The following is a 57,426-nucleotide window of genomic DNA, read 5'->3' on the forward strand; positions in this document are numbered from 1 at the left end:
ATCGCGATGTAGATTGTGGGATCGAAACGGGCATCGACTCGTGCTACACGCAGGTTTTTTTCCCCGGTATCGCGGGCGATGTCGGAAAATTGCTGCGACTGATGCTGTTCCAGACCAAAAGCTTTGATCATCCGGATGCTGGTCAGGCTCTCCTGCGTCTGATCGTTGAGGCTGGAGAAGGCCGCCTGTGCCAGCTTAAAGCGGTGGTGCAACTGATTACCGTAACGATGGATCACGATAGCCATAATCGGCATCGGTACCAGCGCCAGCAGCGTCAGTTGCCAGCTGATCTGAGTACTCATCACCAGCAACACCACACATCCCATCACCAGCGAATCGACCAGCGTCAGTACCCCTTCTCCGGCCGCAAACACCACGCGGTCCACGTCGTTGGTGGCGCGCGCGATCAGGTCGCCGGTGCGGTGACGCAGGTAAAATGCCGGTTGCTGACGACTTAACTGGCGATAAAAATCTTCGCGCAGTTCAACCGCCAGCTGGTAGGAGGCACCAAACAACAGGACGCGCCAGACATAGCGCAGCAGATAGACCACTATTGCCGTTGCCAGCATGATCCCAATCCACATCATGATGCGGCTTGAACTCATGTTGTCACGTGTTACACCATCGACAATCACGCCGACAACATGCGGCGGCAGCAACTGCAGAATAGCAATAACAATAAGCAGGATGACCGCGCCCAGATAGCGCCGCCACTCCCGCAGGAAATACCAACTTAACTGACTGAATAATCGCACAACGCTGCTCTCAATCTCAGGCCCTCAGAGGGCGACAGGTAAAGCCGTGGTGTATTTAATCTCTTCCATGGCGAAGCTGGACGTCACATCAATCAGGCCGGGCACCCCATTGACGACTCGCTTGTAAAAAGCATCATAGCTTTTCATATCGGCCACCTGAATGCGCAGCAGGTAATCATACTCGCCTGCCATGCGATAAAAGGCCATGACCTCCGGCATGCTACTCACTACGGAGACAAAAGTCTGATACCAGTCGCGGCTGTGCTGCTGGGTTTTCACAAACATAAATGCCGTCAGTGACAGTCCGATTTTATCACCATCCAGCAACGCTACCCGAGCGCGAATAATGCCATCATCTTCCAGTTTTTTAAGGCGCTTCCAGCAGGGTGTGGTGGTAAGGTTGACGGCATCCGCCAATGCCTGCAGTGACAGGGTACAGTCCTGCTGCAGTAGCGCGAGCAATTTGAGGTCAGTTTTATCTAACATTCGGGGCTCCGAGAGAATCATTTTCTCCATTACCGCGATTTTAGCGGTAATATTGCAATCTCTTTTTCCTGCACGTGCCATAAAATAGTCTCATTATTTTTTATCGGACGCCTGAGATGCACACTTGCTGGATTCGTCACGCTATCAACGAAATTAATGCTGACTTTCAACGATCGGCAGAGACCCACTTGATCCGGTTCGATCTGGCGGATTTTCCCGGCATCTGGTTCTATCTGAAAGATGAGAGCACCCATCCCAGTGGCAGTCTTAAACATCGGCTGGCACGATCTCTGTTTCTTTACGGCCTTTCTAATGGCTGGATTAAACAGGATACGCCGATTATAGAAGCCTCGTCAGGCAGCACTGCCGTTTCTGAGGCGTACTTCGCAAGGCTGCTGGGCCTGCCGTTTATTGCAGTGATGCCCGCCAGTACAGCGAAGCGTAAAATTGAGCAGATCGCGTTTTATGGCGGACAGTGCCATTTTGTCGAAGATCCCTGCCAGCTTTACGCAGAGTCTGAACGGCTGGCGCGGCAGCTGAATGGCCATTTTATGGATCAGTTTACTTACGCTGAACGCGCGACAGACTGGCGTGGCAATAACAACATTGCAGAGAGCATCTTTCGTCAGATGCAGCATGAACCCTATCCCATTCCCCATACTGTCATCATGAGTGCAGGCACCGGCGGCACTTCAGCGACCCTGGGCCGCTATATTCGTTACCAGGGACTGGAAACGAAAATGCTGGTGGTGGATCCGCAGCATTCTGTCTTTTTCGACTACTGGAGGCAGCGTGATGCCACTCTGACCAGCACACGCGGCAGCATGATCGAGGGGATTGGCCGTCCACGGGTAGAACCCTCGTTTATGCCTGACGTGATCGATGAAATGATAAAAGTGCCGGATGGTGCGACGCTGGCCGCCATGCTGAAACTGGAAAAAATTCTGGGACGCAAACCTGGCGCCTCTACCGGCACTAATTTCTGGGGCATGATGCAGGTGGCGAAACGCTTACGGGCGGCAAATCAGCAAGGGGCGCTGGTGACACTGCTGTGCGACAGTGGCGAACGTTATCCCGATAGCTACTATCAGCCAGAGTGGGTAGCAAAACATATTGGCGATATCACGCCGTGGCAGCGCGAGCTGGAATAAAAAACCGGACATCCTGTCCGGTGCACGGCAATCCTCAGCATTCGGGGGAATACGCGAGGTCAGGTGTAGCCAGCCAGTGATTTAAATAGTGAGACACTGCCTGTGTCTCGCAATGCCCTAATACGGTTAAATGCGGAAGTGCGGCTTTCAGCTGCGCCATCGCATTGCCCATGATGAAGCCCTGCCCGACCTGCGCCAGCATCTCGCGATCGTTCATCGCATCACCAAACGCCATACATTCCGCCATTGTCAGCGACAGGTGATCACATAACAGCGCCAGCGCGCTGCCTTTGTTGCAGTGAGCGGGCAAGACCTCCAGCGTGTCCACCCCAGAGAAGCAGACCGTAGCCTGCTCGCCCAATGCGGCATCCAGCGAGATCTTTAGCCGACACAGATTCTGATGCTGATCAATAAAGCAGATTTTTGTCACCTGATGCGCAGGCAGCTTTTTAAGATCGCACAGTTGATAACCGAATCCGCTCATCTGATGGGCCACCAGCAGCTCCGGAGCAGGTCGATCGGTAAACCACCCCTGATTGTTGAAAATATGGATTGTCGCGGTGGTATCCCAGTGGCGGTGGATGACCTCTTCAGCGACGGCAGGAGGCAGATCACGTGCGAAGATAAGATTGCCAGACCGATCGTGTACGCGGGTGCCATTACCGGTGATCAGCCATGCGGGAAGTGTCATTTTTTCCCGCAGGATCTGCATTTCCAGTAGATGGCGGCCCGTTGCAAGCGCGAGATTAACACCACGCAGATGCAATGCCTGCAAACTCTCCAGAGTCTGCTGACCCAACTGATGATTCGGCAGCAACAATGTGCCATCCATATCGAACGCGGCTAAACGCACCATGATTCCCCTCCTGCTGAAAGATAGCTTTACTATTGCCTGTTAATTGCGGAACTAATAGTGAATACTTTAAAAAAACTGTTCCGGGTTTAGCATGCGCCAACTTAATCGTCTTAATCAGTTTCAACGTCTGTGGCAGCAGAGTCTGGGCGCCTCTCAGCAGACCTGCGTGGCAGAGATGGCGCGCCACTGTATCTGCAGCGAACGCCATCTGCGAACGTTGCTGTCACAGTGGCAGCACGCAGGCTGGCTTCGCTGGCATGGCGAGCCAGGCCGTGGCAAGCAGGGGCAATTAACGTTTCTGCAAACGCCCGAACAATTACGACAGCAGTTGCTGCAACGGCAGCTTGATGCCGGAGAGGCGGCGGATGCTTTGCAGTTGCTGGATCTGGCACCGGAAAGGCTGATCAATATGCTGCGGCCACTCATGGGTGGTCAGTGGCAGAACGATACGCCGGTTCTGCGCATTCCCTACTATCGCCCGATGGAAAGCACTGAGCCGCGCCAGATTGCCGGACGGGCTGAACAGCATCTGGTGCGCCAGATCTGCTCAGGACTGACCCGGTTTGAGCAGGATGAGCCGGTGGGCGATTTGGCACACCACTGGCAACATGATGAGGCATCTTGTAGCTGGTTATTCTGGTTACGGCCTCAGCTAATGTGGCACAACGACGAGCCAGTGCAGGCCGCACAACTGGTGACGCAATTCCGTCAGCTGTTGCACGATACGCGCGTGCGTGTATTGCTGGCTGATGTCATTAGCGTGGATGCCCCCCATCCGCTTGCGCTGCGGTTTATCCTGCGACGCCCTGACTTCTGGCTGCCTCATCGCCTTGCCCATCTGTTATGCCTGTTGCCTCATCCTGATGATGCTGTCATTGGCAGCGGCCCATGGAAACTGGCGCACTTTAGTCCTGAGCTGGTCAGGATTGAAAGTCATTCCCGCTGGCATCTGCAGCGGCCGCTGTTGCAAGCCGTTGAGTACTGGATTACGCCTCAGTTGTTTGATCCTGCTCTCGGCAGTAGCTGTCGTCATCCGGTGCAAATTGCCATAGGGGATGCCAATGAGCTCAGGACGTTACAACCGGTGAGCAGCAGCATCAGTCTGGGCTTCTGTTATCTGGTCTGCCGACCACGAGCCGGATTTACGCGCGATCAGGCACGTACGCTTTTTCAGCTAATCCAGCAAAGCGGCATCGTCAGCCGGTTGCCACTGGATGAAGGATTAATCACGCCCAGCAGCGAACTGTTACCTGGCTGGGATGTGCCGCGGATTAATAGTGTCCCGGTCCCCTTGCCGGCGACACTGACGCTGCATTATCAGTTACCGGTTGAATTACACCAGATGTCACAGGCGCTGGTTGCCCTGTTAAAACGGCACGGTTGCAGCCTGAACGTGGTGTTTCACCCGGTAAAAAACTGGCACCGCATCGAGCAACTTGATGAAGCAGATATCGTGATGGGTGACAGACTGATTGGCGATGCGCCGGTCTTTACATTGGCCAACTGGTTGCAGAGCGATCCGCTATGGCGGCCGCTGTGGGTCACATCACAGGGCGAAGACGTCCAGGCGCAACTGCTGGCTATTCAGCAGATCGCGGACAGCAACAGTCGTACTCACACGCTTCACCAGCTTTATCATCAGCTGATGGTGGAGGGCGTTCTGCTGCCGCTGTTTAATTATCGCTACCAAATCCACGCACCGCCTGGCGTTGAAGGCATTGAGCTCAACACCCTGGGCTGGTTCGATTTCAGTCGCGCATGGATTCCACCGCCCATTGATCCGCCTTGCAGCTGTTCAGCAGCGGACTGAGGCATTACCATAAGCGCAAAATTAATGACCAGGAAAACACCATGAAACGCGCTGTTGTAGTTTTCAGCGGTGGACAAGACTCCACTACCTGTCTGATTCAGGCCTTAGAGCAATATGATGAGGTTCACTGCGTCACGTTCGATTATGGACAACGCCACCGGGAAGAGATTGAGGTTGCCCGGGATCTGGCCATTAAACTGGGCGCGCGCGCACATAAAGTGCTGGATGTGACCATGCTGAACGAACTCGCCGTCAGCAGCCTGACACGGGATAACATTCCGGTGCCGGCTTACAATCCTGAGGCCAGTGGTTTACCCAGTACGTTCGTACCGGGCCGCAATATTCTCTTTCTGACGCTGGCCTCGGTTTACGCCTATCAGGTTGAAGCGGAAGCGGTGATCACTGGCGTCTGTGAGACCGATTTCTCTGGCTATCCCGATTGCCGTGATGAGTTTGTTAAAGCGCTGAACCATGCGGTGTCGCTTGGCATGGCGCGCGAGGTTCGTTTTGAGACGCCGCTGATGTGGCTCAACAAAGCGGAAACCTGGGCGCTGGCGGACTACTGGCAGCAGCTTTCGCTGGTACGCGAGCAGACGCTGACCTGCTATAACGGCGTGAAAGGTGACGGATGTGGTGAGTGTGCTGCCTGCCATTTACGGGCTAATGGCTTGCAGGGGTATCTCAACGATCGTGATAGCGTAATGGCCGCGATGAAAGCCAAGAGCGGCCTTAGTTAAGGCACTCTGGCGTGGCGGCAGAGAATTTCGTTTGCCGCCTTTACCCAGTTTATGCCATCAGACGCATCAGTCGCTCGCGTAATTCTCCTTCCAGCGCAACCGCCTTCTGGGTCCGCAAATCAATACAGACAAACGTGAGTGCGGCATCCGCCACGACGGTTTCCTGACCTGCCAGCAAAACCCGCTGCGCAATAATGCCGCTTTTACCATTCAACTGCGTGATTGCACTGTCGATAGTGAGTACGTCGCCCAGCACGGCCGGGCGACGATAATTGATGTTGATGTTGACCACCACAAAAGCCAGTTTCTGTTCCTGCAACCAGTGGAATGCTTCAACCTCTTCCAGCCATTCCCAGCGAGCTTCCTCAAGAAACTCAAGATAGCGTGCATTGTTGACGTGCTGATAGACATCCAGATGATAGCCGCGCACTTTTATGGTGGTCTGCATGGTCATGCTCTCCTGCTACTGTAAGTTAACTGGTTGGACCTGTTCACTTTAGCAGAGTCGCCTGCTCAGCGCGGCTTAAGCATCACAGATGTGTACTGCCTCACAATTTCAGCCTGCCCGCATTCCGCTCTATCAACGCGTTGCCAATGCCTGGCACTTCGCTAAGTTGCTGAATTGCGCTAAAGGGCCCGTACTGTTCGCGATAGCTCACAATCGCCTGGGCTTTTTTCAACCCTACCCCATTCATGACGGCAGTGAGCTGTTCCGCTGTCGCATCATTGATACTGACCTGCTCCTGCTGTGGCTGTAATGGTGATGCCGGCTTTGACGTGGATAGTGCGCTCTGCGTGACAGCGTCGCTGGCAGATTCAGAGGCCGCAGAGACGCTGGTGTGACAGAGTGCACCACTCAGCGCGAGGGAAAGATAAAGGGCAACGAGTTTAGGTTTAGCCATGCTGTGTTTCTCCTTGTGTGTAAACAGCAGCGACAGCGTGTCACCGCTGCGCACAAGGCACAAAAGTGGAATTGCAGAAATGGAAAAGGCCGCGAATGCGGCCTTTGATTGTTACTGTTGTTGCACTGTTTCTGCGAGGCTTACTGCATTTGTGCAGCAGCGCCGTACTTAATTTTGGCTTCTTTACGCAGGTTTTGCAGCAACGCTTCAAACGTCAGCTGTGCATTATTCTGCGTGACGCCTTTGACCATTTCGTCAATCTGCGCCTGCGGCATGCTGCCAGTTTTAACTTTATCAACCGCCACCAGTACCACGTTGCCCTGCATATCTTCGCTCACACCCCATGAACGTTTATTTTCGGCGGGCTGAGGGAGATTAAAGGCCGCCTGTGCAACAGGATCCTGCGCATTACGGTCAACAGTTTTGCTGGCGCTGAGGGTAAGACCCGCGGCAGTCAGCGCATCCTGCTTACCGGCTTTGAGATCGGTCAGAAGTTTATCCGCCTGGGCTTTCGCCTGCTGCGTCGCTTTATCATGCTTAAGCGTGTCCGTGATCTGCGCATTAACCTGATCCAGCGGTTTTACCGCTTCTGGCTTGTGCTCACTGATACGCAGCACAAAGGCACGATCGCCATCAACAGTGATGATATCTGAGTTGTTGCCCGGCGCGCCGTTTTGCCCCACAAGGCCACCATTAAAGATCGCCTGCTTCACCGCATCGAAGTTCAGTGCGTCTGGCAGCGTATCCTGGCTGAACCAGCCGGTCTCTTTCGCTTTCAGACCCGAAGCCTGCTCCGCACCCGCCAGTGACTCATTGTCATTGCTGGCTGCTTCGCTGACTTTCTGTTGCAGTTTGTAGAAGGCATCAACGCCCTTTTCCTGCTTCACTTTCGCGGCAATGGCGCTGCGAACGTCATCCAGCGGCTTAACCTGTTCTGGCTGAATATCGTCGAGACGAACGACCAGGAAACCCACAGAGGATTTGATCACGCCTGACATCTGGCCTTTCTGGGTCAGACCCGCATTTTTCAGCTCATCCGGCGTCGTTGACGGTTCCAGCCAGCCCATATCACCGCCCTTACGCGCAGAAATCGGGTCGATTGATTTGGCTTTCGCCACATCCGCGAAGCTGGCGCCACCTTTCAGCTGGGCCAGTACCGCATTGGCATCCGCTTCAGTTTTAGTCTGAATCACGCTGTAACGCGTACGCAGCGGCTGTGTATAGTCTGCTTTATGCTGGTCGTACCAGGCCTGAATATCCGCCTCGCTGGCATCCTGCTGCATGCTGGCCGCATCCATCAGGATATAGCTGACACGGAACTGTTCCGGCGCCATAAAACTGGTTTTATGCTGCTGATAATACTGAGTGATTTCATCGTCGGTGACGGTTTGCTTTGCCGCCAGCGCATTGACGTCCAGCGTCGCCTGACGAATGTCACGCTGTTGTGAAACCAGGTCCACCAGTTTGCTGGCTTCGCCTTTGAGCGTGAAATCGGTGTTAGCAACGGCATTAATCAGCTGCTGATTAGAAAGTTGCTTACGCAATGCTTCAGCGTACTGGTCAGCACTGAAACCCATGTTGCCGATCAGAGCCAGATATTTCGCATTGTCGAATTTGCCGTTAGTCTGGAAAGCCTGCTGATTGAAGATAGCCTGCTTAACCTGCTCGTCACTAATGCTGAGGTGGAGATCTTTGATATAGCTGTCAAGCAGCGCCTGATCGATTAACTGCGACAGCGCCTGCTGGCGGATCTGCTGCATGTAGCCATCGTTGCTGGCCAACTGCGAGAACTGGTCGCCCAGCATCTGCTGCTGACGGCTGCGTTCGCTGTTGAACGCCTGCTCCAGCTGTCCACGGCTGATCTCCTGACCATTGACTTTGGCCGCATAATCGTTATTGCCGCCAATCAGATAGTTGCCAACGCCCGTCAGCACAAAGGAGACCATAATCAGTCCCAGAATAATCTTGAGCACGACATTGTTCGACGCCGCGCGTAAATTGTCCATCATGGTATGGCAACACTCCGCTGTAGTGTGAATGTAAAGCTCGGTCGCAATTCGCCACTCACTGGCGACTCACGCAACTGCAGGCTTAGCTGGCAGTCTCAATCCGGTCCAGGTCCATCTTACGGCCCGATTCTCACCGGTTAAAACAAAAAAGGCACATCAGATTGATGTGCCCGTATGTTACATGAGAACGGGTTAATCGTCCTCTAATCCACTGAAGAAAATGCGTCAATGAATCTATTCGTTGTTATTAATTGACAGCGTCTTTCAATGCTTTACCAGCACGGAAACCGGGAACTTTACCGGCCGGAATGGTGATCTCTTTACCGGTTTGCGGATTACGACCGGTACGTGCAGCGCGGTCACGCACAGAGAATGTGCCGAAACCCACCAGAGCCACTTCATCACCCTCTTTCAGCGCATCTGAAACTGAGCCCATAAATGCATCTAAAACACGTCCTGCAGCAGCTTTAGAAATATCAGCATCGGCAGCAATTTTGTCGATCAATTGTGACTTATTCACTCTATTCATCCCCTCTTTTATTATTTCACATCGCACCCTGCATCCAGCCAGGTCCGAGCGCGCAGCAAGTTATATCAAGCCAGTGACGCCGAAACAACGTAATTTCTCTGAGAACGTCGCGTCGGCAGCCACCTAAATTAGCGGCACAAAAAAAAGCTGGCAAGCGCCAATTGCCTTGCCAGCTCCGCTTTTTAACGGTTTATGCCGTTAATCACTATTTTGCTGTCGCGACCTGCATGCCGTATGGCGCATTTTCAAGTGCCAGATTCAGCACCTCTTCAATGCGTTTCACCGGATGAATCTCCAGATCGGCAATCACGTTCTGTGGAATTTCTTCCAAATCACGCTTGTTGTCGTCCGGGATCAGCACAGTTTTAATACCGCCACGGTGTGCTGCCAGCAGTTTTTCTTTCAGCCCACCAATCGGCAGTACCTGACCACGAAGGGTAATCTCACCGGTCATGGCGACATCTGCACGAACCGGGTTACCGGTCAGACAGGAAACCAGCGCAGTACACATGGCGATACCGGCACTTGGACCATCTTTCGGTGTGGCGCCTTCTGGCACGTGAACGTGAATATCACGTTTTTCGTAGAAGTCACCATTGATGCCAAGCTTCTCGGCACGGGCACGCACTACGGTCAGTGCAGCCTGAATCGACTCCTGCATCACTTCACCCAGAGAACCGGTGTAAGTCAGTTTGCCTTTACCCGGCACGCAGGCGGTTTCAATGGTCAGCAGATCGCCACCCACTTCCGTCCAGGCCAGGCCAGTAACCTGACCGACACGGTTTTCACTGTCAGCACGGCCATAGTCAAAGCGCTGTACGCCCAGGAAGTCCTTGAGGTTTTCGCCATTGATGGTGATGTGCTTCTTAGTCTTGTCCATCAGCAGTGATTTCACCGCTTTACGACACAACTTCGACAGCTCACGCTCAAGGCTACGCACACCGGCTTCACGGGTGTAGTAACGGATAATGCCGACAATCGCGCTGTCTTCAACCGTAATTTCGCTGGCTTTCAGGGCATTACGTTCAATCTGCTTAGTCAGCAGATGCTGCTTAGCGATATTCAGCTTTTCATCTTCGGTGTAACCCGACAGACGAATCACTTCCATACGATCCAGCAGCGGTGCCGGAATGTTCATTGAGTTCGACGTTGCCACAAACATCACATCAGAGAGGTCATAGTCGACTTCCAGATAGTGGTCGTTGAACGCAATGTTCTGCTCAGGATCAAGCACTTCCAGCAGGGCAGACGCAGGATCGCCACGCATGTCAGAAGACATTTTGTCGATCTCATCCAGCAGGAACAGCGGGTTTTTAACCCCCACTTTCGCCATTTTCTGGATTAATTTACCCGGCATAGAGCCGATGTAAGTACGGCGGTGACCACGGATTTCTGCTTCATCACGCACGCCACCCAGCGCCATACGCACATATTTACGTCCGGTCGCTTTCGCGATCGACTGACCCAGAGAAGTTTTACCTACCCCTGGCGGTCCGACGAGGCAGAGAATCGGCCCTTTGATTTTGCTGACGCGACTTTGAACCGCAAGATACTCAAGAATACGATCCTTCACGCGCTCCAGGCCGTAATGGTCGGTATCCAGCGTCTCCTGCGCTTTACGCAGATCTTTCTTCACTTTGCTGCGCGCGTTCCACGGAACCTGAACCATCCAGTCGATGTACCCGCGAACCACGGTGGCTTCAGCGGACATCGGGGACATCATTTTCAGTTTCTGCAGTTCAGCTTCTGCTTTCTCACGCGCTTCTTCCGGCATTTTTGCCGCGTCGATTTTGCGTTTTAACGCTTCGTACTCATCAGGCGCGTCGTCCATCTCGCCCAGCTCTTTCTGAATCGCCTTCATCTGCTCATTCAGATAGTACTCGCGCTGGCTTTTCTCCATCTGCTTCTTAACACGGTTGCGAATACGCTTCTCAACCTGCAGCAGATCGATTTCAGATTCCATCATCGCCATCAGATATTCCAGACGCTCGTTGACGTCGGACATCTCCAGCACAGACTGTTTGTCTGCCAGTTTCAGTGGCATATGTGCTGCGACGGTGTCGGCAAGGCGGGCCGCATCGTCAATGTTGTTCAGCGAGGTTAAAACCTCTGGTGGGATCTTTTTATTGAGTTTGATGTAGCCTTCAAACTGATTGATCGCCGTGCGCACCAGCACTTCCTGCTCGCGCTCTTCGATCTCTGGCGAAACCAGATATTCAGCTTGTGCCACAAAATGGTCACCGTTATCGGCCAGCGTCGTAATGTGGGCGCGCTGTAAACCTTCGACCAGAACTTTGACGGTGCCGTCCGGCAGTTTCAGCATTTGCAATACTGAGGCAACGGTCCCTACTGAAAAGAGATCGTTAATGCCAGGTTCATCCGTTGAAGCCTCTTTCTGTGCGACCAGCATGATTTTTTTATCATGATCCATTGCGGCTTCAAGGCACCGAATTGATTTTTCCCGGCCAACAAACAACGGAATTACCATGTGCGGATAAACCACCACGTCGCGCAGCGGCAACACGGGGATTTCAATGCGTTCAGAACGCTCAGGATTCATAGAGCTCTCTCTTTGTTTAATGTCCGCCAGGTGATGGGAACCGCATCAGGCAGGTATGCAGTTAAACCCACAGGTATCTGAGTATATGGGGATGCTTATCCGACATTCAACGTCACAGAGGCGAGAAAAGCAAAAGGGGAAACATTTTCCCCTTTTTTATTATGACAACATGGACGATCTGTTTAATTATTCGCCAGACGCCTGCGCTTCATGCTTACCATAGATCAACATGGGCTCAGACTGACCTTCAATAACTGATTCATCGATCACTACTTTTTCCACGTCGTCCATGGAAGGCAGATCATACATCGTTTCCAGCAATGCGCCTTCCACGATGGAACGCAGACCACGTGCACCGGTTTTACGTGACATCGCTTTCTTCGCAATGGCAGTTAACGCCTCGTCACGGAACTCCAGCTCAACGCCTTCCAGGTTAAACAGCGCCTGGTACTGTTTCGTCAGGGCGTTTTTAGGTTCACGCAGAATCTGAATCAGTGCTTCTTCGCTCAGTTCGCTCAGGGTGGCAACCACTGGCAGACGACCGATGAACTCAGGAATCAGACCAAATTTGATCAAATCCTCAGGTTCACACTGTGAAAGCAATTCGCCTTCGCTGGCTTTCTGCGACTTCCCTTTCACGGTGGCGCCGAAACCGATACCGGATCCGGTTTCAACACGCTGGGAAATCACTTTGTCCAGGCCGGCAAATGCGCCGCCGCAGATAAACAGAATTTTCGAGGTATCAACCTGCAAAAACTCCTGCTGCGGATGCTTACGTCCACCCTGAGGTGGAACGGCAGCGACGGTGCCTTCAATCAGCTTAAGCAGAGCCTGCTGTACGCCTTCACCTGACACATCACGGGTAATCGACGGGTTATCTGACTTGCGTGAGATTTTGTCGATTTCATCGATATAAACGATGCCGCGCTGTGCTTTCTGAACGTCGTAATCACACTTCTGCAGCAGTTTCTGGATGATGTTTTCAACGTCTTCACCCACATAACCGGCTTCAGTCAGCGTAGTGGCGTCAGCCATGGTGAACGGCACATCCAGCAGGCGTGCAAGGGTCTCTGCCAGCAGCGTTTTACCACTACCGGTCGGGCCAATCAGCAGAATGTTACTTTTGCCCAGTTCGATGCCATTGCTGGTATCGCCGTTGCGCAAACGCTTATAGTGGTTGTAAACCGCAACCGCCAGCACCTTCTTCGCTCTTTCCTGGCCGATGACATAATCATCAAGGTGATGGCGAATTTCATGTGGGGTTGGCAACGCACTGCGTTCACGATGCGGCGCAACTTCTTTAATCTCTTCGCGAATGATGTCGTTGCACAGGTCAACACATTCATCGCAGATATACACTGACGGCCCGGCAATCAGCTTTCGCACTTCATGCTGGCTTTTGCCGCAAAAAGAGCAGTACAGCAACTTTCCTGAACCGTCTTTGCGCTTATCTGTCATCAGTTAACCTCTTCTAGTTCTCAGGCCATACACGCGTACGGCTCAGGCCGTGCATAGACGGCCGAAATTCATTCAACCCATAATAGTACCGTTGTCTTGTTAACTATAGACCAGGGACAACGGTAAGTCGGGTCTTATTGGCGATGCGTCAGAATTGAATCGACTAATCCATACTCTACCGCTTCACTTGCAGAGAGGAAACGATCACGCTCGGTATCGCGCTCAATTTCTTCCAGCGTTTTACCAGTATGCTCAGCCATCAGCTCATTCATACGCTGCTTAACTTTCAGGATCTCGCGCGCATGGATCTCAATATCTGACGCCTGACCCTGATAGCCGCCCAGCGGCTGGTGGATCATTACACGTGAGTTTGGCAGACAGAAACGTTTGCCTTTGGTACCCGCCGTCAGCAGGAACGCACCCATTGAACAGGCCTGTCCCATACAGATGGTGCTGACATCCGGTTTAATAAATTTCATGGTGTCGTAGATCGACATACCGGCCGTGATCACACCGCCAGGTGAGTTGATGTACAGATAGATATCTTTTTCCGGATTTTCAGCTTCCAGAAACAGCATCTGCGCCACAATCAGATTTGCCATGTGGTCTTCAACCTGGCCGGTCAGAAAAATGACACGCTCTTTCAGCAGACGGGAGTAGATGTCGTATGAACGCTCACCACGCGAAGTTTGTTCAACCACCATTGGCACCAACGCATTGTGCGGTGCAGTATATTCACGATCGCCACTGTATGACATTACCGTCTCCTGGATAAATTTCATTGGCAACATTCTGTACCGATTCTACGTAAGACGCGCGGGAAACTCCACGTCGCACCTTTTCCGACACCTTCAGGACGGTTAATCAGCCAGCCTCACTCTCATTTCTGCATACTCCCATTATCTGGGGATGCTGCACGCATGTTTCAAGCATAACAATCTTTTCCCTGTTCGCTAACCCGGAAAAAGCGATGCGTGAATAATTTGCCGATTAATTAAACAAATAGCAGCGAAGAGTGCCGTTCTGTACGCAAAACACAAAAAAGCCCGTGACTTTTCAGTCACGGGCTTAGCACAGACGGTTAAATGTGAGATCAGGCCTGAGCGGTCTGATTCATCAGATCCTGGAAGTTGGTCTCTTTCTCAGTCACTTTAGCTTTCGCCAGGACTGCTTCAACCGCTTGCTCTTCCAGCGCGACGTTGCGCATATTGTTCATCAGCTCGTTATTCTTGCTGTAGAACTCGATCACTTCCTGCGGATCTTCATACGCAGAAGCCATCTCTTCGATCATGGTGCTTACGCGTGCTTCGTCAGCTTTCAGCTCATGGGTACGAATCACTTCGCCCAGCAGCAGACCGACAACAACACGGCGTTTAGCCTGCTCTTCGAACAGTTCGCGTGGCAGTTCCAGCGCCTGCTGTTCGTTGCCACCGAAACGCTGTGCAGCCTGACGACGCAGAACGTCGATTTCGCTGTCAACCAGCGCAGCTGGCACGTCGATTTCGTTAGCTTCAACCAGACCGTCGATCGCCTGCGTTTTGATGCGGTTACGGATAGCGCCTTTCAGCTCGCGATCCATGTTCTTACGCACTTCGGTACGCAGACCGGCAACTGAACCATCTTCAACGCCGAAACGTTTGATGAACTCTTCAGTCAGCTCTGGCAGTTCGCGCGTTTCAACTTTCTTCAGCACGATCTCGAACTTCGCATCTTTCCCTTTCAGGGTTTCTGCGTGGTAGTCGTCCGGGAATTTCACGTCGATAGTGAAAGTCTCGCCCGCTTTGTGACCCACAACGCCTTCTTCAAAGCCTGGGATCATGCGGCCCTGGCCCATGGCCAGAACGAAATCAGTGGCTTTGCCGCCTTCGAACTCTTCACCGTCAACAGAACCGTTGAAATCGATAGTGGCACGATCTTCCGGGCCTGCAGCAGCGTCGCTTTCGATCCAGTTGGCCTGCTGCTTACGCAGCGTGTCCAGCATGGTATCAACGTCAGCGTCAGTGACTTCAACGACCGGTTTTTCGACTTCGATGTTTTCCAGGCCTTTCAGCTCAACTTCCGGATAAACTTCGAATTCAACCGAGTAAGTGAAATCCTGACCTTCTTTGTACTCACCTGGCACGTAGTTTGGTGCGCCAGCCGGGTTAATTTTTTCTTTGATGATGGCGTCAACGAAGTTGCGCGTCATCAGCTCGCCCAGCACGTCCTGACGGACAGAAGCGCCATAACGCTGCGCAACGATGTTCATCGGCACTTTGCCTTTACGGAAACCATCGATACGGACTTTCCTGGCAACGTCAACCAGTTCTTTTTTTACTGCACTTTCGATGCTGTCAGCTGCAACAGTAATCGTAATGCGACGGCCCAGGCCCTGAGTGGTTTCTACAGAAACTTGCATCTTGTTACCTCAAAAAATCACGTGCTCGGTCAACTTCAGACACCACACATAGTGAAATGCGCCGTATCCAACAACCGGGACGGCTTCCGTGAAGAGAACCTGATCCCTGTTACCAGAAGCGTCCCGAAGACATTCCGGAAAAATAGACGCAGCATTATAGCGGCATCGCTGGAATGAGTCGAGGACGCTAACTCACCACTTTTCAGCAGGTTTGCTGCTTTTTTGAGCCAGGGATCGCGTTTTTCGCTAAATAAAAGAAAAAACGGCCCGCAGGCCGTTTTGGAGAAGGGAGGTCAGGCGAGTGTGCCAGCACCGCGGCAGTTAGGCGAAGCCAGTACGGTATCCTGCAATCCTTCCCACTCTTTCAGTGTATAAGTATGCAGGGCTAAAGCATGAACGCTGCCCGCTAATTCAGCCGCCAGCTCGCCATAAATCAAGCGATGACGCGCCAGAAAGCGCTGGCCTGCAAAACAGTCGCTGACAATGACCACTTTGAAGTGACTTTCAGAGCCGGCAGGAACGTTGTGCCGGTAGCTTTCGTCATGCACTTCCAGATGAGCTGGCTGAAATGCCACACGCAGCTTTTCTTCTATTTGTTCGCGGATCATGGCTATAACTCCTCAATGGCGAGCGCGGTGCCCCATCTCATTCAATCTTAGTCGCTTTTAGTGCGCTTACCCGTCAGCAGAGGCTAAATATTGCATTTTATGTCAGCCCGCTTCCGACGCGCATAATAACGTAGCTGAAACGAACAGCAAACTAACCTGTCAGAGAAGGGGCTTAAAACGGTTTCAGACACAATTTCACCGGCAACAGGGCTTTTTTCACTGCCGGGCAATGCTATGATGCCTCCAGTTTTTGCAAACCCCCCCCCTGACACCAACGAGAAAAAGTATGTTGAAAAAACTGTTATTCCCACTGTTGGCTGCGTTCATTTTAGCCGGCTGTGCAACCAGCAATAATACTCTGACAATCCAGCCTAAAATTCAGTTGCCACAGCAGGATCCGGGCCTGATGGGCGTGACTGTCAGCATCAACGGTGCCGACCAGCGTAAAGATCAGGCGCTGGCAAAAGTAAACCGTGATGGTCAGCTAGTGACCTTGACACCTTCGCGCGATCTGCGTTTCCTGCTGCAGGAAGTGCTGGAGAAACAGATGACCGCTCGCGGTTATATGGTTGGTCCTAATGGCGCGGTAGACCTTCAGATTGTGGTTAACAACCTCTATGCTGACGTGACGCAGGGCAATGTGCGCTATAGCATCACCACCAAAGCGGACATCTCGATCATTGCGACCGCAAAAAACGGCAACAAACAGGTTAAAAACTACCGCCAGACTTACAGCGTAGAAGGCGCGTTCAACGCCAATAACCAGAAGATCACCAACGCGGTTAACTCCACCATGAGCGATGTGATCGCGGATATGGCGCAGGACACCAGCGTCAACGACTTCATCAAGCAAAACGCCCGTTAACACCCTCTCTCTTCTGCCCTGCCTTGTGCAGGGCATTTTGTTATCTGCAGGATCCGCATGAACCACTACCTTCGCCTCTTCAGCCAGAAAAACGCCGCCGTATTGTTGCTCCTTGGGTTCGCTTCGGGATTGCCGCTGGCACTGACATCGGGCACGTTGCAGGCGTGGATGACGGTGGAAAATGTCGATTTGAAAACCATTGGCTTCTTTTCGCTGGTCGGCCAGGCCTACGTCTTTAAATTTCTCTGGTCACCCATGATGGACCGCTATACGCCGCCGTTTCTGGGCCGGCGCCGCGGCTGGTTGCTGCTCAGTCAGCTGGCGCTGGTGGGGGGAATTTTCGCGATGGGATTTCTGCAACCAGGACGCGATCTGACCCTGATGGCCGCGCTGGCGGTGCTAATCGCTTTCTGCTCCGCCTCTCAGGATATTGTCTTTGATGCCTGGAAAACGGATATCCTGCCACCTGAAGAACGTGGCAGTGGTGCCGCGATTACCGTGCTGGGTTATCGTCTGGCGATGCTGATTTCAGGCGGACTGGCGTTGTGGCTGGCTGACCGCTATCTGGGCTGGCAGGCAACCTACTGGCTGATGGCGCTGATGATGGTGCCGGGTATTATCGCGACGCTTGCGGCCAGCGAGCCCGACACGCGCATCTCTACCCCACATTCGCTGCGTCAGGCGGTAGTTGATCCCCTTAAGGATTTTTTCCAGCGCAACAACGCCTGGCTGCTGATTACCCTGATTATTCTTTACAAGCTGGGCGATGCATTCGCCGCCTCGCTGACCACCACCTTTTTGATTCGTGGCGTTGGCTTCAATGCCGGTGACGTCGGCCTGGTCAACAAGACGCTGGGCCTGCTGGCGACGATTATCGGAGCGCTCTATGGCGGTGTTCTGATGCAGCGCCTAAGTCTGTTCCGGGCACTGATGATTTTTGGCGTGCTGCAGGCAGTCTCAAACTTTGGTTACTGGCTGCTGGCGGTGACCGACAAACAATTGTGGAGTATGGCCAGCGCGGTTTTTGTTGAAAACCTGTGCGGCGGCATGGGCACGGCGGCCTTCGTGGCCCTGTTGATGACCCTTTGCAACAAATCCTTCTCTGCAACACAGTTTGCCCTGCTGTCGGCGCTCTCAGCTGTTGGTCGGGTCTATGTTGGCCCGGCTGCGGGCTGGCTGGTTGAACTCTGGGGCTGGCCAACATTTTATGCTTTTACGGTATTTGCAGGACTGCCTGGCCTGCTACTGCTGACTTTTTGCCGACACACACTGAATCAGGTCGAGCAAAGTGGCAATTTCCTCACACGAAGCTACTATCCTCATGGTTATCGCTGGACTAATCGTCTGTTTGCAGCCGGATGTGGCGTACTGGCTCTCTGGCTGGTAGCGCTGGCACTGAATGCACTGGGACTGACGGCGCTGGCACCGCTGCTGACCCGCCTGTTCGAGCTGGGCATGACCCTCTCCTTACTGGCGGTGCTGGCCGGGGTGTTGCTGGATTACCGGGCGCTGAAGAAAACGCCGGTGTTACCTGCATCAGATGCTTAAGTAAAATCGATAGGTTAACGGGCGGCGACTTATTTTATGCCATGCCGATAAGTCGCCATCATTTATCATCGCGTGTTATTTTTAAAAAATAAGAATATGACCTGAGGAGGCGTAGCGGAAATACTAAAAACCGGTGAGCAATTACTTTAGTTAAATTTCATCGCGCAAATGATGCAGACTTGTTAAATATTTGGGAGTTAAAAGTAAGGGTTATTCCTTTCCCTGATTTTTTTACGGTTACTTCCATTGGTTTTTGTTATATTGATGCCAACTGCTTGTCTGCGTTAATTATTTGTCACCTGGCGCAACATCTGTGACACCCTTAGCAAAAGGTGTCAACACGTATCTGACACATCCTTAAGCTGGTTTACACTGCATAAACCTTCCCGTAAAATGCGCGCACACTTAAACGACAATAGAGCCCTTTGTCATTGAGGTCGTTAAATGAGACTCAGTAAATACAATAAAAGTTTGGGGATTTTGTCATTAATTGCAGGCACTTTATTAATGAGTGGCTGCGATAGTGCATTGTTAAATCCCAAAGGACAGATTGCACTGGAGCAACGTTCGCTGATACTGACTGCCTTTGGCCTGATGTTGATCGTCGTGATTCCCGCAGTCCTGATGGCCGTGGTGTTTGCCTGGAAATATCGGGCATCCAACACGAATGCGAAGTACAGCCCTAACTGGTCACACTCTAACAAAGTGGAAGCCGTGGTCTGGACCATTCCGATCCTGATCATTATCTTCCTCAGTGTGCTGACCTGGAAATCGACCCACGCACTGGAGCCCAGCAAACCGCTGCAATCTGATGTGAAACCGGTTGAGATCGATGTGGTTGCACTGGACTGGAAATGGTTGTTCATTTACCCGGAGCAGGGTATTGCGACCGTGAACCAGATTGCCTTCCCGGCAAACACTCCGGTGAACTTCAAAATTACGTCTAACTCCGTCATGAACTCTTTCTTCATCCCAACGCTCGGCAGCCAGATTTATGCGATGGCTGGTATGCAGACCAAACTGCATCTGATTGCGAATGAGCCGGGAATTTTCGACGGTATCTCTGCGAACTTCAGTGGTCGTGGTTTCTCTGGTATGAAGTTTAAAGCCATTGCAACCAAAGACGATGCGGAATTCCAGCAGTGGGTGGCTAAAGTTAAAGCAGCCCCTAACACGCTGACTACTATGGATGATTTCGAGAAAGTGGCTGTGCCAAGCGAAAATCACCCGGTGGAATATTTCTCTTCAGCTGATCCTAAACTGTTCATGCAAGTCATCGACAAGTTCAAGATGAGCCACGGGAAAATGGACATGCCACAGCATGAAGGTATGGACATGAGTCACGCCGCTTCCGCGGGAGCCGAGGAATAATACGATGTTCGGAAAATTAACACTTGATGCAGTGCCGTACCATGAGCCGATTATCATGGTTACGGTTGCCGCTATCCTGATAGGTGGTGCGGCGCTGGTCGCTGCGATTACCTATTTTGGTAAGTGGAAATATCTGTGGTCTGAATGGCTGACGTCAATCGACCACAAACGCCTGGGTATCATGTACATCATCATGGCATTCGTCATGCTGATTCGTGGTTTCGCTGATGCCATTATGATGCGTACCCAGCAGGTTATGGCTTCGGCCGGTGAAGCGGGCATACTGCCACCGCACCACTACGACCAGATCTTTACCGCGCACGGCGTGATTATGATCTTCTTCGTGGCGATGCCTTTCGTGGTTGGCCTGATGAACATCGCCGTTCCGTTGCAGATTGGTGCACGTGACGTCGCGTTCCCGTTCCTGAACAACCTGAGCTTCTGGTTTACTGCGGTCGGTGTGATCCTGGTTAACCTGTCGCTGGGCGTGGGCGAGTTCGCACAGACCGGCTGGCTGGCTTATCCGCCGCTTTCCGGCGCGGAGTACAGTCCCGGCGTCGGGGTCGATTACTGGATCTGGAGCCTTCAGCTTTCAGGTATTGGTACGACCTTAACCGGTATTAACTTCTTCGTGACTATCCTGAAGATGCGCGCACCGGGCATGAGCCTGTTCAAAATGCCGGTCTTTACCTGGACCGCGCTGTGCACCAACGTCCTGATCATCGCTGCGTTCCCGGTTCTGACCGTGACCCTGGCGCTGTTGACCCTTGATCGTTATCTCGGCTTCCATTTCTTCACCAATGAAATGGGCGGGAACATGATGATGTACGTCAACCTGATCTGGGTCTGGGGCCATCCGGAAGTGTATATCCTGGTATTGCCGGTGTTTGGTGTGTTCGCAGAAATTACTGCAACCTTCTCCAAAAAACGTCTGTTTGGTTATACCTCTCTGGTATGGGCGACCATCGCCATTACCGTGCTGTCGTTTATCGTCTGGTTGCACCACTTCTTCACCATGGGTGCAGGTGCCAACGTTAACGCCTTCTTCGGTATCATGACGATGATCATCGCGATTCCGACCGGGGTTAAAATCTTTAACTGGCTGTTCACCATGTATCAGGGCCGCATTCAGATGCACTCTGCCATGTTGTGGACCGTTGGCTTCCTGGTAACCTTCTCTGTAGGGGGTATGACCGGCGTACTGCTGGCCGTTCCGGGCGCTGACTTTATTCTGCACAACAGCCTGTTCCTGATTGCTCACTTCCACAACGTTATCATCGGTGGTGTGGTCTTCGGTTGTATGGCAGGCGTGACCTACTGGTTCCCGAAAGCATTCGGCTTCACCCTGAACGAAACCTGGGGTAAGCGCGCATTCTGGTTCTGGATCATTGGCTTCTTCGTTGCCTTTATGCCGCTGTACGCACTGGGCTTCATGGGCATGACCCGTCGTCTGAGCCAGGATATCGATCCACAGTTCCACCCTCTTCTGGTGGTTGCGGCGGTCGGTGCTGGTCTGATTGCAATGGGTATCCTGTGTCAGCTGACCATGTTCTACGTTTCAGTACGTGACCGTGATCAGAACCGTGATGTGACAGGTGACCCGTGGGGCGGTCGTACGCTGGAGTGGGCAACCTCTTCACCACCACCGTTCTATAACTTTGCTGTCATCCCACATGTGCATGAGCGTGATGCTTTCTGGGAAATGAAAGAGAAAGGCGAAGCGTACAAACAGCCGGCATCTTATGAAGAGATTCATATGCCGAAAAACAGTGGTGCTGCAATCGTCATCTGCGCATTCGCTACTGTAATGGGCTTCGCGCTGATCTGGCATATCTGGTGGATGGCTGGTCTTTCCTTCCTCGGCATGATCGTTACCTGGATCGTGAAGAGCTTCGACGAAGACGTGGATTACTACGTTCCGGTTGCTGAAGTTCAGAAGATTGAAAACCAGCACTTTGACGAAATCAGCAAAGCAGGTCTGAAATAATGTCAACTGAAACTCTTAAACATCACCACGACGCCCATGCGGAGCATGGGCATCACGATGCAGGAGCCAATAAAGTCTTTGGCTTCTGGATCTACCTGATGAGTGACTGCATTATCTTCGCAACCCTGTTTGCGACCTATGCTGTCATGGTCAACAACACTGCCGGTGGCCCGGCAGGTAAAGATATCTTTGAGCTGCCATTTGTTCTGGTAGAAACCGCCCTGCTGCTGTTGAGTTCGATCACTTACGGCATGGCTGTTATCTCCATGAACAAGGAGCAAAAAGGTGCCGTTATCGGCTGGCTGGCGCTGACCTTCCTGTTCGGTCTGGGCTTCATCGGGATGGAAATCTATGAATTCCATCACCTGATTGCTGAAGGCTTTGGTCCGGATCGCAGTGGCTTCCTGTCTGGCTTCTTTACGCTGGTCGGTACCCACGGTCTGCACGTGACCTCAGGTCTGATCTGGATGCTGGTTCTGATGTTCCAGGTTTCTAAACGTGGCCTGAACGCGACTAACCGCACCCGTATCATGTGTCTGAGCCTGTTCTGGCACTTCCTGGACGTGGTCTGGATTTGCGTCTTCACCGTTGTTTACCTGATGGGAGCCATGTAATGAGTCATTCTGTTAACGAACATGGCGCTTCACACGGTAGCGTGAAGTCCTACATGATCGGCTTCATCCTCTCTATCATCCTGACGGCAATCCCGTTCTGGATGGTAATGGATGGCAGTGCATCTCACGGTACTATCCTCGGTGTTGTTCTGGTTTGTGCGGTAATCCAGGTGCTGGTTCACCTGGTGTACTTCCTGCACTTAGACAGCAAATCTGAGGGTGGCTGGAACATGGTAGCCATTGTTTTCTCGGCCATCATCATCCTGATTGTCGTAGTGGGCTCACTGTGGATCATGTGGAACCTCAACTACAACATGATGCCTCACTAAAGAGTCACGCGTAATGTTTAAGCAATACCTGCAAGTTACAAAACCAGGAATTATTTTCGGGAATTTAATTTCTGTGATCGGCGGATTTCTGTTGGCTTCCAAAGGCAACACAGATTACGCCCTGTTTCTCATCACCCTGGTGGGCGTGTCACTGGTGGTTGCGTCGGGTTGTGTTTTCAACAACGTGATTGACCGCGACATTGACATCAAGATGGAGAGAACCAGGAATCGGGTGCTGGTAAAAGGCCTCATCTCCGCGAAAGTAAGCCTGGTTTATGCCACTGTGCTGGGTATTGCCGGCTTTGCGTTGCTCTACTTCGGTGCTAATCCGCTGGCCATGTGGCTGGCGGTGATGGGCTTCGTGGTGTACGTGGGTATCTACAGTCTCTACATGAAGCGTAATTCCGTTTACGGAACGCTGATTGGCAGTCTGTCAGGTGCTGCGCCGCCGGTTATCGGCTACTGTGCAGTCTCTAACCAGTTTGATGCTGGTGCGTTAATCCTGCTGGCGATCTTTAGCCTGTGGCAGATGCCGCATTCGTACGCGATTGCTATCTTCCGCTTTAAAGATTATCAGGCAGCGAACATCCCGGTTCTGCCGGTGGTGAAAGGCATTTCCGTGGCTAAGAATCATATTACGCTCTATATTCTGGCGTTTATGATTGCCACGCTGATGCTGACGCTGGGTGGCTACGCGGGTTACAAATATCTGGTTGTGGCTGCTGCGGTCAGCGTCTGGTGGCTGGGCATGGCGTTATCGGGTTACAAAACCGCAGATGACCGTGTCTGGGCACGCAAGCTGTTTGTCTTTTCTATCGTGACCATCACCGCGCTGAGCGTGATGATGTCGGTAGATTCGCTGGCTCCGGCTTCGAAGGACCTGCTGACTTACGTCTGGTAACTGGCACCGATACAGCATGAAAAGGGCGCGATTTTCGCGCCCTTTCTTTTTGTTACCACTGCTTAAAAACTATTGTTTTACCCGCCCTGCCCCGCCACCTAGAATAAAAGCAGCACATTAACAGAGGTTGGAATGAACGATAATAAAATGACTCCGGTGGAGCTGCGCGCCACATGGGGCCTCGGTACGGTCTTTTCCCTACGCATGCTGGGAATGTTTATGGTCCTGCCGGTACTGACCACTTATGGCATGGCATTACAGGGCGCAAGTGAAACCTTAATCGGTCTGGCAATTGGCATCTATGGCCTTGCCCAGGCAATCTTTCAGATTCCTTTTGGTCTGCTCTCCGATCGCATCGGCCGTAAGCCGTTAATTGTCGGCGGACTGTTGTTGTTTGTTCTGGGCAGCGTTATCGCCGCCTGCACCGACTCCATCTGGGGCATTATTCTGGGTCGTGCGCTGCAGGGTTCAGGCGCGATTGCGGCTGCCGTAATGGCCCTGTTATCCGATTTAACCCGTGAGCAGAACCGCACCAAAGCAATGGCGTTTATCGGCATCAGTTTTGGCGTGACCTTCGCGATTGCCATGGTCGTCGGTCCGATTGTTACGCACGCGCTGGGTCTGCATGCGCTGTTCTGGATGATTGCGATTCTGGCGTCGCTGGGTATCGTGATTACCCTGCTTGTGGTGCCGTCCGCTTCCCATCATGTCCTGAACCGTGAATCGGGTATGGTGAAAGGCAGCTTCCGCAAAGTATTGGCTAACCCGCGTCTGGTAAAGCTCAATATCGGTATTTTCTGCCTGCATGTTCTGCTGATGTCGAGCTTTGTGGCGTTACCCGGACAGTTTGAGCAGGCTGGTTTCCCGGCCCCCGAGCACTGGAAAGTTTATCTTTCCACTATGCTTATCGCCTTTGCCGGCGTGGTGCCGTTTATTATTTATGCCGAAGTGAAGCGTCGCATGAAGCGCGTGTTTGTCGGCTGCGTCGGGATGATTGTCATTGCTGAGATCGTACTGTGGGGCGCGGAAGGTCATTTCTGGACGCTGGTCGTGGGTGTTCAGCTCTTCTTCTTCGCCTTCAATCTGATGGAAGCCATCCTGCCTTCACTGATCAGTAAAGAGTCACCTGCAGGTTATAAAGGTACGGCGATGGGGATCTACTCCACCAGCCAGTTCCTGGGTGTGGCCGTTGGCGGCAGTATGGGTGGCTGGGTATTTGGTCATTTCGATGCACAGACCGTGTTCCTGGTTGGCGCGATGGTGGCTGCGGCCTGGCTGTTTGTCAGCATGACGATGCAGGAGCCGCCTTATGTCAGTAGCCTGCGCATCGTGCTGAGTGATGCGGCTCTGGCTGTGCCAAATCTGGAGCAGCGCCTGAAAGCACAGCCTGGCGTTAACTCCGTGTTTATCGTGCCGGAAGAGAAAAGCGCGTATATCAAAATTGATAGTAAGGTCACCAGCCGCCCTGAACTGGAAGCGCTGCTGGGGAGTTGCTAGTTCAAGAAGATTTTAGCGGCAACTTCTGCTCGTTTCGCTTCAGGATCGAGCTGGCTCAGGGAATACGGTCAGATCGGAAAGGCACAGGCTCCCTGAGCAAGCGCACGAGGCCACTGACGTCACAAACCACGCCTTCATTCAGACGGCTCACAAATTTGGTTCGATGCAGCGCTGCTCCTGCCAGATAACAAAAAACCCGGCATTAGCCGGGTTTATATCACTGCATTCATGCTGAAAACTCAGCCAACCCCGCTTAATCGCGGAAGTTTTTAAACTGGAACGGCTGGCCCAGATTGCTGCCGCGCACGATCGCCATCGCGCCCTGCAAATCATCACGTGCTTTGCCGGTCACACGCAATGCTTCACCCTGAATCTGGGTCTGCACTTTCAGCTTGCTGTCTTTAATCAGCTTCACCAGCTTCTTCGCGACGTCGCTTTCAATGCCTTTCTTCAGTTTGGCATCGACCGCCCAGCTTTTGCCGCTATGCTCAATCTCTTCGGGCACCTCTAAGGCGCCGCCTTCAATCCCGCGCTTCAGTAACTTCTCACGCAAAATATCGACCAGCTGCTTAACCTGAAAATCAGACTCGCTGGTGATCTTGATGGTTTCATTCTTTTCGTTGAGCTCAAACTCGGCGCTAACGTTGCGGAAATCGAAGCGGGTAGACACTTCACGGTTGGCATTCTCCACCGCATTGCGAATTTCCTGCAGATCGACCTCTGAAACGATATCGAAAGATGGCATCTCTTCTTCTCCTGACGCTAAAGTGACATGCATAATACGCGTCTTAAGGTGCTAAATAAAATCAGGCTGCACACAACGCTATAATGAAAGTGTGACAATGAATAATAGATGGATCGCCCACCAGCGGGAGGCAGCATGAAAATTACCGTGTTAGGTTGCGGTGCGCTGGGACAGGTCTGGCTGACAGCACTGGCCCGCCAGGGACATGAGGTACAGGGATGGTTGCGGGTGCCACAGCCCTACTGTTCAGCCAATGTGGTTGACCCACAAGGCAACATATCGAACCGCACGTTTATTGCCAATGATCCGCTCTTTCTGGCGGAAAGCCAGCTGCTGCTCGTCACGCTCAAAGCCCCGCAGGTCTCGCCTGCGGTGAAAAACCTGGAGAGCGTGCTGCAGAAGAACTGCCCGGTGCTGCTGCTGCACAACGGCATGGGGACGCTTGAAGAGCTGAAAGGGCTGACTCAGCCACTGCTGCGCGGCGTCACTACCCATGCGGCGATGCGCGATGGCACCGTCATCAAACACATTGCCAGTGGTATCACCCATATCGGCCCCGGCAACCGCAAAAGCGCCGCTTATAGCGATCTCGCCGATATCCTGCACCCTGCCCTGCCCGACGTTGCCTGGCATGACAATATCCGGGCCGCCTGCTGGCGCAAACTGGCCGTTAATTGCGTCATCAACCCGCTCAGCGTGGAGTATGCGTGTCAGAACGGTGCACTGCGTGCTTATCCGGAACAGATCGCGCAACTGTGTGAAGAGATCAGCTGGGTCATGGAGCGCGAAGGCCAGAGCATAGCCAGTGAAAGCCTTCAGGACATCATCTTCGACGTGATTGAAAGCACTGCGGCCAACACCTCTTCAATGCTGCAGGATGTTCGCGCGCAACGGCTCACCGAAATCGACTATATCAGCGGCTTTCTGCTGCGCCGCGCCCGGACGCACGGACTGGTGCTGACGGAGAACACCCGTCTGTATGACATTGTAAAACGCAAGGAGTCCCATTATGACCGTGAACGCATCGGTGCTGGTTTGCCTGGCACATGGCAGTGAAGAAACCGAAGCTGTCACCACTATCGACCTGCTGGTTCGGGCCGGGCTAAACGTTGTTACCGCCAGCGTCGAAAGCGATGGCAGCCGGGAGATCGTCTGCTCTCGCGGTGTGCGTCTGCTGGCTGACGTCACACTGGTTGAAGTCGCCGACAATGACTTCGCCGCGATCGTCCTGCCAGGTGGCCTTAAAGGGGCTGAGACTTTCCGTGACAGTCCGCTGTTAGTCGAAACGGTGCGTCAGTTTCATCTTAATGAGAAAATTGTTGCCGCGATATGTGCAGCGGCAGGCACCGTGTTGATCCCTCACGATCTCTTCCCGGTCGGTAACATGACCGGATTTCCCGGCTTAAAAGAGACCATTCCGGCAGATAAATGGATGGAGCGCCGTGTCGTCTGGGATCCGCGCGTTAATCTGCTGACCAGTCAGGGACCCGGCACGGCAATGGATTTTGCGCTGAAGCTGATTGACCTGCTGGTGGGAAAAGAGATGGCGCGCGAGGTTGCCGCACAACTGGTGCTGGCTCCCGGCATTTATGACTATCAGGCTTAAACAGCCTGTTTATTTTAAATCAATCTGTTTAAAGATAAGCCAGCCAGACCTGAACAGGATCTGACCGGCTATCAGGCGTCACTACGGGCGGTAAACTTTAACGTTTTTAAAGCCCTGTTCGTGCAGATAGAGCGCCTGCAGACGGCTCATCACACCGCGATCGCAGTAGAGCAGCCAGGTGCGATTCTGATCGAGATCGCCAAACTGCGTACTGAGTTTATAGAACGGCAGCGATTTCACTTCCGTCGCGTTTAGCCTCAGAGGCTTCTCTTCCTGCTCATCGATAGATCGGATATCCAGCACCACATCGTTCTCACTCAGCAAGGCGACGGTCTCAACTTCCACCACCTCTTCTTCTGTCTGCTCAGCGATGGTGCGGATATCGACGTTGGTCGCTTCTTCGATAACCCGATCGAGAATCGTGAAGTCGAAATTCTGCTCTTCCGCCTCAATCTTCGCTTTCACCGCCTTCACGGTCGGGCTTTTTGAGATCACGCCGCAATATTCCGGCATGGTGCTGGCGAAATCTTCGGTGCCGATTTCACGGGCAATTCGGATAATGTGCTCTTTGTCATGAGAGATCAGCGGACGCAAAATCAGCGTATCCGACGCGTTATCGATCAGACGCAGGTTGGTCAGCGTCTGGCTCGACACCTGGCCTACCGCTTCACCGGTGACCAGTGCCTGTACGCCGTAGCGCTCAGCAATCGTCGAGGCAGCCCGCACCATCATGCGTTTCAGCACTACGCCCATCTGGCCGTCATCCACTTTCTCGAGGATCTCACCGACGACCGGCTCAAAATTGATCGCTACAAAGCGTACGCGGTGTGAGCGACCAAAACGATTCCACAGATAGTGCGCAACCTGACGGACGCCAATCTCATGAGCGGCTCCACCAAGGTTAAAGAAGCAGTAATGCACACGGCTGCCGCGACGCAGCAGCATATAGCTGGAGACGCCGGAGTCGAAACCGCCGGAAATCAGCGACAGCACATCTTCCTGTGTGCCAATCGGGAAGCCACCCAGGCCTTCATAGCGCGCAGTCACCAGCGTCAGACGATTCTCTTCAACTTCCAGATTCACCGTCACGTCCGGATTTTTAAGCTGCACGCGGGCGCTTTCGATATGCTGGTTCAGACCGCCGCCTACATAGCGCTCCACATCCTGCGAACTGAAGCTATGCTTGCCACGACGCTTAACACGCACGCAGAAACTCTTTCCTTCCAGACTGTCGCGATACTGCGCTAACGTCTGTTCAAAGATGTGATGAATATCCGTGTACTCGCGATCTTCGACCGCTAAAACGTGATGAATACCGGGAATGCGGGCGAGCTCATCGGGAATAATGTCCGCCAGCGCTGCATTTTTTGACCGCACTTCAATGTGATCCCAGTAGCGCACAACGGCGATGTCGTCGCTGACGGTTTTCAGGACGTTGCGAATATTGCTGGCAAGAATCTTGATAAAGCGCAAACGTACCGACGGACTCTTGATGGTGATTTCAGGAAATAACTTGATGATAAACTTCATGGCGACACAGCTTCGTTGGGCAAATAAGTGCTAAAACAGGCGGCACTTAGCTGGTAAAATCACAAAATTGCGGGCTGCAAGGCGCAACCGCATCCGAGGCGCGGGAGTATATCACCTTTGTCAGGTGACTGCTTCTTCATCAGCCGCCGCATTGATTATTTTGCTAATCATTGGGTCTCAGCTACCATGACCGATTGCGAGATAATGTCCCAACCGTGAGTCGACACGAAATATGCCGAAAAAAGCCGAACAGCCAGCCAGCTTTGAAACGTCATTGCAGCAGCTGGAGCAGATTGTCAGCCGTCTGGAAAGTGGTGAACTGCCGCTTGAAGAAGCCCTGAACGAATTTGAGCGCGGCGTGCAGCTGGCGCGAAATGGCCAGCAGACGCTGCAGCAGGCTGAACAGCGGGTTCGTATTCTGCTGAACGATGATAAAGAGGCCGACCTCACCGCTTTCACGCCGGAAAACGACTAATGGATTTCGCCCGATTACTCGACGTTTATCAGCAGCAGGTGAACGCTGCCCTGACGCGTTTTATAGAGCCACTTCCTTTTCAGAGTTCTCCTCTGGTGAATGCCATGCATTATGGGGCATTATTAGGCGGTAAACGTCTGCGTCCTTTTCTGGTCTACGCTACCGGTGAAATGCTCCACGCCGACCCGGCGAGTCTGGATGCGCCCGCCGCCGCGGTTGAATGCATCCATGCGTACTCTCTGATACATGACGATCTCCCTGCGATGGACGATGACGCACTGCGTCGCGGGCAGCCAACCTGTCACATTAAATATGGCGAAGATACGGCGATTCTGGCGGGCGACGCCCTGCAGACGCTGGCCTTCTCTATCCTGGCAGATGAAGCGATGCCGGGTGTCAGTGCCGAATACCGTCTGATGATGCTCTCCGAACTGGCTAAGGCCAGCGGCGTAGCCGGGATGTGTGGCGGACAGGCGCTGGATTTAGCGGCGGAAGGCAAATCTGTCGATCTGGACCAGCTTGAACAGATCCACCGCCACAAAACTGGCGCGCTGATCCGCTCAGCAGTCCGGTTAGGCGCGTTAACGGCAGGCGATGCGGGCCGTGAAGCGCTGCCGCTGCTTGACCGCTATGCTGAGGCTATTGGTCTCGCGTTTCAGGTGCAGGACGACATTCTCGATGTGGTCGGTGATACGGCAGTGATCGGAAAACGCCAGGGTGCCGATCAGGATCTGGGAAAAAGCACCTATCCTTCATTGTTAGGCCTTGAAAATGCCCGTGCAAAAGCGCGGGATTTGTATCAGGAAGCTCTTGATGCTTTAGAATTGCTCGCTGCGCACTCTTATAACACTACAGCACTGCAGGCGCTGGCGAGCTTCATAATTGAACGCGACAAATAACTTCCATAATGAGTCTCTGATGAGTTTTGATATTGCTAAATACCCGACACTGGCGCTGGCAAACACGGTTCAGGAGCTGCGCGCCCTGCCCAAAGAGAAGTTGCCTGCGCTGTGTGATGAACTGCGTCAGTATCTGTTAGACAGTGTAAGCCGCTCCAGCGGCCATTTTGCGTCGGGTCTGGGCGTAGTCGAACTGACGGTCGCGCTGCATTATGTCTATAACACCCCCTTTGACCATCTGGTATGGGACGTGGGTCATCAGGCTTATCCGCATAAAATTCTGACCGGTCGCCGCGATCGCATCGGCACCATTCGTCAGAAAAATGGCGTGCACCCGTTTCCGTGGCGCGGTGAAAGTGAATATGACGTCTTAAGCGTCGGACACTCATCGACCTCGATCAGTGCCGGTCTCGGCATGGCCGCGGCGGCTGAACGTGAAGGCCAGGGCCGTCGCACCGCCTGTATTATTGGCGATGGCGCGATCACCGCTGGCATGGCGTTTGAAGCGATGAACCATGCCGGTGATATCAAGCCAGACATGCTGGTCATCCTTAACGACAACGAGATGTCGATCTCTGAAAACGTCGGTGCGCTGAATAACCGCCTGGCGCAGATCCTGTCAGGTAAAACCTACGCGCGACTGCGCGAAGGCAGCAAGCGTGTGCTGACCAGCCTGCCGCCGATTAAAGAGCTGGTAAGACGCACCGAAGAACACCTCAAAGGCATGGTCGTGCCGGGTACGCTGTTTGAAGAGCTGGGCTTTAACTACATCGGCCCGGTTGACGGCCACGATGTGCTGACGCTGGTAAATACGCTGAGCAACATGCGCAGCCTGAAAGGGCCGCAGTTCCTGCATATCATGACGAAGAAAGGCAAAGGCTACGCGCCGGCAGAGGAAGATCCGATTGCCTGGCACGCCGTGCCTAAATTTGACCCGGCAATTGGCGAACTGCCAAAAAGTGCGGAAGGTCTGCCGAGCTACTCCAAAATCTTTGGTAACTGGCTGTGCGAAATGGCTGCCGACGATCCGAAGCTGATGGCGATTACCCCGGCGATGCGTGAAGGCTCCGGCATGGTGGCTTTCTCACGTGAGTTCCCTAAACAGTATTTTGATGTGGCAATCGCCGAGCAGCATGCGGTGACCTTCGCAGCGGGTATGGCGATTGGCGGCTACAAACCGATTGTTGCCATCTACTCGACGTTCCTGCAGCGTGCCTATGATCAGCTGATTCACGACGTCGCCATCCAGAAACTGCCGGTCCTGTTTGCCATTGATCGCGGTGGTATTGTGGGTGCGGACGGTCAGACTCACCAGGGCGCGTTTGATCTCGCCTATCTGCGCTGTGTGCCGGATATGGTGATCATGACCCCAAGCGATGAGAATGAGTGTCGGCAGATGCTCTACACCGGCTATCACTATCAGGCTGGCCCAAGTGCAGTGCGCTATCCGCGCGGCACCGGTGTCGGTACACCCCTGGCACCATTGCAGAGCCTGCCGCTGGGTAAAGCGGTCGTGAAACGCCAGGGTGAAAAGCTGGCAATTCTGAACTTTGGTACTCTGTTGCCAGAAGCCGCCGCCACAGCGGAAGCATTGAATGCGACCCTGGTCGATATGCGCTTTGTAAAGCCGCTGGATGAAGCGCTGATTGCTGAGCTCGCTGCCACGCACGACTCACTGATTACGCTGGAAGAAGGCGCAATCAAAGGCGGTGCAGGCAGTGGCGTGAATGAATTTATCATGGCGAAACGTCTGGCTGTTCCGGTGCTGAACATCGGTCTGCCGGATGAATTTATCCCGCAGGGTACGCAGGATGAAGTGCGTCATGACTATCTGCTTGACGCGGAAGGCATTCAGCAACAGATCGCCCGCTGGCTGGCGCAGTAACCTCCCTTCTCTGCGCTCCCCCTCAGGGAGCGCAACATCCTGCTATGCTGTAACCTTTGCACTTTCGCAGGAGCCTTCACCATGAATACGATTCAACTCGGTAGCACCGATCTGCAGGTGTCTCGTCTCTGTCTCGGTTGTATGACCTATGGCGAGCCAACGCGCGGCAACCACGCCTGGACGCTGCCAGAAGCGAGCAGCCGTCCGCTAATCCAGCAGGCACTGGATGCAGGCATCAACTTCTTCGATACGGCTAACAGCTACTCTGATGGCAGCAGTGAAGAGATTCTGGGCCGGGCGCTGAAGGATTTTGCCCGCCGCGAAGAGGTTGTTGTCGCCACCAAAGTCTATTTCCCCCTGACCAATCTGTCACAGGGCCTGTCGCGCAAGAATATCCTGCAATCCATTGATGACAGCCTGCAGCGTCTCGGCATGGAGTATGTCGATCTGCTGCAGATTCACCGCTGGGACTACAACACCCCGCTGGAGGAGACGCTGGAAGCGCTGCATGACGTCGTGCAGTCTGGCAAAGCTCGCTACATCGGTGCCTCGTCAATGCACGCCAGCCAGTTTGCTCAGGCGTTGCAGATGCAGTCTGAACAGGGCTGGCACCGCTTTGTCAGCATGCAGGATCAGTACAACCTGATTCAGCGCGAAGAGGAATGGGAAATGCATCCTCTCTGCCTGAAGGAGCAAATCGCCGTGCTGCCCTGGAGTCCGCTGGCACGCGGCAAGCTGACCCGCCCGTGGGGTGAAAACACCGCGCGCTCTGCCTCTGACCAGGTAATGGCAAAGCTTTATGACAACACCGAAGAGAACGATGCTGCGATTGCAGAACGACTGGCGCTGGTGGCGGAAGGCAAAGGCGTAACGCGGGCGCAGGTGGCCCTGGCCTGGCTGCTGAGCAAACCTGCCGTCACGGCACCGATTATTGGCGCATCGCGTGCTGAGCAGTTTGACGATCTGGTGAAGGCGGTGGATGTCACGCTGAGTGACGAGGAAATTACCCTGCTGGAAGAGGTCTATCAGCCACATCAGGCGGTAGGTTTCGAGTAAATCTGACGTGACGCCCTTTCCGGGCGTCACCTCTTATCAGGCCTTTAGCATGGCGGTTAAGCCGCCAGCCAGACCCCGATTCCATAGAGCATGGCAGCGGAAATCACGCCAGCAATAATGTCATCAACCATAATGCCCATGCCGCCATGCACATTGCGGTCAAACCAGCGAATCGGCCATGGCTTCCACATATCAAGAATACGGAACAGCACAAAGCCTCCCAGCACCCATTGCCAGCTGTTGACCGGAATCGCCATCAGCGTAATCCACATGCCGATAAACTCATCCCAGACAATACTGCCGTGATCGTGTACGCCCATATCTTTGGCAGTGCGATGGCAGAGATAAACGCCGACGCAGATACCCACCAGCACCACCAGCGAATAGAGATCCTGCGGCAGGAAAGTCATCAGCCACCAGAATGGGATGGCCGCCAGCGATCCCATGGTGCCTGGCACAACCGGGCTTAATCCGCTGCCGAAACCGGTCGCCAGCAAATGCCAGGGATTGCTCATCCGCAGGCGACTTTTGGCTACGTCGTTATTTAGCATCAAAGTGATCAAACCCTTTGTGACGGAAGGTGGCGGGCTTGCCATTATCCAGCAGCGTCAAGCCTTCCGACTCCGGTGCTATTTGTCCGATGCAGGTATAAGGCACGCCCAGATGCCCCAGCGCCACATCCAGCGCGCCGCGATTAACCTCTGGCACGGTGAAGCAGAGTTCGTAGTCTTCGCCGCCACTCAGCGCCCAGCGCAGTACCTGCTCAGGCTCGAAGTGGTCGCGCAGGGCCGCCGACAGCGGCAACGCATCCAGGTTAAGCCGCGCGCCGCAGCCGCTGGCTTTCAGCACATGGCCGAGATCGGAAATCAGACCGTCGGAAATATCCACCGCAGAGGAAGCCAGCGAACGCAGTGCCTGACCCTGCAGAATGCGCGGCATCGGACGCAGATGACGTTTAATCAGCGCTTCATGCACTGCCGGATCGCTGATGCGGCAGTGATGCTGTAGCAACGCCAGACCCGCCGCGCTGTCACCCAGCGTACCGGTCACGAAGATCCAGTCGCCCGGCTTCGCGCCGGATCGTTTCAGGGCGCGGCCCTGCGGCAACAGACCGTGAATCGCCAGCGTCAGACTCAGCGGGCCACGCGTAGTGTCGCCACCCACCAGCTGCATATCGTAATATTCCAGCAGTTCAAACAGGCTTTCACTAAAGGCCGAGAGCCAGCTTTCATCGACCTGCGGCAACGTTAAGGCCAGCGTCAGCCAGGCGGGATCGGCGCCCATAGCAGCAAGGTCGCTGAGATTCACAGCCAGGGCTTTGTAACCCAGATCGGCAGGATGAATATCCCGTAAGAAGTGCACACCCGCGACCAGGGTATCGGTGCTGATCGCCAGCGTCTGTTTTTCCGGCACGCTAAGTAACGCACAATCGTCACCGATGCCGAGTTCGACATCACGGCGGCTGCGTGTTCTGCGGTTGAAGTAGCGTGCGATGAGTTCAAATTCACCACAAGACATAATTGCGTTCCGCTTAACCCTTAATGAAAAAAGGCCGGCAAGCCGGCCTTTTTGTTTATTTGCGAGTGGGTCGAATTTGTGGACCGGCTTTATCCAGCACGCCGTTAACAAATTTATGACTGTCTTCGGCACCGAAGACTTTCGCCAGCTCAATCCCTTCGTTGATGGCCACTTTATAAGGCACATCGTTACGTTTGCTCAGCTCATACAGCGAGATGCGCAGGATAGCTTTTTCTACCTGGCCCAGCTCTTCGAGCTGACGCGACAGATAGGGCTTCATCAGTCCATCCAGATACGCACTGTTGGTCGCCACACCGGACAGCAGTTCGCGGAAGTAGGTAATGTCGACGTCTTTGACGTCCTGTTCCGCCAGAAACTGGTATTCCACATCGGCAATGTCGTTATTCGACAACTGCCAGGAGTAAAGCGCCTGAACAGCGCACTCACGGGCGCGACGACGAGCAGCAGGTTTCACAAAATTCCCCTTACAAAAATCAGGCTTTAATGGCTTTCAATACGTTGATCATTTCGAGCGCAGTCAGAGCCGCTTCAGCACCTTTGTTACCCGCTTTGGTGCCGGCACGCTCAATGGCCTGCTCGATGCTTTCAGTGGTCAGCACGCCAAACGCGACAGGAATCTCGCTGTTCATGGCAACGCTGGCGATACCGGAGCTGGCTTCACCCGCCACATATTCGAAGTGGGCAGTGCCTCCACGAATGACGGTGCCGAGAGCGATAATCGCATCATATTTGCCGGAGTTAGCCAGCGCACGTGCTGCCAGAGGCAGTTCGTAGGCACCTGGTACCCAGACTACGGTGATATTGTCATCTTTGACCTGGCCGATACGTTTCAGGGCATCAACTGCGCCATCCAGCAGGCTGTCATTGATGAAGTTGTTAAAACGCGCAATAACGATGGCAACATTGGCCTCAGGCGTTGCAACAGCAGCTTCGATAACTTTCATACTTATCCTTTCAGGGGTTTGGTTAGCCCCGCGCAGGGGGGCGGATTCTATCATACTCTTGGGCGGCGTGCTCTCGCTTTTCCGACCGTGTTATTGGGGTGTCAGGGTCAGGCGTAAATCGTCACCGACCTGCCGGACATCGCTGAAACGGAAGGCAGGCGCGTCAGCGAGCTGGCTGAGCCCCGGCAGCTGACACAGGCCACGTCCTTCATGACCCAACAGCTTAGGTGCCAGATAAACAATCAGTTCATCGACCAGTCCGGCCTGCAACAGCGCCCCGGCCAGTGAGGCACCCGCTTCAACCCAGACGCTGTTAATCTGTTTCTGTCCCAGCAGCATCATCATCGCCACCAGATCCAGCTGCTGTTCACGCAGCGGCACGGCAATCTGCGTCACCTCAGCGGGCCAGTGCTGTTGATCCGGCTGATGACGCATCAGCCAGGTTTCGCCCGGCTGAGAAATGAGCCGATGTTGCGGCGTGACGCGATTCTGACTGTCAACAATCACCCGCACCGGCTGACGCAGTTGCTGTTCATCAAGCAGTGACTGGCTCTCCGGATCAAGTTCAGACCAGCGCACCGTCAGCGAGGGATCGTCCGCCAGCACCGTAGCGCTGCTGCTGAGGATTGCGGCGCTTTGCGCACGCAGACGCTGGACATCCCGGCGGGCCGCAGCCGACGTTATCCACTGGCTTTCACCGCTGGCCATTGCCGTGCGGCCATCCAGTGACGCACCCAGCTTGAGCTGGATCCAGGGAAAGCCGGTGCGCATCCGCTTGAGGAAGCCACGATTCAGCGCTTCCGCTTCCGGCATCATCAGGCCGTGGCTGACCTCAATGCCTGACTGATGCAGACGGTGCAGCCCGCGTCCTGCGACCTGCGGATTGGGGTCCTGCATCGCGGCCACAACACGGCTAACGCCAGCAGCAATCAGCGCATCACAACAGGGCGGTGTGCGACCATGATGGCTGCAGGGCTCCAGCGTGACATAGGCGGTTGCACCACGGGCTTTTTCGCCCGCCATGCGCAGGGCGTGAACTTCGGCATGCGGTTCACCGGCGCGCTGATGCCAGCCCTCGCCTGCTACTTCGCCATCGCGCACAATCACGCAGCCGACATTGGGGTTCGGCATGGTCGTAAAACGACCGCGTCGCGCCAGTTCCAGCGCGCGCGCCATGTAAAGTTCATCCATGGTTTAATCCTGTAACCGGGCGATCTCTTCGCCAAAATCACGAATATCTTCAAAGCTGCGGTAAACTGAGGCGAAGCGAATATAGGCCACTTTATCGAGCTTCTTCAGCTCATCCATCACCAGATTGCCAATCAGTTTACTGGGGATCTCACGTTCGCCAGTCGCACGCAGCTGCGTTTTAATATGGTTCACAGCGCTTTCAACCGCATCGGCACTCACCGGCCGTTTCTCAAGCGCTTTCATCATCCCGCTGGCCATTTTGTCTTCATTAAAAGGCTCGCGCACATCATTGCTCTTCACCACGCGTGGCATCACCAGTTCCGCCACCTCAAAGGTGGTAAAGCGTTCATGACACATCAGGCACTGGCGGCGACGACGCACCGAAGAGCCTTCACTAACCAGACGAGAATCAATCACTTTGGTGTCCACAGCGGAGCAGAATGGGCAATGCATGACGTTTCCTGACGCGAGAGTGATGGGTCTGACAGTGTAGCGCGAACTGCGAATCAACAAAATCTCTTCCGTGCCTTTACCGGGCTTCTCATCGCAGGATAAACGCGGCTAAATTTCGTCTGCGGCAAAAGGGACTACGCTTTAAGAGCTGCAAGTAAAATTTTCCACTAACACTCTGGAGGTTGTATGGGTCTGTTTAACTTTGTGAAAGAAGCCGGTGAAAAACTCTGGGACGCGGTAAACGGCGGTGATGACCAGAATAAAAAGCTGCAGGATCACATTAACAAGCTCGGCTTGCCTGACAGCGACAAGGTCGACGTCAAGGTCAATGGCGACACCGTGACCGTGACCGGTGATGGCCTTTCCCAGGAGCTGAAAGAAAAGATTCTGATTGCTGCAGGTAACGTTGCAGGTATCACGAAAGTTGAAGACAAGGTGACCGTGACAGATACTGCGGTCGAGTCAGAGCTGTACACCGTGAAAAAAGGCGATACGCTGAGCGCGATTTCCAAACAGGTTTACGGCAACGCTAACGAATATAACAAGATTTTCGAAGCGAATAAGCCAATGCTCTCGCATCCTGATAGGATCTATCCTGGCCAGGTTTTACGTATTCCAAAATAACGGACAAGGATAACTTATGAGCAGGATGGTTTGGATTCCGGTGGCGCTCTCTCTGGTAACGCTAAGCGGCTGCAGCACCACGGCAGGCAATCCGCAGGTCAGAGAGCTGCATCAGGAAGTGAGTCAGCTAAATCAGCAGATGCAGCACCTGACCACGCAGGCCAGTGCACTGGAAATCCAGGGACAGCTTAACAGTCAGTTGCAACAAGGCGCATGGCTGGTGCCGCAGGCGAAAACGCCAGTGGCGCTGCAAACCCAGCTCGGCACACTGCGACTGACGCTGTCGCCTGTGACCGCTGAAGCCAGCGGTTCGCGGGCAACCCTGACTGTGCGTTCAATGGACGACCGGCCTCTGCCCGCCCTGCATGCGACGGTGATCTGGGGTGAGCTCGACCCGGCGACCGGTAAACCGCTGAACAGCGACAGTCTGAGTCAGACCGTCACGGTACCTGCCTCGTTGCTGCCCCAGCATTCAACCAGCATCCCGCTGCGGCTCAGTGGCCTGACACCGGAGCAGTTGGGTTATGTCCGCGTGCATAACGTAACCGGGGATGCGCCGACTCAGACTTCCCCTGCTGCACCCGCTAACCCTTAGCCGCGGTGCAAAAAAAACGGGCAGCCTGTTGGCTGCCCGTTTTTATTTCTGACGCGTGATTAAGGCAGGATAGAAGGCTGATCGGCGCCCTCTTTCTCGACTTTCTGCACCATCATATGTTCACGCTTCATGCCCAGCTTCAGCGCCAGCGCCGAAGAGACATAAATGGATGAAATCGTACCAATCGTCACACCAATCAGCATGGTCAGTGAGAAGCCTTTCAGCAACGCACCACCAAACACGAACAGGATGAGGATCATCGCCAGCGTCGTCAGCGAGGTAATCAGGGTACGGCTTAACGTCTGTGTCAGTGACACGTTCGTAATATCGTAAGAGCTGCCGCGACGAATCTTACGGAAGTTTTCACGAATACGGTCAGAGACCACAATTTTATCGTTAAGCGAGTAGCCAATCACCGACATCAGCGAGGCAACAATTGTCAGGTCGATTTCAATGCGGAACAGCGCCAGCAGGCCGCAGGTGATGATCACGTCATGCGCCAGCGCCAGCACGGTACCCAGCGCCAGACGCCACTCAAAGCGGAAACCGATATAGATCAGAATCGCAATCAGTGCAGACAGCAGCGCCATCGCACCCGCCTGCGCCAGGTCGCTACCCACACTCGGGCCAACGAACTCAATGCGCTTAACGGTCGCGTTTTGCTGGGTAGTCTGGTTAATCACCGACACCACTTTATTGCCTAACTCAGTACCCGCCGGGCCGGTCACCGGTGCCATACGCACCATGACGTCACGGCTGCTGCCAAAGTTCTGCACCAGCGGCTCGTCAAAGCCCGCTTTCACCAGATCACCACGCAGGACTTCAAGGTCGGCCGGTTTTTCCAGCGCGATCTCAATCACCGTACCACCGGTGAAATCGAGGCCCCAGTTAAAACCACGCACACCCACGATCGCAATCGCGGCAAGAATCAGCAGTCCTGAAATGATGAAGGCCAGCTTATCCCAGCGCATAAAGTCGACGACTTTACGCCCGTGGTTTAACTGCTCAATGTTATATTCCTGTGCCACAACGCACTCCTCAGATAGACAGCTTGTTGATGCGTTTGCCACCGTAAACCAGGTTAACAATGGCACGGGTACCGATAATCGCGGTGAACATTGAGGTCGCGATACCAATTGCGGTGGTAATAGCAAAGCCTTTGATCGAACCGGTGCCGACCGCGTAAAGAATGATAACTTTGATCAGGGTGGTCACGTTCGCATCGACAATACTGGAGAAGGCGCCTTTGTAGCCCTCATGAATTGCCTGCTGAACCGAGCGCCCGTTACGCAGCTCTTCTTTAATACGTTCGTTAATCAGTACGTTAGCATCGACTGCTACCGCCAGTGTTAACACGATACCGGCAATACCCGGCATGGTCAGGGTCGCACCAGGCAGCAGGGACATGACGCCGACAATCAGCACCAGGTTAACCAGCAGCGCACTCGTCGCAATCAGACCAAACTTCTTGTAGAACACCACCATAAACAGGATCGAGGCGAGCAGACCCCACAGGCAGGCTTCCAGACCCTGAGTAATGTTTTGCTGACCCATGGTCGGCCCGATCGTACGCTCTTCCACAATCTGGATGGGCGCAATCAACGCACCGGCACGCAGCAGCAGCGACAGCTGACGCGCTTCGTTCGGGTTGTTGATACCGGTGATGCGGAAGCTGTTCCCCAGGCGAGACTGGATATTAGCGACGTTAATCACCTCTTCCTGTTTCACCAGAATTGAACGGCCGTTGGCATCTTTTTTACCGCTGTCCTTATACTCCACAAACAGGGTCGCCATCGGCTTGCCGATGTTGTCCTTGGTGAAGTTGGACATGATGTTACCGCCTGCGCTATCAAGTGAAATGTTCACCTGTGGCTGGTTGTACTCATCCATGCTGGACGTCGAGTCGGTGATGTGGTCACCGGTCAGGATCACCCGCTTGTAGAGCACGACCGGCTGGCCATCACGCATGTCTTTAACTTCTGAGTCACCCGGAACACGGCCACTGGCCGCCGCAGTAGGATCTACGCTGGTGTTCACCAGACGGAATTCCAGCGTCGCGGTTGCGCCCAGAATCTCTTTGGCACGCGCCGTATCCTGTATACCCGGCAGCTCAACTACGATGCGATCTGAGCCCTGACGCTGAACCAGCGGTTCCGCCACGCCAAGCTGGTTTACACGGTTACGCAGAATCGTAATGTTCTGCTGAACCGCATATTCACGCGCTTCGCTGAGACGGGCATCGCTCATGGTGGCACGCAGCGCATCGCTGCCGCTGCTGTTGATCACCAGATCCTGATGACGCGAGGAGAGCCAGGAGATCGCCGCATCACGACTGGCAGCGTCACGGAAACGAATTTCCACGCCGTAGTTCGCGATTTTGTTGACGGTGGTATAAGGGATATTTTTGGTGCGCAGATCGCTACGCAGCGTGTCAGCATTCTGCTCCTGCAGCTTGCTGAGCGCGGTGTCCATGTCCACTTCCATCAGGAAGTGCACACCACCACGCAGGTCGAGACCGAGTTTCATCGGCTCTGCTGACAGCATGCTCAGCCAGCGCGGCGTGGCTGGCGCAAGGTTCAGCGCGACAACGTAGTTTTCACCCAGCGCTTTCATGATGGCTTCACGGGCGCGTAACTGCACATCCGTATTGTTGAAGCGCGCGGTAATCGCACCATTTTCCAGCGCAACAGATTTGCTCTGGATATTGTCTTGTTTTAATGCGGACTGAATTTGATCCAACGTCTGCTCACTGGCGGCGCTTCCGCGCGCACCAGTGATTTGAACGGCCGGATCCTCACCATACAGGTTGGGAAGCGCATAGAGCAGGCCGACGAGAATCACGACGACCAGCATCACATACTTCCACAAAGGATAACGATTTAACACGGCAGTTCCCTTAGGGAAGAAAGAATTACAGCGCCTTGATAGTGCCTTTAGGCAGCACGGCAGCGACGAAATCACGTTTAACGACGACTTCATTGGTGTCATTCAGCGCGATAGCGACGTATCCCGTGTCAGAGACTTTCGTTACGCGGCCTACCAGGCCACCGCTGGTCAGCACTTCATCACCCTTAGAGATGGAATCCATCAGCTTCTTGTGCTCTTTCGCACGTTTCTGCTGCGGACGCAGGATCATGAAGTAGAAAATCAGACCAAACACCACCAGCATGATCACCAGAGAATACGGACTTCCCTGAGACGGTGCGCCAGCTGCAGCCACGGCGTCAGAAATGAATAAGCTCATTAAATTTCCCTCATTGATGAATTATCAGACGTTAATGGCGGAACTTCTTTGCCCGTCCGTTGGTAAAACTCAGTTACAAAGTGTTCTAATTTACCCTCTTCAATGGCCTGGCGTAAACCTGCCATCAGACGCTGGTAATAGCGCAAATTGTGGATAGTGTTCAGACGCGCGCCCAGTATTTCGTTACAACGGTCGAGATGATACAAGTAGGCGCGGCTATAATTGCGACAGGTGTAACAATCACACTCCGCATCCAGCGGCGCAGTGTCATCTTTGTATCGGGCGTTGCGGATTTTCACCACACCCTCAGTCACAAACAGGTGACCATTTCGGGCATTACGGGTAGGCATCACGCAGTCAAACATATCGACGCCGCGACGGACGCCTTCAACCAGATCTTCTGGCTTGCCGACACCCATCAGATAACGTGGTTTATCCTGCGGAAGCTGCGGACAGACGTGCTCAAGAATACGGTGCATGTCCTGCTTGGGTTCACCCACCGCCAGGCCGCCCACAGCGTACCCATCAAAGCCAATCTCTACCAGACCTTTCACCGAGACATCTCGTAAATCTTCGTAAACCGAGCCCTGGATAATGCCAAACAATGCATTTTTATTCCCCAGGCTGTCGAAACGATCACGGCTGCGTCGCGCCCAGCGCAGCGACATCTCCATGGAGCGTTTGGCATAGTCCCAGTCTGCCGGATAGGGCGTACATTCATCGAAGATCATGACGATGTCGGAACCGAGGTCATACTGAATCTCCATCGATTTTTCAGGATCGAGGAAGATCGGGTCGCCATTGATCGGGTTACGGAAGTGAACGCCCGCTTCGGTGATTTTGCGGATGTCACCCAGGCTGAAGACCTGGAAGCCGCCTGAGTCGGTCAGAATCGGCCCTTTCCACTGCATAAAATCATGCAGATCGCCATGCAGTTTCATGATCTCCTGGCCCGGACGCAGCCAGAGGTGGAAGGTATTGCCCAGAATGATCTGTGCGCCAGTCTCCTGCACTTCTTCCGGCGTCATGCCTTTCACGGTGCCATAGGTGCCGACAGGCATAAACGCAGGGGTTTCCACCACACCGCGATCAAAAATCAGACGGCCACGGCGTGCGCGCCCGTCTGTGGTATCAAGTTCAAATTTCACAAAGCCCCCATTGGAGAAACAGTCCAATGTATACAACCTTCACGCTATTAAAGCGGTTCCGGCTATCGGTTAATAAATCAGTCGCCCACTTTTTCCAGCGGCGCCTGCGGATTTTTGCTGATAAACATCGCGTCACCATAACTGAAGAAACGATATTGCTCAGCCACGGCTGCGTGATACGCCGCCATGGTGTGCTGATAACCGGCGAATGCCGAGACCAGCATAATCAGCGTCGATTCGGGCAAATGGAAGTTGGTGATCAGCGCATCAATCACCTGATACTCATAGCCCGGATAGATGAAAATCTGGGTATCGTCGAAGAACGGCGCAATCAGAGCATCCTGACTCGCTTTGGCGGCGCTCTCCAGCGAACGGACGGAGGTGGTGCCGACGGCGACCACCTTATTGCCGCGCGCTTTACAGGCCAGCACCGCGTCAACAACCTCCTGCGGCACTTCGGCATATTCTGCGTGCATGTGATGCTCTTCGATGGTCTCGACACGCACCGGCTGGAAAGTACCCGCCCCAACATGCAGCGTCACAAACGCCATTTCAACGCCCTTCTCTTTCAGCGCCTGCAGCAGCGGTTCATCGAAATGCAGACCGGCGGTCGGGGCCGCGACGGCACCCGGACGGGCGCTGTAAACCGTCTGATAAAGCTCGCGATCCTGCTCTTCATCCGGACGGTCAATATAGGGCGGCAGCGGCATATGGCCGACGCTGTTGAGAATGTCGAGCACCGCACGCTCATCATCAAAGACAATCTCAAATAGCGCATCGTGGCGTGCCACCATCGTCGCTTTCACGCTCTCATCTTCACCCAGAAGCAGTTCTGCGCCCGGCTTTGGTGCTTTCGAGGCGCGCACGTGTGCCAGTACGCGCTTATCGTCGAGCATCCGCTCTACCAGCATTTCGATTTTGCCACCGCTGGCTTTACGGCCAAAGACGCGCGCCGGAATCACGCGGGTGTTGTTGAACACCAGCAGATCGCCTGGATTCAGCTTATCCAGCACGTCGGTGAAAACACCGTGCGACAGGTCCCCGCTGGGGCCATCAAGCGACAGCAGGCGACAGCCACTGCGCTGCGCCTGGGGATAGTGAGCAATCAGGGATTCGGGCAGTTCAAAAGCAAAATCAGCGACACGCATTGAAATGTTCTTTCTCAGGCAAAAACAGGCGGCACAGTTTAGCGGAAAAACGACCAATTCTGAACAACTGGCTGCGCTAAGGCAGTTCGGCCTATAATGCGGCATGAACTTTCTTGCGCATCTCCATCTGGCTAAGCTGGCCAACAGCTCCTTACTCGGCAATTTAATGGCCGACTTTGTGCGTGGCAACCCGCACCAGCACTGGTCTGCACCTGTTGCAGACGGCATTCTGATGCATCGTCGTCTGGATGTGATGACCGATGCGCTGCCGGAAGTGCGCAGCGCCCGTCAGCTGTTCCGTGCGGAAACATATCGCGTGGCACCCATCACGCTGGATGTCATCTGGGACCATTTTTTGGCTCGTCACTGGCAGCGTTTCACACCCGAACAGACGCTGGTGCAGTTTTCTGCCGCCGCCGAGCGCGAAATCCTGCCGCAACTGCCAGATACCCCCACTGAATTTCAGGAACTCAATGCTGTGATGTGGCGCGAGCGCTGGTTTGAGCATTATGCCCAGCCTGCACGGCTTGAGCGGGTGCTACACGGCATGGCCAGCCGCCGTCCACGCCTGGCGGCACTGCGCGACTCCTACCACGATTTCACCGAACATTATGATCAGCTGGAAGCGCTGTTTTTTATTTTTTATCCGCGTTTAATGGCGCTGGCGACCAGCAGAACCCTGTAAAACCCGATCCTCTGCTGCCGGGCTGGCGGATGCCAGCTTTCGTCTGAATAAAAAGCCGCTTTCCTGACTTCTCGCCATCTTGCCATTGCTGCTTATCTGCGGCTTAATGAAGCCTTTCTTAACAATAGCTAAGAAAACATTACAGCCAGACCGCCTGCTCAGGCGCACCTTCCGTTCGTTATGGCAAAAAATCATAAGAGGAAAAGATGTCATCCGCTTCGCATTCTGAAATAGACGCGCGTTATCGTTACGCCTGCGACATTGCCCGTGCTGCGGGCAGCCGGGCTTTGTCATGGTATCAACAGCGTCAGACATTGGTAGTGGAACACAAAAGGGATTTGCAGGATGTGGTCAGCGAGGCTGATCGTAACGTTGAGGCATTAATTAAGTCGTTAATTGCCGAGCGTTTTCCTGAGGATGCCGTCTATGGCGAAGAGAGCGGTGGCGAGGTCCAGGGCGCGCCTTTTATCTGGGTCGTTGATCCGATCGATGGTACCGCCTGCTTCGTCAATGGCCTGCCTAACTGGTGCGTCTCGCTGGCCGTCGTCTGTGAGGGCGAACCGGTGATCGGCGTGGTCTGCGATCCTAACCATCAGGAGCTGTTTCATGCACGAGCGGGCCAGGGCGCGTGGGTTAATGAGAGCCGTCTGCAGGCCCATGACGCGCAGCATCTCAACGAGGGGTTACTCGGCATCAGCAACTCCAGCCGCACACCGGGTGAAAGTACCTCGCGGTTGATTCGCGGCTTAACAGAACAGGGTGGCATGTTTATTCGTATCGGTTCTGGCGCATTGACCAGCGCCTGGGCGGCCGCCGGGCGGCTGATTGGCTACTATGAAGCGCATATGCATCCCTGGGACAGTCTGCCGGGCATCGTCCTGATGCGTGAAGCAGGCGGTGTCACCAATGATTACCTGCGTAATGACGGAATGAAAAACGGCAACCCGGTGTTGCTGTCCAATGCAGCCCTTTACCCGAAAATAAAAGCGCTGACCGGCAATCTGGCGCTGGAGGAATAAATGACGATGCCTGTCCTGTACCGCTGCGCGCTGATTCTCAGTTCTCTCTGGTTGCTAAGCCCGGCGTCACAGGCGGCGGATTACCAGCTGGAGAAAGTGGTCGAACTGAGCCGTCACGGTGTTCGTCCGCCCACGCCCGGCAATCGCAAAGAGATCGAAGCCGCCAGCCAGCAACCCTGGACGCAGTGGACCACTGCCGATGGTGAGCTGACCGGCCATGGCTACAGCGCTGTGGTGAATAAAGGACGCTGGGAAGGCGATCACTATCGTCAGCTCGGACTACTGAGCACGGGCTGTCCTGACGCGGCTGAGGTCTACGTTCGCGCCAGTCCGCTTCAGCGCACCCGCGCCACCGCTGCGGCTCTGACGGACGGTGCATTTCCCGGCTGTGGCGTGCCCGTGCATCACGTAGCAGGCGATGCCGATCCCCTGTTTCAGAGCGAAAAGCTGACCATCACCCGGACCGATCCCGCTCAGGAGCTCGCCGCGAAACAGCAGAAAGCCGGCGATCTGGCCCGGCTGCAACAGCAGCTGCAGCCGGCGATTCAGCAACTGAAAGCTGCCGTCTGCCCGCCCGCCACAGATTGCCCGTTGTTTGATGCGCCCTGGACGTTTCGGCAGACCCGCAACGGCAATACTTACGTTTACGGGCTGAGTGTGATGGCGAGCATGGTGGAGACGCTGCGACTGGGTTACAACGAAAACCTGCCGTTTGATCAGCTCGCCTGGGGACACATCACCTCGGCCGCGCAGATTACCTCGCTGCTTCCATTGCTGACGGTCAACTACGATCTGAGCAACGATATCCTTTATCAGGCTCAGCGCCGTGGCTCAATACTGCTTAACGCCCTGCTGTCAGAAATTGCGTCTGACCGCTCGCCAACCCGCTGGCTGATTCTGGTGGCGCATGACACCAACATCGCAATGGTGCGCACTCTGATGGATTTTAGCTGGCAGTTACCCGGCTATTCACGCGGCAACATTCCGCCCGGCAGCAGTCTGGTGATGGAGCGCTGGCGCGACACCCACAGTGGCAAACGTTTTTTGCGACTCTATTTTCAGGCGCAGAGTCTGGATGGGATCCGTCAGCTGCAACCGATTGATGATAAACATCCGTTATTACATCAGGAATGGCATCAGTCCGACTGCAGAGTGACCCATGTCGGCGTGCTCTGCCCTTATCAATCCACGCTGACTCAGCTGCGGAAAAACATGGATAACAGCGCTGTGTTGCCGGTTTCGGTTATATTGCCCTGAGTCTGTGGCTAATGAAATTAAGGCCGCAGTCTCAATGCGGCCTTAATAATGTTAACCACGGTTAATTAACGCCATTCCGACTTATTCTTATTTAAATCGACTGACTATCAGCGCTACCCGTTTTGTTTTACGATAGTTACGTCAATCATCCCTTTATTAACTATTTTCCTGTAATCCTTGAGTATTTCGGCGACTGGTTTCGCCGTTTTTTATTTCTGCCTTTATTACCCTTCGTGCCCGATTAGCTGTACCCTCTCCCGCTCAGGCTCTCTTGTGTCCCTGTCCCCGGTTTGCATCCTCCGTGATATTCACTGCTCTTTGAAATAATCATTCCCGGAACTATTTGCTGAAATAATGTGATGCATGACCTTATTTTGCAGATACAAAATAAGTGCCGAATAAAAGGACTTCGTGTTGTGGCGGGGATCACATAAATAATCAGATGCGGGGAAAATTTGAGAGGGGAAATAGCGTGATCTGCTCCCCCATTAATCGGGAGAGCAGAACAGAGTATTAGCGGGTTTTACGCACCAGCTTATAGCCCAGCAGCAATACCACGATCCACACCATACCCACATAGAGTGAAATACGGGTATCGGGGAAATATCCAATCAGCCCGATGATAAAGCAGAGGAAGGCAACGCCGACGCCGGCAGTCCAGCTGCCACCTGGCAGTGCAAACTTCAGCTTACTTGCCGCCTCTTTGCCAATTTTGCGACGGAACGCGATCTGCGACAGCAGAATCATGATCCAGACCCATACTGTTGCAAAGGTCGCCAGCGACGCGATCACCAGGAACACTTTTTCGGGCATCAGGTAGTTAAGATAGACCGCAATCAGCATGGCAAACATCATCACGACAACCGTCACCCACGGAATCCCGCGTGAAGAGACCTTCATGAAGACTTTAGGCGCATGGCCTTGCTGCGCCATTCCGTGCAGCATGCGACCCACACCAAACACATCGCTGTTAATCGCCGAGAGTGACGCGGTCAGCACCACAAAATTGAGGATAGAGGCAGCGGCGGCGATGCCAAGATGCTGGAATGTCAGCACAAACGGGCTGCCTGACGTGCCTACCTGATTCCATGGGTAGATGGACATAATCACAAACAGCGTGCCGACATAGAACACCAGAATGCGCCACGGCACTGAGTTAATCGCACGCGGAATCGACTTCTCCGGATCTTTCGCTTCACCCGCCGTAATACCGATGATCTCAATGCCGCCGTAGGCGAACATCACCATCTGCAGCGACAGCAGCATGCCGACCACGCCGTGCGCGAAGAAGCCGCCATTGGTCCATAAATTATGGATGCCGGTCGGCTGGCCGCCGTTGCCAATCCCCCAGATGATCATGCCGAAACCGGCCAGAATCATCACGATGATGGTGGCGACTTTGAAGAAGGAGAACCAGAACTCCACTTCACCGAACACCTTCACGCTCATCAGATTGACAGCACCGATGATCAGCACCACGCTCAGCACCCAAATCCAGTGCGGCACCTCGGGGAACCAGACGCCCATATAGATGCCGAACGCGGTGACATCTGCAATCGCGACAATCAGGATCTCAAAACAGTAGGTCCAGCCGGTAATGTAACCCGCCATCGGCCCAAGATAGTCCTGCGCATAGCGTGAAAAGGAACTGGCCTGAGGATTATTAACGGACATCTCACCCAGCGCGCGCATGATGATGTAAGCCACGGCCCCACCGATGATATAGGCGAGCAGCACGCTCGGGCCGGCCATTTTTATCGCGTCGGCGGAACCGTAAAACAGCCCGGTGCCAATCGCCGATCCCAGCGCCATAAAACGGATGTGGCGCGTGCTCAGTCCGCGTTTGAGCTTGTTGGTTTCTTGCATAACAACCTGTACCTGTGAAATGAAAAAACCACGGGCAGGCCCGTGGTTAAAGAAAAATCAGTGCGTTCTGTTACGAGTGAACGGCAACCTGTTCCGGCCCCTTCACCCGATCAACAACAGCGGCAATCAGCAGCATCACCAGCGACGGCGGCAACCAGGCGAGACCCTGATCGGCCAGCGGCAGATGCTGACTGAAAGCAGGCAGCAAATCTTTAAACCCGGTGGTTTTAATCGCATCAACAATGCCAAACAGCAGGCTTACCAGCATAGCTGGCGCGATAATCCGGCTGCTCTTGTTCCACCAGTTAAGGGTGAAACTCAGTACAACCAGCACGATACAAGGCGGGTAAATCGCCGTGAGTACCGGGATGGAGATCTGAATCAGGTGGCTCAGGCCGAGGTTCGACACCACCATCGAGAACAGACCCAGAATAAACACCAGCGTTTTATACGATAACGGCAGGTATTGCGCAAAAAATTCCGCACAGGCACAGGTCAGGCCAACGGCGGTCACCATGCAGGCAACAAAAATCAGTGCGGCCAGGAAGAGACTGCCCATATTGCCAAAGGTGTGCTGAACATACGCATGCAGAATCGCTGCGCCGTTGGCGTTTTGATCAACCAGCGCACCGCTGCCCGCGCCCAGCTTAAACAGGCAAAGGTAGACCAGCGTCAGGCCCAGACCCGCGATCAGGCCTGCCAGCACGGTATAGCGGGTCAGCAGCGCGGCATTGTCGACGCCACGCGAACGGGCGGCGTTGACAATCACGATGCCAAAAACCAGCGCGCCCAGCGTATCCATCGTCAGATAGCCGTTAACGAAACCGCTTGAGAACGCCGCATGCTGATAATCAACGGTCGCGGGAATGGTGCCGCCCGCCGGCCACACCAGTGCAGCTACGCCCAGCACGGTCAGCGCGATAATTTTCAAGGGCGCAAGGAAGTGACCTACGGTGTCGAGCAGTTTGCCCGGATAAAGCGATACACCAATCACCAGCGCGAAGTAGATCAGGCTGTAGATAAACAGGGGCAGCGCGCCATCGCCGGTCAGCGGCGCAATACCCATCTCAAATGAGACCGTTGCCGTACGCGGGGTGGCAAACAGCGGCCCAACAGCCAGATAGCACACGGTAGCCAGCACGATGCCCGCGACCTTGCCAATCGGAGTGCTGAGTGCATCCACGCCGCCGCCGACGCGAGCCAGCGCGATCACGGTCATCACCGGTAACCCGACTGCGGTAATCAGAAAACCAATTGCGGCGGTCCAGACGTGTTCACCAGACTGAATACCGACCATTGGCGGGAAAATGATGTTGCCCGCGCCAACAAACAGGGCGAATGTCATAAAGCCCAGCGCGAGAATGTCCTTCGAAGTTAAACGATGTGTCATACGGCCTGTCACTGATGTTGCGGTGGAAGTTGGGTTAGTGTTGTCCCCTCGCTGCGTGTAAACCGCGATCTGGCTGACAATGTCAGCGCATTATGCTCGTCGCAGGGTAAAGCGCAGGTGATTTAAGCTGCTTTTATTCTGTTCACAGAGGGATGGATCGACAACGGCGCTAAGTAAAACGTTTATAGCGGTGAAAGGCAATACGGGATCGGAAAACCAGAAGGTTATACCACCATTTTTCCCAAAGGCAGTGGATAGCGTTAATTTTTGCTGCAGGGACACAAGATGATGTGCCTAAATAATAGACAGAGCGTGAGAAATCCCCGCATAAACGGGGTTTCAGATACACAAAAGGCGCGTTTTACGCGCCTGTCTGCACAACGTTACAGCACTACCAGACCTGATTCGCGATATCCACCACCAAACGAATTTTCTGCCACTGCTGCGCTTCACTCAGGCTGTTGCCCTCTTCAGTTGAGGCGAAACCGCATTGCGGGCTGAGGCAAATCTGATCCAGGCTGACGTACTGCGCCGCCTCTTCCAGCCGGATTTTCACCTGCGCCGGGTCTTCCAGTTCACCCACCTTAGTGGTGATTAAACCCAGCACCACTTGCTGATGACCCGGTTTAATGTAACGCAGTGGCTCAAAGCCGCCGGACCGGGCATTGTCATACTCCAGGAAGAACGCATCCACGTTGACGCTGCCGAACAGGATTTCTGCCACCGGCCCGTAGCCCCCCTCTGAGATCCAGGTAGAGCGGAAGTTCCCGCGGCAGACATGCAGACCCACCGTCAGATCGGCAGGTTTATCCTCCAGCGCTTTATTCAGTACCTGAGCGTAAATCTGTGCCAGCTGATCCGGATCGTCGCCGCGTTCGCGGATATCGCGCTTCTGATCTTCAGAGCAGAGATAAGCCCAGACGGTGTCATCCAGCTGCAGATAGCGGCAGCCCGCATCATAAAAGGCCTGAATCGCCGCTTTGTAGGTCTGCGCCAGATCCTCGAAGTAGTCCGCCAGATCGGGATAGACCTCTGCATCAATCACTTTGCGGCCACCGCGGAAGTGTAAAACGCTGGGGCTGGGAATGGTCATTTTTGGCACCGCATCCCCGGCAATACTCTGCAGGAAACGAAAATGCGCCAGCATCGGATGATCCGCCGGGAAACCGAGTTTGCTCACCACTTTCACGCCATGCGCTTTGGTCTGCACGCCATTAAACTGGATGCCCTGTTCCGCTTCATAGCGCTCAACGCCATTCAGGCCAGAGAAGAAGTCGAAGTGCCACCAGCCGCGACGAAACTCGCCATCGGTGACCACCTTCAGGCCATTTTCACGTTGCTTCGCTACCACATCGCGAATCGCCTCATCTTCGACCTGCTGCAGGGCCGCCGCATCAATCTCTCCGGCAGCAAACGCTTCACGCGCCTGCTTAATCGCAGCGGGACGCAGAAAACTGCCAACGGTGTCGGCACGGAACGGGGCGGTTTCTCTCTGCATGATCACTCCTGTCTCTCCTGCCGGTAATAACGACAGGAAATCATTGCTCTCTGAAATAAATAGCCATCTGGATGGCTACATGTCTGAAAGCAGAGTGTCATGAGTGGCATTCATCTGCAACTGAAGAAAATTCAGCGATCATGAAAAAAATTCAACCGGGATTAACGCAGGGCGGCGCGCGCCTCTGCCATCTGGCTGTCTGAGAGCGGCAGATAGCCCGCTTCGCTGACTCGCCGCTGTCCTTGTGGTGAAAGAACCTGCTGCAGAAATGCCGCCACCAGCGGCGGCAGTGGTTTACCGGGTGCTTTATTAACATAGAGATAGAGTGGACGCGCCCAGGGATAACGGCCGCTACGAATAGCATCGGCATCCGGCGCAATCGCCTGGCCCTGATCATTCGTCACCGCCAGCATTTTTACGCCGCTGAGATGAAAGCCAAAACTGGCGTAGCCGATGCTGCGCGAATTACTGGCCACCGCCTGAACCACCGCGGCCGAGCCAGGAAACTCCGCTACGTCGCTGCGGAAATCGCCTTTGCAGAGCACCTGCTGTTTGAAGAAACCCCAGGTGCCGGAGGCGGAATTACGTCCATAACGCTGAATGGGGCGTTTGTTCCATTGCGCGCCGGTTAAACCGAGATCGCCCCAGCGCAGCGGCACACTGTGTGCGCCACACAGACGGGTAACGGAGAAGATGGCGTCGAGCTGACGCGGTTCAATCTGCTGCAGCGGGTTACGCTGATTCACTACCACCACCAGCGCATCCATCGCCACCGGCACCGCCAGCGGCGGATAGCCGTAGCGCGCCTCAAAGGCCTGCCGCTCATCGGCCTGCATCGGGCGGCTCATCGGACCGAGCTGTGCGGCACCTGCTGCCAGCGCGGTCGGCGCGGTTGAAGAACCGGAGGCCTGAACCTGCACATTGACGCCCGGCGCCTGCCGACTAAAATCCTCGCCCCACAGGGTCATAAGATAGCCAAGCGTATCTGAGCCGACACTGCTGAGATTGCCGGAGAGCGTGCCGTGCTGGGCCAGCGCCAGGCCCGGCAGCAGCGTAACAATCAATAAAAGAAGAATGCGCATCAGGAAGATCCGGCAGCCATTAATGAACGGCATTCTCCTGCATCACGCTGCTGACAATCAACCTCGCGGGCAGCGTAAACGTAAAACAGGTCTCTTTGTGCGGCACGCTGGTGATGTCGAGCCGCGCATTGTGGTGACTCAGCGCATGTTTCACAATCGCCAGACCCAGCCCGCTGCCACCAGTGGCGCGTGAACGCGCTTTATCGACGCGGTAGAAACGCTCGGTCAGACGGGGAATATGTTCTGAAGCAATACCCGGCCCGTTGTCACACACCCGGAAGGTGGCGCCCTGTTTGCCGCGCAGCCAGCTGATATCAATCCGCGTGCCATCCGGGGTGTGATTTACCGCGTTATAAACCAGATTGGAGATCGCACTGCGAAGCTGTTCATCGTTGCCGAACACTTTCAGATGGGGATCGGTATGGAAATGAATATCGTGACGACCGCCACTTAGCGTCGCCGCCTCATGCTGCAGCAGTTTCAGCATGACCGGCACATCAACCTTCTCTTTCAGATCGATGGCAGGCGCGGCTTCAATGCGCGACAGCGTCAGCAGCTGTTTGACCAGGCTGTCCATACGGCGCGTCTGCTCCGACATCGTGTGCAGCGCTTTACTGCGCGAAGGCTCGCTCATCACCGAGTCGTTCATCATCTCCAGATAGCCCTGCAGCACCGTGAGCGGCGTACGTAACTCATGACTGACGTTGGCAAAGAAGTTGCGGCGCGCCCCTTCCAGCTGATGCATCTGCGTCACATCACGCGCCACCAGCAGCCACTGCCCCTCGCTGTAGGGCATAACGCGGAATTCCATGTGAAGTTTGTTGTTCAGCACCAGCGTCAGGGGCTTGTCAAAATCGCGCTGGCGCAGATAGCGTGAGAACTCCGGATAACGCAGCAGATTGAGGATGTTCTGGCCATTATCTTCCGGCCAGCGCAGACCCAGGTGCTGCTGCGCCAGACCGTTACACCAGAAAATAGTGCCCTCTTCCGTGGTCAGGATCACCGCATCCGGCAGCGACTCGGCACCGCTGCGGAAACGTTTGATCAGATTACCGAGTTCACGTCGCCGCCGCCGGTTGCGCAGTTGCATCTGGTAAAGACCATAAAACAGCGGTTCCCAGCTGGCACGCCCGGCGGGTGGCGTCATGGTGCGGTCGAGCCACAGCCAGTGCGACAGCCGCATCAGATTGTGGAAATGCCATAACAGCACCATGACCACGCTCAGCAGCAACCACCAGGGCAAACCGCCAAACAGCAGGCCCAGCAGCACCGCAGGCAGACAGGCCAGCAGCAGTTCTGTCAGTAATCTCTTCCAGGAGAGGCGTTCCAGCACGGTAAAGGCTCCGTTTAATAGCGGGCAGAGAAACGATACCCTGTTCCACGGACGGTTTGTACCATGCGGTCGTGGCCGGAGACTTCCAGCGCTTTACGTAAACGGCGGATGTGAACATCAACAGTGCGATCTTCCACATACACATTGGTGCCCCAGACGTGGTTCAGAAGCTGTTCGCGGCTGTACACGCGTTCCGGGTGAGTCATAAAGAAGTGCAGCAGCTTATATTCGGTCGGGCCCATCTCCAGCGGCGTGGTTTCGGACATCACGCGATGTGAAGAAGGATCCAGACTCAGTCCCTGCATCTCAATCACCTCTTCCACCGCCATCGGTGAAATACGGCGCATCACCGCTTTAATTCGCGCCATCAGCTCTTTGGGTGAAAAGGGCTTGGTAATGTAATCATCGGCGCCCACTTCCAGGCCACGCACCCGATCTTCCTCTTCGCCGCGCGCGGTGAGCATCATCACCGGAATATCGCGGGTCATCGCCTCGCGTTTCAGATGCTTGATAAACTGAATACCGCTGCCACCGGGTAACATCCAGTCCAGTAAAATCAGATCGGGCCAGGGTTCAATCAGCTTGCCCACGGCACTGTCATAATCTTCCGCCTCAATTGGCTGATAGTCGTTCTGCTCCAGAACAAAACACAACATTTCACGGATGGGGGCTTCATCCTCCACAACCAAAATGCGCTTAGCCATTATTACTCCTGCTGATTATGACGGCTGTCACTGAGATTCGCGGCGCCATTATGCGTCAGATTTGTGACACTTTTATGAAAAACATAACCTGCCTGTAACGCCGTTGGTAATCATTTATGACAGCGCAGCGACAATTTTTCGCTTTGGCCGCAGAGCCAGTATAATCGCCGGGCGAATCACAACGGCAGGGACTCATCATGCGCATCATTCATACTGCGGACTGGCATCTGGGGCAGTTCTTTTACAACAAAAGTCGGGCAGCCGAACATCAGGCGTTTCTCGACTGGCTGTTGATCCAGATTGAACAGCATCAGGTGGATGCGTTGATTATTGCAGGCGATCTGTTTGATACCGGCACGCCGCCCAGCTACGCCCGCGAGATGTTTAACCGCTTTGTGGTGGCGCTGCAGCCCACCGGTTGTCAGCTGATTGTGCTGGCGGGCAACCATGATTCCGTGGCGACGCTGAATGAGTCGCGCGAACTGCTCGCCTGTCTCAACACCCGGGTAATCGCTACCCCCCAGGAGCAGAATGATGTGTTGCTGCTGAACACCCGCCAGGGCGAACCAGGTGCACTGCTCTGTGCCATTCCCTTTTTACGACCGCGCGATATTCTGCGCAGCCGGGCGGGTCAGTCAGGGCGCGATAAACAGACCTCGCTGCTGGAGGCGATTGCCCATCACTATCAGCAACGCTTCGCCGCCGCTCAGGCGCTGGGTCATGCATTGCCGATTATCGCTACCGGACATCTCACCACCGTCGGGGTCAGCCAGAGCGATTCGGTGCGTGACATCTACATCGGTACGCTTGATGCCTTCCCCGCCAGTGCCTTTCCGGCCGCTGACTACATTGCACTGGGCCATATTCATCGCGCCCAGCGCGTGGCGGGCAGCGAGCATATCCGCTACAGCGGCTCGCCCATTCCGCTGAGTTTTGATGAGCTGGGCAGCGAAAAAAGCGTCTTTCTGCTGGAGCTTGCGGCAAGCGGCCTGCAATCCGTTACGCCACTGGTGGTGCCGCAGGCGCAGCCGATGCAGGTGCTGAAAGGATCGCTGGCACAGATTGCGGAACAGTTACACGCTTTCAGCACGGCTGAGCAGGAGAAGCCGACCTGGCTCGACATCGAAGTCACCACGCAGGAGTACCTGAGCGATCTGCAGCATCAGGTCGAAACCCTGACCGCCACGCTGCCGGTTGAAGTCCTGCTGCTGCGCCGCAGCCGCGAGCAGCGGCAGCAGAGCCTGGCGCGGCTCGACAACGAAACCCTGAGTGAGCTGAAAGTGGAAGAGGTCTTTGCCCGCCGGCTCGCGCTGGATGAGGAGCTGCAACCTGCGCAAATCGACGAGATGACCACCCTGTTCCGCCAGACGCTGGCCGCCATGGAAGAGACCCAATGAAGATCCTCACGCTACGGTTTAAAAACCTCAATGCTCTGCGCGGTGAATGGTTTATCGACTTCCGCGCCGAGCCTTTTGCCAGTAATGGCCTGTTCGCCATAACCGGCGCGACCGGCGCGGGTAAAACCACCCTGCTGGACGCCATTTGTCTGGCGCTCTATCACCAGACGCCACGCCTGGGCGCGATTTCCCAGAGCCAGAATGCGCTGATGACGCGCGACTGTGCCGAATGTCTGGCTGAAGTAGAGTTTGAGATCAAAGGCGAAGCCTGGCGCGCCTTCTGGAGCCAGAACCGTGCGCGCGGTACCGCCGACGGTAAGCTGCAGGCCCCGCGCGTTGAGCTGGCGCGCTGCGCCGACAACACCATTGTTGCCGATAAAGTCGGTGACAAGCTGAAGATGATCGAAACCCTCTCCGGGCTTGATTTCGAACGTTTTACCCGCTCAATGATGCTGTCGCAGGGCCAGTTTGCCGCCTTCCTCAACGCTAAAGCCAGTGAGCGTGCCGAACTGCTGGAGGAGCTGACCGGCACAGAAATTTACGGCCTGATCTCCGCCGCTATCTACGAACGTCACAAAGAGGCGAAAACGCAGCTGGATATGCTGCGCAGTCAGGCGGGTGCGATGGCACTGCTGGATAGTGACGCACGTGACGCCCTGCAACAGCAGCTTACCGATCTGACCGACGCGGAACAGCGGCTCAGCGCGCACTATCAACGGGCGCAGCAGCAGCAGCAGTGGCA

Annotated in this window: 55 protein-coding genes (2 of these 55 running past the window's edge); 24 read left to right on the forward strand and 31 right to left on the reverse strand. The window is 54.4% G+C overall.

Annotated features, from left to right (window positions below; translation table 11 throughout):
- Together P2R09_RS06595 and P2R09_RS06600 are read right to left on the reverse strand one after the other, a co-directional pair.
- Window positions 1-755: the start of a SmdA family multidrug ABC transporter permease/ATP-binding protein gene (locus P2R09_RS06595; protein WP_003850473.1), read on the reverse strand. The gene continues 1,015 nt to the left of window position 1, outside the view; only the first 755 of its 1,770 coding nucleotides appear in the window; the start codon lies at window positions 753-755; its stop codon lies off the left edge, out of view.
- Between the two features lie 24 nt (window positions 756-779).
- Entirely contained in the window at window positions 780-1,241 is a 462-nt protein-coding gene (locus P2R09_RS06600; protein WP_033742960.1) for an Lrp/AsnC family transcriptional regulator, read from the reverse strand.
- A 116-nt stretch (window positions 1,242-1,357) separates the two neighbouring features.
- Between P2R09_RS06600 and P2R09_RS06605 the strand changes: the two genes are divergently transcribed.
- Window positions 1,358-2,392 carry a PLP-dependent cysteine synthase family protein gene (locus tag P2R09_RS06605; protein WP_008924903.1) on the forward strand — a complete coding sequence of 345 codons (1,035 nt, stop codon included), beginning with the start codon at window positions 1,358-1,360 and terminating at the stop codon, window positions 2,390-2,392.
- A gap of 34 nt (window positions 2,393-2,426) precedes the next feature.
- Here P2R09_RS06605 and cof read toward each other — a convergent pair whose 3' ends face one another.
- Complete coding sequence (gene cof / locus P2R09_RS06610; RefSeq protein ID WP_275768226.1) at window positions 2,427-3,248, reverse strand: HMP-PP phosphatase; 822 nt, start codon at window positions 3,246-3,248, stop codon at window positions 2,427-2,429.
- Window positions 3,249-3,339: 91 nt separating this feature from the next.
- Here cof and P2R09_RS06615 point away from each other — a divergent pair, with 91 nt between their 5' ends.
- The gene (locus tag P2R09_RS06615) at window positions 3,340-5,058 is read left to right on the forward strand and encodes an SgrR family transcriptional regulator (protein WP_275768228.1); all 1,719 of its coding nucleotides are present in this window, start codon (window positions 3,340-3,342) and stop codon (window positions 5,056-5,058) included.
- Between the two features lie 41 nt (window positions 5,059-5,099).
- Window positions 5,100-5,795 carry a 7-cyano-7-deazaguanine synthase QueC gene (gene queC, locus P2R09_RS06620; protein WP_275768229.1) on the forward strand — a complete coding sequence of 232 codons (696 nt, stop codon included), beginning with the start codon at window positions 5,100-5,102 and terminating at the stop codon, window positions 5,793-5,795.
- Between the two features lie 49 nt (window positions 5,796-5,844).
- Here queC and P2R09_RS06625 read toward each other — a convergent pair whose 3' ends face one another.
- From P2R09_RS06625 to bolA, 9 genes are all read right to left on the reverse strand, one after another.
- The gene (locus P2R09_RS06625) at window positions 5,845-6,243 is read right to left on the reverse strand and encodes a YbgC/FadM family acyl-CoA thioesterase (RefSeq protein ID WP_003850485.1); all 399 of its coding nucleotides are present in this window, start codon (window positions 6,241-6,243) and stop codon (window positions 5,845-5,847) included.
- Between the two features lie 100 nt (window positions 6,244-6,343).
- Window positions 6,344-6,697: a helix-hairpin-helix domain-containing protein gene (locus tag P2R09_RS06630; protein ID WP_275768232.1), complete on the reverse strand. Its 354-nt coding sequence runs from the start codon at window positions 6,695-6,697 to the stop codon at window positions 6,344-6,346.
- A 140-nt stretch (window positions 6,698-6,837) separates the two neighbouring features.
- A complete protein-coding gene (gene ppiD / locus P2R09_RS06635) occupies window positions 6,838-8,706 on the reverse strand; it encodes a peptidylprolyl isomerase (protein WP_275768233.1) in 1,869 nt (622 codons plus the stop codon).
- 247 nt (window positions 8,707-8,953) lie between these two features.
- Window positions 8,954-9,226, reverse strand: coding sequence for a nucleoid-associated protein HU-beta (hupB, locus tag P2R09_RS06640; RefSeq protein ID WP_033731763.1), 273 nt, complete (start codon window positions 9,224-9,226; stop codon window positions 8,954-8,956).
- Between the two features lie 214 nt (window positions 9,227-9,440).
- Window positions 9,441-11,795 (reverse strand): endopeptidase La, encoded by a 2,355-nt coding sequence (gene lon, locus P2R09_RS06645; protein WP_003850493.1) that lies wholly within the window; start codon window positions 11,793-11,795, stop codon window positions 9,441-9,443.
- Window positions 11,796-11,981: 186 nt separating this feature from the next.
- Entirely contained in the window at window positions 11,982-13,253 is a 1,272-nt protein-coding gene (gene clpX / locus P2R09_RS06650) for an ATP-dependent protease ATP-binding subunit ClpX (RefSeq protein ID WP_003850494.1), read from the reverse strand.
- A 134-nt stretch (window positions 13,254-13,387) separates the two neighbouring features.
- Window positions 13,388-14,011, reverse strand: a complete 624-nt coding sequence (gene clpP / locus P2R09_RS06655; RefSeq protein WP_003850496.1) for an ATP-dependent Clp endopeptidase proteolytic subunit ClpP — start codon at window positions 14,009-14,011, stop codon at window positions 13,388-13,390.
- A gap of 335 nt (window positions 14,012-14,346) precedes the next feature.
- Window positions 14,347-15,651, reverse strand: a complete 1,305-nt coding sequence (gene tig, locus P2R09_RS06660) for a trigger factor (protein WP_275768236.1) — start codon at window positions 15,649-15,651, stop codon at window positions 14,347-14,349.
- 293 nt (window positions 15,652-15,944) lie between these two features.
- Window positions 15,945-16,259 (reverse strand): transcriptional regulator BolA, encoded by a 315-nt coding sequence (gene bolA, locus P2R09_RS06665; protein ID WP_008924895.1) that lies wholly within the window; start codon window positions 16,257-16,259, stop codon window positions 15,945-15,947.
- A gap of 286 nt (window positions 16,260-16,545) precedes the next feature.
- Between bolA and P2R09_RS06670 the strand changes: the two genes are divergently transcribed.
- The 8 genes from P2R09_RS06670 (at window position 16,546) to P2R09_RS06705 (ending at window position 25,371) form a co-directional block, all read left to right on the forward strand.
- A complete protein-coding gene (locus tag P2R09_RS06670) occupies window positions 16,546-17,124 on the forward strand; it encodes a lipoprotein (RefSeq protein WP_275768240.1) in 579 nt (192 codons plus the stop codon).
- A 57-nt stretch (window positions 17,125-17,181) separates the two neighbouring features.
- Window positions 17,182-18,672, forward strand: a complete 1,491-nt coding sequence (ampG, locus tag P2R09_RS06675) for a muropeptide MFS transporter AmpG (protein WP_008924893.1) — start codon at window positions 17,182-17,184, stop codon at window positions 18,670-18,672.
- 444 nt (window positions 18,673-19,116) lie between these two features.
- A complete protein-coding gene (gene cyoA, locus P2R09_RS06680; protein ID WP_008924892.1) occupies window positions 19,117-20,043 on the forward strand; it encodes a cytochrome o ubiquinol oxidase subunit II in 927 nt (308 codons plus the stop codon).
- A gap of 4 nt (window positions 20,044-20,047) precedes the next feature.
- Window positions 20,048-22,030: a cytochrome o ubiquinol oxidase subunit I gene (cyoB, locus tag P2R09_RS06685; RefSeq protein ID WP_008924891.1), complete on the forward strand. Its 1,983-nt coding sequence runs from the start codon at window positions 20,048-20,050 to the stop codon at window positions 22,028-22,030.
- Window positions 22,030-22,644, forward strand: coding sequence for a cytochrome o ubiquinol oxidase subunit III (locus P2R09_RS06690; protein WP_008924890.1), 615 nt, complete (start codon window positions 22,030-22,032; stop codon window positions 22,642-22,644). The genes cyoB and P2R09_RS06690 overlap by 1 nt, the downstream gene beginning before the upstream one ends.
- On the forward strand, window positions 22,644-22,973 hold the full coding sequence (locus P2R09_RS06695; RefSeq protein ID WP_008924889.1) for a cytochrome o ubiquinol oxidase subunit IV: 330 nt from the start codon (window positions 22,644-22,646) through the stop codon (window positions 22,971-22,973). The genes P2R09_RS06690 and P2R09_RS06695 overlap by 1 nt, the downstream gene beginning before the upstream one ends.
- Before the next feature lie 13 nt (window positions 22,974-22,986).
- A complete protein-coding gene (gene cyoE / locus P2R09_RS06700) occupies window positions 22,987-23,874 on the forward strand; it encodes a heme o synthase (protein WP_008924888.1) in 888 nt (295 codons plus the stop codon).
- A 132-nt stretch (window positions 23,875-24,006) separates the two neighbouring features.
- Window positions 24,007-25,371, forward strand: coding sequence for an MFS transporter (locus tag P2R09_RS06705; RefSeq protein ID WP_008924887.1), 1,365 nt, complete (start codon window positions 24,007-24,009; stop codon window positions 25,369-25,371).
- A 253-nt stretch (window positions 25,372-25,624) separates the two neighbouring features.
- On the opposite strand, the gene P2R09_RS06710 is transcribed toward P2R09_RS06705, so the two are convergent.
- Window positions 25,625-26,116: a YajQ family cyclic di-GMP-binding protein gene (locus tag P2R09_RS06710; protein WP_003852530.1), complete on the reverse strand. Its 492-nt coding sequence runs from the start codon at window positions 26,114-26,116 to the stop codon at window positions 25,625-25,627.
- A gap of 135 nt (window positions 26,117-26,251) precedes the next feature.
- Here P2R09_RS06710 and panE point away from each other — a divergent pair, with 135 nt between their 5' ends.
- Window positions 26,252-27,172 (forward strand): 2-dehydropantoate 2-reductase, encoded by a 921-nt coding sequence (gene panE, locus P2R09_RS06715; protein ID WP_039659075.1) that lies wholly within the window; start codon window positions 26,252-26,254, stop codon window positions 27,170-27,172.
- Window positions 27,126-27,722: a protein deglycase YajL gene (gene yajL, locus P2R09_RS06720; protein WP_275768255.1), complete on the forward strand. Its 597-nt coding sequence runs from the start codon at window positions 27,126-27,128 to the stop codon at window positions 27,720-27,722. The genes panE and yajL overlap by 47 nt, the downstream gene beginning before the upstream one ends.
- A gap of 81 nt (window positions 27,723-27,803) precedes the next feature.
- Here yajL and thiI read toward each other — a convergent pair whose 3' ends face one another.
- Window positions 27,804-29,252 carry a tRNA uracil 4-sulfurtransferase ThiI gene (thiI, locus tag P2R09_RS06725; protein WP_275768258.1) on the reverse strand — a complete coding sequence of 483 codons (1,449 nt, stop codon included), beginning with the start codon at window positions 29,250-29,252 and terminating at the stop codon, window positions 27,804-27,806.
- 232 nt (window positions 29,253-29,484) lie between these two features.
- Here thiI and xseB point away from each other — a divergent pair, with 232 nt between their 5' ends.
- The 4 genes from xseB to P2R09_RS06745 all read left to right on the forward strand — a co-directional run bounded on the left by xseB (window position 29,485) and on the right by P2R09_RS06745 (window position 33,567).
- Complete coding sequence (gene xseB / locus P2R09_RS06730; protein WP_003852524.1) at window positions 29,485-29,727, forward strand: exodeoxyribonuclease VII small subunit; 243 nt, start codon at window positions 29,485-29,487, stop codon at window positions 29,725-29,727.
- Entirely contained in the window at window positions 29,727-30,626 is a 900-nt protein-coding gene (gene ispA / locus P2R09_RS06735; protein ID WP_003852522.1) for a (2E,6E)-farnesyl diphosphate synthase, read from the forward strand. The genes xseB and ispA overlap by 1 nt, the downstream gene beginning before the upstream one ends.
- Before the next feature lie 19 nt (window positions 30,627-30,645).
- Window positions 30,646-32,511, forward strand: coding sequence for a 1-deoxy-D-xylulose-5-phosphate synthase (gene dxs, locus P2R09_RS06740; protein WP_008924885.1), 1,866 nt, complete (start codon window positions 30,646-30,648; stop codon window positions 32,509-32,511).
- Between the two features lie 81 nt (window positions 32,512-32,592).
- The gene (locus P2R09_RS06745; RefSeq protein WP_275768264.1) at window positions 32,593-33,567 is read left to right on the forward strand and encodes an aldo/keto reductase; all 975 of its coding nucleotides are present in this window, start codon (window positions 32,593-32,595) and stop codon (window positions 33,565-33,567) included.
- A 56-nt stretch (window positions 33,568-33,623) separates the two neighbouring features.
- On the opposite strand, the gene pgpA is transcribed toward P2R09_RS06745, so the two are convergent.
- The 6 genes from pgpA to nrdR form a co-directional block, all read right to left on the reverse strand.
- Entirely contained in the window at window positions 33,624-34,118 is a 495-nt protein-coding gene (pgpA, locus tag P2R09_RS06750) for a phosphatidylglycerophosphatase A (RefSeq protein WP_090963271.1), read from the reverse strand.
- A complete protein-coding gene (gene thiL, locus P2R09_RS06755; RefSeq protein ID WP_140916014.1) occupies window positions 34,108-35,085 on the reverse strand; it encodes a thiamine-phosphate kinase in 978 nt (325 codons plus the stop codon). The genes pgpA and thiL overlap by 11 nt, the downstream gene beginning before the upstream one ends.
- Window positions 35,086-35,140: 55 nt before the next feature.
- Window positions 35,141-35,560, reverse strand: a complete 420-nt coding sequence (nusB, locus tag P2R09_RS06760) for a transcription antitermination factor NusB (protein ID WP_003852517.1) — start codon at window positions 35,558-35,560, stop codon at window positions 35,141-35,143.
- Window positions 35,561-35,579: 19 nt separating this feature from the next.
- On the reverse strand, window positions 35,580-36,050 hold the full coding sequence (ribE, locus tag P2R09_RS06765; RefSeq protein ID WP_003852516.1) for a 6,7-dimethyl-8-ribityllumazine synthase: 471 nt from the start codon (window positions 36,048-36,050) through the stop codon (window positions 35,580-35,582).
- Between the two features lie 90 nt (window positions 36,051-36,140).
- On the reverse strand, window positions 36,141-37,241 hold the full coding sequence (gene ribD / locus P2R09_RS06770; RefSeq protein ID WP_275768274.1) for a bifunctional diaminohydroxyphosphoribosylaminopyrimidine deaminase/5-amino-6-(5-phosphoribosylamino)uracil reductase RibD: 1,101 nt from the start codon (window positions 37,239-37,241) through the stop codon (window positions 36,141-36,143).
- Window positions 37,242-37,244: 3 nt separating this feature from the next.
- Window positions 37,245-37,694, reverse strand: a complete 450-nt coding sequence (gene nrdR, locus P2R09_RS06775) for a transcriptional regulator NrdR (protein WP_009091750.1) — start codon at window positions 37,692-37,694, stop codon at window positions 37,245-37,247.
- A gap of 186 nt (window positions 37,695-37,880) precedes the next feature.
- Between nrdR and lysM the strand changes: the two genes are divergently transcribed.
- Window positions 37,881-38,318 (forward strand): peptidoglycan-binding protein LysM, encoded by a 438-nt coding sequence (gene lysM, locus P2R09_RS06780; RefSeq protein WP_275768281.1) that lies wholly within the window; start codon window positions 37,881-37,883, stop codon window positions 38,316-38,318.
- Between the two features lie 16 nt (window positions 38,319-38,334).
- A complete protein-coding gene (locus tag P2R09_RS06785; RefSeq protein ID WP_140033646.1) occupies window positions 38,335-38,913 on the forward strand; it encodes a DUF3251 domain-containing protein in 579 nt (192 codons plus the stop codon).
- 59 nt (window positions 38,914-38,972) lie between these two features.
- Here P2R09_RS06785 and secF read toward each other — a convergent pair whose 3' ends face one another.
- The 5 genes from secF to queA all read right to left on the reverse strand — a co-directional run bounded on the left by secF (window position 38,973) and on the right by queA (window position 44,453).
- Window positions 38,973-39,941 (reverse strand): protein translocase subunit SecF, encoded by a 969-nt coding sequence (secF, locus tag P2R09_RS06790; protein WP_003852511.1) that lies wholly within the window; start codon window positions 39,939-39,941, stop codon window positions 38,973-38,975.
- 10 nt (window positions 39,942-39,951) lie between these two features.
- Window positions 39,952-41,799, reverse strand: coding sequence for a protein translocase subunit SecD (gene secD / locus P2R09_RS06795; RefSeq protein ID WP_071778534.1), 1,848 nt, complete (start codon window positions 41,797-41,799; stop codon window positions 39,952-39,954).
- 25 nt (window positions 41,800-41,824) lie between these two features.
- Entirely contained in the window at window positions 41,825-42,157 is a 333-nt protein-coding gene (gene yajC, locus P2R09_RS06800) for a preprotein translocase subunit YajC (RefSeq protein ID WP_003852509.1), read from the reverse strand.
- Window positions 42,157-43,305 (reverse strand): tRNA guanosine(34) transglycosylase Tgt, encoded by a 1,149-nt coding sequence (gene tgt, locus P2R09_RS06805; RefSeq protein WP_003852508.1) that lies wholly within the window; start codon window positions 43,303-43,305, stop codon window positions 42,157-42,159. The genes yajC and tgt overlap by 1 nt, the downstream gene beginning before the upstream one ends.
- Before the next feature lie 77 nt (window positions 43,306-43,382).
- Window positions 43,383-44,453: a tRNA preQ1(34) S-adenosylmethionine ribosyltransferase-isomerase QueA gene (gene queA / locus P2R09_RS06810; RefSeq protein ID WP_275768291.1), complete on the reverse strand. Its 1,071-nt coding sequence runs from the start codon at window positions 44,451-44,453 to the stop codon at window positions 43,383-43,385.
- Window positions 44,454-44,556: 103 nt separating this feature from the next.
- On the opposite strand from queA, the gene P2R09_RS06815 reads away from it, so the two are divergent.
- The 3 genes from P2R09_RS06815 to P2R09_RS06825 all read left to right on the forward strand — a co-directional run bounded on the left by P2R09_RS06815 (window position 44,557) and on the right by P2R09_RS06825 (window position 47,414).
- On the forward strand, window positions 44,557-45,138 hold the full coding sequence (locus P2R09_RS06815; protein ID WP_275768294.1) for an ACP phosphodiesterase: 582 nt from the start codon (window positions 44,557-44,559) through the stop codon (window positions 45,136-45,138).
- A gap of 206 nt (window positions 45,139-45,344) precedes the next feature.
- The gene (locus P2R09_RS06820) at window positions 45,345-46,157 is read left to right on the forward strand and encodes an inositol monophosphatase (RefSeq protein WP_003852505.1); all 813 of its coding nucleotides are present in this window, start codon (window positions 45,345-45,347) and stop codon (window positions 46,155-46,157) included.
- The gene (locus tag P2R09_RS06825; protein ID WP_275768298.1) at window positions 46,158-47,414 is read left to right on the forward strand and encodes a histidine-type phosphatase; all 1,257 of its coding nucleotides are present in this window, start codon (window positions 46,158-46,160) and stop codon (window positions 47,412-47,414) included.
- 513 nt (window positions 47,415-47,927) lie between these two features.
- Here P2R09_RS06825 and proY read toward each other — a convergent pair.
- From proY to phoB, 6 genes are all read right to left on the reverse strand, one after another.
- On the reverse strand, window positions 47,928-49,280 hold the full coding sequence (gene proY, locus P2R09_RS06830) for a proline-specific permease ProY (RefSeq protein ID WP_003852502.1): 1,353 nt from the start codon (window positions 49,278-49,280) through the stop codon (window positions 47,928-47,930).
- 70 nt (window positions 49,281-49,350) lie between these two features.
- Window positions 49,351-50,670 (reverse strand): branched-chain amino acid transporter carrier protein BrnQ, encoded by a 1,320-nt coding sequence (brnQ, locus tag P2R09_RS06835; protein ID WP_008924876.1) that lies wholly within the window; start codon window positions 50,668-50,670, stop codon window positions 49,351-49,353.
- A gap of 391 nt (window positions 50,671-51,061) precedes the next feature.
- A complete protein-coding gene (locus P2R09_RS06840; RefSeq protein WP_275768303.1) occupies window positions 51,062-52,168 on the reverse strand; it encodes a cobalamin-independent methionine synthase II family protein in 1,107 nt (368 codons plus the stop codon).
- A gap of 161 nt (window positions 52,169-52,329) precedes the next feature.
- Window positions 52,330-53,250, reverse strand: coding sequence for a PstS family phosphate ABC transporter substrate-binding protein (locus tag P2R09_RS06845; RefSeq protein WP_275768306.1), 921 nt, complete (start codon window positions 53,248-53,250; stop codon window positions 52,330-52,332).
- Window positions 53,251-53,269: 19 nt separating this feature from the next.
- A complete protein-coding gene (gene phoR, locus P2R09_RS06850; protein ID WP_275768309.1) occupies window positions 53,270-54,583 on the reverse strand; it encodes a phosphate regulon sensor histidine kinase PhoR in 1,314 nt (437 codons plus the stop codon).
- Window positions 54,584-54,597: 14 nt separating this feature from the next.
- Window positions 54,598-55,287, reverse strand: a complete 690-nt coding sequence (phoB, locus tag P2R09_RS06855; protein WP_003852491.1) for a phosphate response regulator transcription factor PhoB — start codon at window positions 55,285-55,287, stop codon at window positions 54,598-54,600.
- Window positions 55,288-55,484: 197 nt separating this feature from the next.
- On the opposite strand from phoB, the gene sbcD reads away from it, so the two are divergent.
- Entirely contained in the window at window positions 55,485-56,684 is a 1,200-nt protein-coding gene (sbcD, locus tag P2R09_RS06860) for an exonuclease subunit SbcD (RefSeq protein ID WP_275768322.1), read from the forward strand.
- Window positions 56,681-57,426: the 5' end (the start) of an AAA family ATPase gene (locus P2R09_RS06865; RefSeq protein ID WP_275768326.1), read on the forward strand. 2,929 nt of this gene lie beyond the right edge of the window; the window shows 746 of its 3,675 coding nt (coding positions 1-746); it begins with the start codon at window positions 56,681-56,683; the stop codon falls past the right edge of the window. Before sbcD ends, P2R09_RS06865 begins: the two co-directional genes overlap by 4 nt.

Origin of the sequence: Pantoea sp. Cr_R13, assembly GCF_029222565.1 — a bacterium.
Taxonomy (GTDB): domain Bacteria; phylum Pseudomonadota; class Gammaproteobacteria; order Enterobacterales; family Enterobacteriaceae; genus Pantoea; species Pantoea eucalypti.

What these genes read in the sequence shown, in the direction of transcription:
- P2R09_RS06600 (WP_033742960.1), bottom strand. Translation starts at nt 1,241, where the DNA reads ATGTTAGATAAAACTGACCTCAAATTGCTCGCGCTACTGCAGCAGGAC.
- P2R09_RS06605 (WP_008924903.1), top strand. Translation starts at nt 1,358, where the DNA reads ATGCACACTTGCTGGATTCGTCACGCTATCAACGAAATTAATGCTGAC.
- cof (WP_275768226.1), bottom strand. Translation starts at nt 3,248, where the DNA reads ATGGTGCGTTTAGCCGCGTTCGATATGGATGGCACATTGTTGCTGCCG.
- P2R09_RS06615 (WP_275768228.1), top strand. Translation starts at nt 3,340, where the DNA reads ATGCGCCAACTTAATCGTCTTAATCAGTTTCAACGTCTGTGGCAGCAG.
- queC (WP_275768229.1), top strand. Translation starts at nt 5,100, where the DNA reads ATGAAACGCGCTGTTGTAGTTTTCAGCGGTGGACAAGACTCCACTACC.
- P2R09_RS06625 (WP_003850485.1), bottom strand. Translation starts at nt 6,243, where the DNA reads ATGCAGACCACCATAAAAGTGCGCGGCTATCATCTGGATGTCTATCAG.
- P2R09_RS06630 (WP_275768232.1), bottom strand. Translation starts at nt 6,697, where the DNA reads ATGGCTAAACCTAAACTCGTTGCCCTTTATCTTTCCCTCGCGCTGAGT.
- ppiD (WP_275768233.1), bottom strand. Translation starts at nt 8,706, where the DNA reads ATGATGGACAATTTACGCGCGGCGTCGAACAATGTCGTGCTCAAGATT.
- lon (WP_003850493.1), bottom strand. Translation starts at nt 11,795, where the DNA reads ATGAATCCTGAGCGTTCTGAACGCATTGAAATCCCCGTGTTGCCGCTG.
- clpX (WP_003850494.1), bottom strand. Translation starts at nt 13,253, where the DNA reads ATGACAGATAAGCGCAAAGACGGTTCAGGAAAGTTGCTGTACTGCTCT.
- clpP (WP_003850496.1), bottom strand. Translation starts at nt 14,011, where the DNA reads ATGTCATACAGTGGCGATCGTGAATATACTGCACCGCACAATGCGTTG.
- tig (WP_275768236.1), bottom strand. Translation starts at nt 15,651, where the DNA reads ATGCAAGTTTCTGTAGAAACCACTCAGGGCCTGGGCCGTCGCATTACG.
- bolA (WP_008924895.1), bottom strand. Translation starts at nt 16,259, where the DNA reads ATGATCCGCGAACAAATAGAAGAAAAGCTGCGTGTGGCATTTCAGCCA.
- P2R09_RS06670 (WP_275768240.1), top strand. Translation starts at nt 16,546, where the DNA reads ATGTTGAAAAAACTGTTATTCCCACTGTTGGCTGCGTTCATTTTAGCC.
- ampG (WP_008924893.1), top strand. Translation starts at nt 17,182, where the DNA reads ATGAACCACTACCTTCGCCTCTTCAGCCAGAAAAACGCCGCCGTATTG.
- cyoA (WP_008924892.1), top strand. Translation starts at nt 19,117, where the DNA reads ATGAGACTCAGTAAATACAATAAAAGTTTGGGGATTTTGTCATTAATT.
- cyoB (WP_008924891.1), top strand. Translation starts at nt 20,048, where the DNA reads ATGTTCGGAAAATTAACACTTGATGCAGTGCCGTACCATGAGCCGATT.
- P2R09_RS06690 (WP_008924890.1), top strand. Translation starts at nt 22,030, where the DNA reads ATGTCAACTGAAACTCTTAAACATCACCACGACGCCCATGCGGAGCAT.
- P2R09_RS06695 (WP_008924889.1), top strand. Translation starts at nt 22,644, where the DNA reads ATGAGTCATTCTGTTAACGAACATGGCGCTTCACACGGTAGCGTGAAG.
- cyoE (WP_008924888.1), top strand. Translation starts at nt 22,987, where the DNA reads ATGTTTAAGCAATACCTGCAAGTTACAAAACCAGGAATTATTTTCGGG.
- P2R09_RS06705 (WP_008924887.1), top strand. Translation starts at nt 24,007, where the DNA reads ATGAACGATAATAAAATGACTCCGGTGGAGCTGCGCGCCACATGGGGC.
- P2R09_RS06710 (WP_003852530.1), bottom strand. Translation starts at nt 26,116, where the DNA reads ATGCCATCTTTCGATATCGTTTCAGAGGTCGATCTGCAGGAAATTCGC.
- panE (WP_039659075.1), top strand. Translation starts at nt 26,252, where the DNA reads ATGAAAATTACCGTGTTAGGTTGCGGTGCGCTGGGACAGGTCTGGCTG.
- yajL (WP_275768255.1), top strand. Translation starts at nt 27,126, where the DNA reads ATGACCGTGAACGCATCGGTGCTGGTTTGCCTGGCACATGGCAGTGAA.
- thiI (WP_275768258.1), bottom strand. Translation starts at nt 29,252, where the DNA reads ATGAAGTTTATCATCAAGTTATTTCCTGAAATCACCATCAAGAGTCCG.
- xseB (WP_003852524.1), top strand. Translation starts at nt 29,485, where the DNA reads ATGCCGAAAAAAGCCGAACAGCCAGCCAGCTTTGAAACGTCATTGCAG.
- ispA (WP_003852522.1), top strand. Translation starts at nt 29,727, where the DNA reads ATGGATTTCGCCCGATTACTCGACGTTTATCAGCAGCAGGTGAACGCT.
- dxs (WP_008924885.1), top strand. Translation starts at nt 30,646, where the DNA reads ATGAGTTTTGATATTGCTAAATACCCGACACTGGCGCTGGCAAACACG.
- P2R09_RS06745 (WP_275768264.1), top strand. Translation starts at nt 32,593, where the DNA reads ATGAATACGATTCAACTCGGTAGCACCGATCTGCAGGTGTCTCGTCTC.
- pgpA (WP_090963271.1), bottom strand. Translation starts at nt 34,118, where the DNA reads ATGCTAAATAACGACGTAGCCAAAAGTCGCCTGCGGATGAGCAATCCC.
- thiL (WP_140916014.1), bottom strand. Translation starts at nt 35,085, where the DNA reads ATGTCTTGTGGTGAATTTGAACTCATCGCACGCTACTTCAACCGCAGA.
- ribE (WP_003852516.1), bottom strand. Translation starts at nt 36,050, where the DNA reads ATGAAAGTTATCGAAGCTGCTGTTGCAACGCCTGAGGCCAATGTTGCC.
- ribD (WP_275768274.1), bottom strand. Translation starts at nt 37,241, where the DNA reads ATGGATGAACTTTACATGGCGCGCGCGCTGGAACTGGCGCGACGCGGT.
- nrdR (WP_009091750.1), bottom strand. Translation starts at nt 37,694, where the DNA reads ATGCATTGCCCATTCTGCTCCGCTGTGGACACCAAAGTGATTGATTCT.
- lysM (WP_275768281.1), top strand. Translation starts at nt 37,881, where the DNA reads ATGGGTCTGTTTAACTTTGTGAAAGAAGCCGGTGAAAAACTCTGGGAC.
- P2R09_RS06785 (WP_140033646.1), top strand. Translation starts at nt 38,335, where the DNA reads ATGAGCAGGATGGTTTGGATTCCGGTGGCGCTCTCTCTGGTAACGCTA.
- yajC (WP_003852509.1), bottom strand. Translation starts at nt 42,157, where the DNA reads ATGAGCTTATTCATTTCTGACGCCGTGGCTGCAGCTGGCGCACCGTCT.
- queA (WP_275768291.1), bottom strand. Translation starts at nt 44,453, where the DNA reads ATGCGTGTCGCTGATTTTGCTTTTGAACTGCCCGAATCCCTGATTGCT.
- P2R09_RS06815 (WP_275768294.1), top strand. Translation starts at nt 44,557, where the DNA reads ATGAACTTTCTTGCGCATCTCCATCTGGCTAAGCTGGCCAACAGCTCC.
- P2R09_RS06820 (WP_003852505.1), top strand. Translation starts at nt 45,345, where the DNA reads ATGTCATCCGCTTCGCATTCTGAAATAGACGCGCGTTATCGTTACGCC.
- P2R09_RS06825 (WP_275768298.1), top strand. Translation starts at nt 46,158, where the DNA reads ATGACGATGCCTGTCCTGTACCGCTGCGCGCTGATTCTCAGTTCTCTC.
- proY (WP_003852502.1), bottom strand. Translation starts at nt 49,280, where the DNA reads ATGCAAGAAACCAACAAGCTCAAACGCGGACTGAGCACGCGCCACATC.
- brnQ (WP_008924876.1), bottom strand. Translation starts at nt 50,670, where the DNA reads ATGACACATCGTTTAACTTCGAAGGACATTCTCGCGCTGGGCTTTATG.
- P2R09_RS06840 (WP_275768303.1), bottom strand. Translation starts at nt 52,168, where the DNA reads ATGCAGAGAGAAACCGCCCCGTTCCGTGCCGACACCGTTGGCAGTTTT.
- P2R09_RS06845 (WP_275768306.1), bottom strand. Translation starts at nt 53,250, where the DNA reads ATGCGCATTCTTCTTTTATTGATTGTTACGCTGCTGCCGGGCCTGGCG.
- phoB (WP_003852491.1), bottom strand. Translation starts at nt 55,287, where the DNA reads ATGGCTAAGCGCATTTTGGTTGTGGAGGATGAAGCCCCCATCCGTGAA.
- sbcD (WP_275768322.1), top strand. Translation starts at nt 55,485, where the DNA reads ATGCGCATCATTCATACTGCGGACTGGCATCTGGGGCAGTTCTTTTAC.